Source organism: Deltaproteobacteria bacterium (genome assembly GCA_016177765.1).
GTDB lineage: Bacteria > UBA10199 > UBA10199 > JACPAL01 > JACOUP01 > JACOUP01.
Window position 1 is genome coordinate 1 of the sequence record JACOUP010000001.1, and the last position, 57,671, is coordinate 57,671.

At 53.2% G+C, this 57,671-nt stretch carries 51 protein-coding genes (1 of these 51 running past the window's edge); 33 read left to right on the forward strand and 18 right to left on the reverse strand.

Annotated elements, in window-relative coordinates; all coding sequences use genetic code 11:
* The coding region (locus HYS22_00005) for a hypothetical protein (GenBank protein ID MBI1908544.1) at positions 1-1,477 on the forward strand (1,477 nt) is incomplete at its 5' end.
* 92 nt (positions 1,478-1,569) lie between these two features.
* Here the strand turns inward: HYS22_00005 and HYS22_00010 are convergent.
* The 7 genes from HYS22_00010 to HYS22_00040 form a co-directional block, all read right to left on the reverse strand.
* Positions 1,570-3,609 carry a LamG domain-containing protein gene (locus HYS22_00010; GenBank protein MBI1908545.1) on the reverse strand — a complete coding sequence of 680 codons (2,040 nt, stop codon included), beginning with the start codon at positions 3,607-3,609 and terminating at the stop codon, positions 1,570-1,572.
* Positions 3,610-3,671: 62 nt separating this feature from the next.
* Positions 3,672-4,763, reverse strand: coding sequence for a hypothetical protein (locus HYS22_00015; protein ID MBI1908546.1), 1,092 nt, complete (start codon positions 4,761-4,763; stop codon positions 3,672-3,674).
* Positions 4,760-5,422, reverse strand: coding sequence for a hypothetical protein (locus tag HYS22_00020; protein ID MBI1908547.1), 663 nt, complete (start codon positions 5,420-5,422; stop codon positions 4,760-4,762). The genes HYS22_00015 and HYS22_00020 overlap by 4 nt, the downstream gene beginning before the upstream one ends.
* A gap of 175 nt (positions 5,423-5,597) precedes the next feature.
* Complete coding sequence (locus HYS22_00025; protein MBI1908548.1) at positions 5,598-6,002, reverse strand: hypothetical protein; 405 nt, start codon at positions 6,000-6,002, stop codon at positions 5,598-5,600.
* 76 nt (positions 6,003-6,078) lie between these two features.
* On the reverse strand, positions 6,079-7,020 hold the full coding sequence (locus HYS22_00030; GenBank protein ID MBI1908549.1) for a hypothetical protein: 942 nt from the start codon (positions 7,018-7,020) through the stop codon (positions 6,079-6,081).
* A gap of 69 nt (positions 7,021-7,089) precedes the next feature.
* Positions 7,090-7,821, reverse strand: coding sequence for a hypothetical protein (locus tag HYS22_00035; protein MBI1908550.1), 732 nt, complete (start codon positions 7,819-7,821; stop codon positions 7,090-7,092).
* On the reverse strand, positions 7,818-7,964 hold the full coding sequence (locus tag HYS22_00040; protein ID MBI1908551.1) for a hypothetical protein: 147 nt from the start codon (positions 7,962-7,964) through the stop codon (positions 7,818-7,820). The genes HYS22_00035 and HYS22_00040 overlap by 4 nt, the downstream gene beginning before the upstream one ends.
* A gap of 265 nt (positions 7,965-8,229) precedes the next feature.
* On the opposite strand from HYS22_00040, the gene HYS22_00045 reads away from it, so the two are divergent.
* The 16 genes from HYS22_00045 to HYS22_00120 all read left to right on the forward strand — a co-directional run bounded on the left by HYS22_00045 (position 8,230) and on the right by HYS22_00120 (position 23,725).
* Positions 8,230-8,946 (forward strand): hypothetical protein, encoded by a 717-nt coding sequence (locus tag HYS22_00045; GenBank protein MBI1908552.1) that lies wholly within the window; start codon positions 8,230-8,232, stop codon positions 8,944-8,946.
* Positions 8,947-8,987: 41 nt separating this feature from the next.
* A complete protein-coding gene (locus HYS22_00050) occupies positions 8,988-9,683 on the forward strand; it encodes a hypothetical protein (GenBank protein ID MBI1908553.1) in 696 nt (231 codons plus the stop codon).
* 18 nt (positions 9,684-9,701) lie between these two features.
* Positions 9,702-10,049 (forward strand): hypothetical protein, encoded by a 348-nt coding sequence (locus HYS22_00055; GenBank protein ID MBI1908554.1) that lies wholly within the window; start codon positions 9,702-9,704, stop codon positions 10,047-10,049.
* Positions 10,046-10,438 (forward strand): hypothetical protein, encoded by a 393-nt coding sequence (locus HYS22_00060; GenBank protein MBI1908555.1) that lies wholly within the window; start codon positions 10,046-10,048, stop codon positions 10,436-10,438. The genes HYS22_00055 and HYS22_00060 overlap by 4 nt, the downstream gene beginning before the upstream one ends.
* Positions 10,419-11,465: a hypothetical protein gene (locus tag HYS22_00065; GenBank protein MBI1908556.1), complete on the forward strand. Its 1,047-nt coding sequence runs from the start codon at positions 10,419-10,421 to the stop codon at positions 11,463-11,465. Before HYS22_00060 ends, HYS22_00065 begins: the two co-directional genes overlap by 20 nt.
* A 4-nt stretch (positions 11,466-11,469) precedes the next feature.
* Entirely contained in the window at positions 11,470-12,186 is a 717-nt protein-coding gene (locus tag HYS22_00070; protein MBI1908557.1) for an FHA domain-containing protein, read from the forward strand.
* Positions 12,183-12,983: a tetratricopeptide repeat protein gene (locus HYS22_00075; protein ID MBI1908558.1), complete on the forward strand. Its 801-nt coding sequence runs from the start codon at positions 12,183-12,185 to the stop codon at positions 12,981-12,983. Before HYS22_00070 ends, HYS22_00075 begins: the two co-directional genes overlap by 4 nt.
* A 364-nt stretch (positions 12,984-13,347) precedes the next feature.
* Positions 13,348-13,761 (forward strand): hypothetical protein, encoded by a 414-nt coding sequence (locus HYS22_00080; protein ID MBI1908559.1) that lies wholly within the window; start codon positions 13,348-13,350, stop codon positions 13,759-13,761.
* Positions 13,762-13,813: 52 nt separating this feature from the next.
* Positions 13,814-15,235: an OmpA family protein gene (locus tag HYS22_00085; GenBank protein MBI1908560.1), complete on the forward strand. Its 1,422-nt coding sequence runs from the start codon at positions 13,814-13,816 to the stop codon at positions 15,233-15,235.
* Positions 15,236-15,246: 11 nt separating this feature from the next.
* Complete coding sequence (gene recG / locus HYS22_00090) at positions 15,247-17,361, forward strand: ATP-dependent DNA helicase RecG (GenBank protein MBI1908561.1); 2,115 nt, start codon at positions 15,247-15,249, stop codon at positions 17,359-17,361.
* A gap of 43 nt (positions 17,362-17,404) precedes the next feature.
* Complete coding sequence (locus tag HYS22_00095; GenBank protein MBI1908562.1) at positions 17,405-18,571, forward strand: aminotransferase class I/II-fold pyridoxal phosphate-dependent enzyme; 1,167 nt, start codon at positions 17,405-17,407, stop codon at positions 18,569-18,571.
* Entirely contained in the window at positions 18,568-19,851 is a 1,284-nt protein-coding gene (locus HYS22_00100) for a homoserine dehydrogenase (GenBank protein MBI1908563.1), read from the forward strand. Before HYS22_00095 ends, HYS22_00100 begins: the two co-directional genes overlap by 4 nt.
* 3 nt (positions 19,852-19,854) lie before the next feature.
* On the forward strand, positions 19,855-20,904 hold the full coding sequence (locus HYS22_00105) for a threonine synthase (GenBank protein MBI1908564.1): 1,050 nt from the start codon (positions 19,855-19,857) through the stop codon (positions 20,902-20,904).
* Positions 20,905-20,932: 28 nt separating this feature from the next.
* The gene (gene glpX / locus HYS22_00110) at positions 20,933-21,898 is read left to right on the forward strand and encodes a class II fructose-bisphosphatase (GenBank protein MBI1908565.1); all 966 of its coding nucleotides are present in this window, start codon (positions 20,933-20,935) and stop codon (positions 21,896-21,898) included.
* Between the two features lie 11 nt (positions 21,899-21,909).
* Positions 21,910-22,332, forward strand: coding sequence for an SRPBCC family protein (locus HYS22_00115; GenBank protein ID MBI1908566.1), 423 nt, complete (start codon positions 21,910-21,912; stop codon positions 22,330-22,332).
* 10 nt (positions 22,333-22,342) lie between these two features.
* Positions 22,343-23,725, forward strand: a complete 1,383-nt coding sequence (locus HYS22_00120) for a sigma 54-interacting transcriptional regulator (GenBank protein MBI1908567.1) — start codon at positions 22,343-22,345, stop codon at positions 23,723-23,725.
* Here the strand turns inward: HYS22_00120 and HYS22_00125 are convergent.
* The 7 genes from HYS22_00125 to HYS22_00155 form a co-directional block, all read right to left on the reverse strand.
* Positions 23,722-24,516: a tetratricopeptide repeat protein gene (locus tag HYS22_00125; GenBank protein MBI1908568.1), complete on the reverse strand. Its 795-nt coding sequence runs from the start codon at positions 24,514-24,516 to the stop codon at positions 23,722-23,724. The two genes, HYS22_00120 and HYS22_00125, sit on opposite strands and share 4 nt — an antisense overlap.
* A gap of 1 nt (position 24,517) precedes the next feature.
* Positions 24,518-25,117: a hypothetical protein gene (locus HYS22_00130; GenBank protein MBI1908569.1), complete on the reverse strand. Its 600-nt coding sequence runs from the start codon at positions 25,115-25,117 to the stop codon at positions 24,518-24,520.
* A 2-nt stretch (positions 25,118-25,119) separates the two neighbouring features.
* A complete protein-coding gene (locus HYS22_00135; GenBank protein ID MBI1908570.1) occupies positions 25,120-26,130 on the reverse strand; it encodes a hypothetical protein in 1,011 nt (336 codons plus the stop codon).
* Positions 26,111-26,488, reverse strand: a complete 378-nt coding sequence (locus tag HYS22_00140) for a hypothetical protein (GenBank protein MBI1908571.1) — start codon at positions 26,486-26,488, stop codon at positions 26,111-26,113. Before HYS22_00140 ends, HYS22_00135 begins: the two co-directional genes overlap by 20 nt.
* Positions 26,485-26,832, reverse strand: a complete 348-nt coding sequence (locus HYS22_00145) for a hypothetical protein (GenBank protein ID MBI1908572.1) — start codon at positions 26,830-26,832, stop codon at positions 26,485-26,487. The genes HYS22_00140 and HYS22_00145 overlap by 4 nt, the downstream gene beginning before the upstream one ends.
* A gap of 84 nt (positions 26,833-26,916) precedes the next feature.
* Complete coding sequence (locus tag HYS22_00150; protein ID MBI1908573.1) at positions 26,917-27,447, reverse strand: hypothetical protein; 531 nt, start codon at positions 27,445-27,447, stop codon at positions 26,917-26,919.
* A 192-nt stretch (positions 27,448-27,639) separates the two neighbouring features.
* Complete coding sequence (locus HYS22_00155; protein ID MBI1908574.1) at positions 27,640-29,085, reverse strand: serine/threonine protein kinase; 1,446 nt, start codon at positions 29,083-29,085, stop codon at positions 27,640-27,642.
* A gap of 350 nt (positions 29,086-29,435) precedes the next feature.
* Between HYS22_00155 and HYS22_00160 the strand changes: the two genes are divergently transcribed.
* From HYS22_00160 to HYS22_00180, 5 genes are read left to right on the forward strand one after another with little or no spacing between them, the layout of a single operon-like run.
* The gene (locus HYS22_00160) at positions 29,436-30,806 is read left to right on the forward strand and encodes a PEGA domain-containing protein (protein MBI1908575.1); all 1,371 of its coding nucleotides are present in this window, start codon (positions 29,436-29,438) and stop codon (positions 30,804-30,806) included.
* Between the two features lie 10 nt (positions 30,807-30,816).
* The gene (locus HYS22_00165) at positions 30,817-33,177 is read left to right on the forward strand and encodes a LamG domain-containing protein (GenBank protein ID MBI1908576.1); all 2,361 of its coding nucleotides are present in this window, start codon (positions 30,817-30,819) and stop codon (positions 33,175-33,177) included.
* Entirely contained in the window at positions 33,177-35,534 is a 2,358-nt protein-coding gene (locus HYS22_00170) for a LamG domain-containing protein (GenBank protein MBI1908577.1), read from the forward strand. Before HYS22_00165 ends, HYS22_00170 begins: the two co-directional genes overlap by 1 nt.
* On the forward strand, positions 35,534-37,972 hold the full coding sequence (locus tag HYS22_00175) for a laminin G domain-containing protein (protein MBI1908578.1): 2,439 nt from the start codon (positions 35,534-35,536) through the stop codon (positions 37,970-37,972). Before HYS22_00170 ends, HYS22_00175 begins: the two co-directional genes overlap by 1 nt.
* Positions 37,969-40,401 (forward strand): LamG domain-containing protein, encoded by a 2,433-nt coding sequence (locus HYS22_00180; GenBank protein ID MBI1908579.1) that lies wholly within the window; start codon positions 37,969-37,971, stop codon positions 40,399-40,401. Before HYS22_00175 ends, HYS22_00180 begins: the two co-directional genes overlap by 4 nt.
* A 4-nt stretch (positions 40,402-40,405) precedes the next feature.
* Here HYS22_00180 and HYS22_00185 read toward each other — a convergent pair whose 3' ends face one another.
* The 3 genes from HYS22_00185 to HYS22_00195 form a co-directional block, all read right to left on the reverse strand.
* Positions 40,406-41,695 (reverse strand): sigma 54-interacting transcriptional regulator, encoded by a 1,290-nt coding sequence (locus HYS22_00185; GenBank protein MBI1908580.1) that lies wholly within the window; start codon positions 41,693-41,695, stop codon positions 40,406-40,408.
* A gap of 3 nt (positions 41,696-41,698) precedes the next feature.
* Positions 41,699-43,585 (reverse strand): squalene--hopene cyclase, encoded by a 1,887-nt coding sequence (gene shc, locus HYS22_00190; protein ID MBI1908581.1) that lies wholly within the window; start codon positions 43,583-43,585, stop codon positions 41,699-41,701.
* 101 nt (positions 43,586-43,686) lie between these two features.
* Positions 43,687-43,884 carry a hypothetical protein gene (locus HYS22_00195; protein MBI1908582.1) on the reverse strand — a complete coding sequence of 66 codons (198 nt, stop codon included), beginning with the start codon at positions 43,882-43,884 and terminating at the stop codon, positions 43,687-43,689.
* A gap of 192 nt (positions 43,885-44,076) precedes the next feature.
* Here HYS22_00195 and HYS22_00200 point away from each other — a divergent pair, with 192 nt between their 5' ends.
* The 6 genes from HYS22_00200 (at position 44,077) to HYS22_00225 (ending at position 52,390) form a co-directional block, all read left to right on the forward strand.
* Complete coding sequence (locus HYS22_00200; GenBank protein ID MBI1908583.1) at positions 44,077-45,582, forward strand: serine/threonine protein kinase; 1,506 nt, start codon at positions 44,077-44,079, stop codon at positions 45,580-45,582.
* A complete protein-coding gene (locus HYS22_00205; GenBank protein ID MBI1908584.1) occupies positions 45,573-47,063 on the forward strand; it encodes an insulinase family protein in 1,491 nt (496 codons plus the stop codon). The genes HYS22_00200 and HYS22_00205 overlap by 10 nt, the downstream gene beginning before the upstream one ends.
* Positions 47,064-47,238: 175 nt before the next feature.
* Positions 47,239-48,591: an insulinase family protein gene (locus tag HYS22_00210; protein MBI1908585.1), complete on the forward strand. Its 1,353-nt coding sequence runs from the start codon at positions 47,239-47,241 to the stop codon at positions 48,589-48,591.
* The gene (locus tag HYS22_00215) at positions 48,588-50,297 is read left to right on the forward strand and encodes an arginine--tRNA ligase (protein ID MBI1908586.1); all 1,710 of its coding nucleotides are present in this window, start codon (positions 48,588-48,590) and stop codon (positions 50,295-50,297) included. The genes HYS22_00210 and HYS22_00215 overlap by 4 nt, the downstream gene beginning before the upstream one ends.
* A complete protein-coding gene (locus tag HYS22_00220) occupies positions 50,294-50,932 on the forward strand; it encodes an SPOR domain-containing protein (protein ID MBI1908587.1) in 639 nt (212 codons plus the stop codon). Before HYS22_00215 ends, HYS22_00220 begins: the two co-directional genes overlap by 4 nt.
* Positions 50,933-51,028: 96 nt before the next feature.
* On the forward strand, positions 51,029-52,390 hold the full coding sequence (locus tag HYS22_00225) for a type II secretion system protein (GenBank protein ID MBI1908588.1): 1,362 nt from the start codon (positions 51,029-51,031) through the stop codon (positions 52,388-52,390).
* Between the two features lie 51 nt (positions 52,391-52,441).
* Here the strand turns inward: HYS22_00225 and HYS22_00230 are convergent, their stop codons facing one another.
* Positions 52,442-52,918, reverse strand: coding sequence for a hypothetical protein (locus tag HYS22_00230; GenBank protein MBI1908589.1), 477 nt, complete (start codon positions 52,916-52,918; stop codon positions 52,442-52,444).
* A 41-nt stretch (positions 52,919-52,959) separates the two neighbouring features.
* Between HYS22_00230 and HYS22_00235 the strand changes: the two genes are divergently transcribed.
* The 5 genes in view from HYS22_00235 to HYS22_00255 are tightly spaced (at most 44 nt apart) and all read left to right on the forward strand, a layout consistent with a single transcriptional unit that may run on beyond the window.
* Positions 52,960-53,223 (forward strand): ribbon-helix-helix domain-containing protein, encoded by a 264-nt coding sequence (locus HYS22_00235; protein MBI1908590.1) that lies wholly within the window; start codon positions 52,960-52,962, stop codon positions 53,221-53,223.
* A gap of 4 nt (positions 53,224-53,227) precedes the next feature.
* On the forward strand, positions 53,228-55,024 hold the full coding sequence (lepA, locus tag HYS22_00240) for an elongation factor 4 (GenBank protein ID MBI1908591.1): 1,797 nt from the start codon (positions 53,228-53,230) through the stop codon (positions 55,022-55,024).
* A gap of 20 nt (positions 55,025-55,044) precedes the next feature.
* On the forward strand, positions 55,045-55,782 hold the full coding sequence (gene lepB / locus HYS22_00245; GenBank protein ID MBI1908592.1) for a signal peptidase I: 738 nt from the start codon (positions 55,045-55,047) through the stop codon (positions 55,780-55,782).
* A 44-nt stretch (positions 55,783-55,826) separates the two neighbouring features.
* Positions 55,827-56,813, forward strand: a complete 987-nt coding sequence (locus HYS22_00250) for an aspartate carbamoyltransferase catalytic subunit (protein ID MBI1908593.1) — start codon at positions 55,827-55,829, stop codon at positions 56,811-56,813.
* On the forward strand, positions 56,810-57,671 hold the 5' portion of the coding sequence (locus tag HYS22_00255) for a dihydroorotase (GenBank protein ID MBI1908594.1). It continues 416 nt past the right edge of the window; 862 of the gene's 1,278 nt are visible here — the first part of the coding sequence; it begins with the start codon at positions 56,810-56,812; its stop codon lies beyond the right edge, outside the window. The genes HYS22_00250 and HYS22_00255 overlap by 4 nt, the downstream gene beginning before the upstream one ends.

Sequence of the window (57,671 nt, forward strand, 5' to 3'; positions counted from 1 at the left end):
AGGTGGAGAGGGCAAGAATCAGGTACCCTCTCCCTTGACGGGAGAGGGCGAGGGTGAGGGTGCCAAAACAAGCACCTCCGGTTTCTCCAAAACAATCTCTTACACCCTCTCTTCAGGGGATGGTTTAAAAACAGTCTATCTGCATCTCAAAGACTCTGACGGGAGGAGGAGTAGTTCCAGTTCTACAATTACCCTGGACATGACCCCTCCCCAAGGGACTCTGTTGATTGACAACGGCAACAAGCTCACACTGGAGTCGGATGCGGATGTCTCAGAGTCGGTCACCACGACAGACAACAGTGGGATTATCGCCTATCTCTTCTCCACAGACTCCACCCCTCCTACTGTTTCTTCCAGCTCCTGGGTGGCGGTCAGTTCCACCAGTTCACTCACCCAAAGCCAGAACACCACACTTGCTTCACCGATGAGGGGCAAAAAGACCCTTTACGTCCATCTCAAAGACAAGGCAAACAACATCCGGACACTCTCGGATGAGATTGAGGTGTTGAGGATTTTGACAACTGGCAACGAAACCGGTTTTGGGCAGTATACCTCTATTGCTGTTGACTCATCGGGAAACCCCTCCATCTCCCTTTACAGGGGTTTAACTAGTGATCTGGGACTGAATTCTAATCCAAACTTTAGTCAAAACGGAAATAACGCCGCTTTTAGCTACACCGGTATTGATGGCATTGGGGATGTCGGTGCCGGGACCTCGATTGCGGTGGATTCCAACAACAAGCTCCATATCGCCTACAGGGATACGACCAATAGTACTCTCAAGTATGCCACCAACAAGAGCGGCTCCTGGGCGACTGAAACCATCGAGGCGGGGGGGGTCTCTCCCTCCATTGCGGTCGATTCCAACGGCACGGTGCATATCTCTCATCAGGCTTCTAGCAAGGTACGGTATGTCACAGGAACAGCGGGGAGTTGGAGTAGTCAGCAGGTTATATCCAATGGTGTCTTTAACCTAACCTCTTCTCTAGCTTTGGATTCCAACAATAAAGTGTATATTACTGCCACTTCGTTTAACACTCCCTTTCAACTTCAATACGCGACAAATAAAACTGGTTCATGGAATGAGGAAACAATTGTCACTGGAGATGCAGTAGGCCCTTCAATTTTGATAGGTCATGATGGAGTTGTTTATGTTCCTTATACTACTCCATCGATGAAATTGGCAAAAAACAGTGGTTCTGGTTGGACGACTTCCACAATTGATACAGTAGCCAGTGGCTTAACCGGCATTGCTATTGATTCCAAAGGATTCCTCCACATCTGTTACTACGACTCCACCAACAAAGACCTCAAATACGCGACCAACCTTACCGGTAGCTGGGTCACGATGACCTTAGATTCAACCGGGGATGTGGGAAATTACTGTGACATCGCGATTGATTCGAATGATAGGTTGCATATCTCTTACTACGATGCGACGAATGGTCGGGCAAAATATGCGACGACGGGGGATTGATGGTTCGTATCCCCTCCCAACCTCCCCTTACTCTAAGGGGAGGGGTTCCAATCCCCCCTCTTAGGGTAAGAGGGGGTGAGGGGGAGATACCGTTACTGAGGGACACAGGAAAAATCACAGGAAAGACCGGCTGAAAAACAGGTGGTCAGGTAACTATTACAAATGACCGCCGGACTGAGATTGCTGGGATTGGCATCATCCTGATACACCATCACCTCATCCATGAGTCCGTTAAAGACATTATCCACTGAACCACCGTCGCCGCCCCATGAACGAGAGGCCCCGATACGGGCCTCAGCAGGGGTGTCCGCACTTTCCGTCAGGGAGAGGGCATTCACCACAGGAATCACCTTCTGCGATTGCCCGTCAATATAAAGCCTGATACTGGAGACATCCACCAAGCGTGAACCGGCATAACTCATCGCAACATGGTGCCAGTTGGTGTCTGTTATCGTCGTCTCCGTCCTGCCCTCAATGTAACGGTTTGCGTTATTCTGGCTCCTTATCATAAAGTCTACCGTGTTGGCAGACCCATTGAGAACACTTTGACCCCCTGAAAGAATGGCAAAATTGTAACCCCGACCTGTCGGGTCTGTCATATCCATCTTGGAGAAAATAGTGTCGTCGTTGGGTGAATCGGCAGAATTACGCCTGACCCAGGACTCAATCATAAAAGAAGAACCAGTATCAAATTTTAGACGAGCCGCATTGCCAAGGTTAATATAGTTACTCCGATCATCAAACGAAAGGGCCGATCCGCTGATACCGGGTGTCCGCAACAGCCCACTGATCAACTGACCATTAATCCCCCTGATCGAATCAATAGCATCCCCAGACCCCTCATTAAAAGACCACCAGCTCACCACAGGCGCCGTCGTCGAAAAAGTGCGGGTGGAGGTGGCGTTGGAATTATCATTTGGAGTGACATTCAAACGAAATTTCTTGTTAACAGAACTAGCTCCAAGTTCATTCACATAATAACCTGTGGTAATTGATCCTAGTTGAGTAGCCTCTGTCCACATTCCAAGACCATCAGCAAAAATCTGATAACTCACTTGATAGGTTGAATCCGGATAGATCATCCTCCCCGCCGGGTCTTTCTCACCCCTCCATGCAAACAGGGCCTTGGTCGGGGGGAGTTTCATCCCCGGGGTGGGGAGGAGGATGATCGGGGAGCGAGGGTCGGGGCATGGTTCGACAAGCTCACCATGTCCGAAAAAGGTTCGACGACAATCCCGGCGAATCTCATCGACGGAGAGGGCGCGGTTGTAGATCGATACTTCATCCAACGCCCCCTTGAAAGAATTGGCCCCAACCCTCCGACCGATCTCCGCCATCCCTGGAACGGTATTCCAACCCTTCTCCTCCTCAGAAATCAGCACCCCGTTCCAATAAATCCTGACCATCTTCCCATCGTAGGTGTAACCCAAAACACCTTGTGTCATTCCGGTCGTCACAGGGGTTGTATCGTTGTTGATACCAACCAAACGCACCGTCGGTGTCGAACAACCGCTCAGGTCAATCCTGTTCATCCCATCATTCACCTCGGAACCGTACCAAAAGGGATTCCGATAGGCTTGGCAATCCCCACCGGCAATAGCCTCATCCCACCGGAACCACAAGAATACCGACCGTGACGAAGCACCGGTCGGAAAACCGTTGCTCGATAACGCCACATAATCACTCGTACCGTTAAACAAGAGCCCTTTGCCGGAAACCCCGCTGACCCATTGCGGCCCGGACAACAACCCGGTGTTCAAACCGGTGCTGTCCCTTGCCCCGGAACCGGAACCTTCCTCAAACCGCCACCAGCTCACAAGATTGTTATCCAAAATAGTCCCAATCCCCACCACCGGAGAAGAGGACAACCCCTGGTAATCAACCGCCTTGACCTCCATCCGGTAATCAGACTTGGCCCCCAAGGTGAGTGGAGTTACCATCTCCCCATAACCGGTCCGCTTGAGTTGACAAACGGAACGGTAATCCCCACCCCCCACCAAACGGTTTTCCGTCAGGTTCGAACAGGTGATCACCTCACCCCCGTTCGACGTCACCGTCACTGTGTAACTCGCAAGGTCTTCATTGCCGTCCGGATCCGATCCGTCCCAGGCGATCGTAAAGTCACCAGGCAAACGATTCCCCTCCAAACGAACATTGGAGATAACAGGAACCTGCGAACTGGTTCTCCTGAATTTTATCGGAACTCTCTCCTCATAAGCATTATGTTTGAGTGAAGAAGATTGGCCAAAAGACGGGTCACCGAAGAATCCTGATCGGCTATCCCCAGCAAACGCTCCACCCCATTACCGATAAGTTTGACCGAAACCGCTTCCAGACCGGAAGGGTCATCCAGTTCCCAAATAAAGGAGGCAGGGCCGTTGATCTCCTGATCTTTCTGCAAATCCAACCGGACACGACTGGGCCCTTTGGTATCTTCGTTATTAAAGGCAGAAAAGGTGAAGGTGGTTTCCCCCACAAGACCGTACTTGTCTTTGACACGAACCTTAAAGGCCATCGTCCCGACCAAATCCCCCACCACAAACCGGTCCGTCTCAATCAACAAAATCATCTGTTTCTTCTTCAAAATCTCGTCTGTTGGTGTCAAAACATGAATTCCATAGCTCGGGGAGACAACCAACATCTCTTTAATATCGAAAGGGAACGGCTTGTCCCCATCGATAACAGCCCTTATCAAAACTTCCGCATCCCCGGTCAAAGAATCAAAAAAGGTGGAACCGGGCTTGGGCAGGGAAACAGAGTTGTTTGTCAGAATATCCCCGCGCGTGGCGGAAAGAGAGGGACCCCCCTGGGGGATTGAATTCTTGGAATAAAGGTCACTCTTGTAAACATACTCCGCCAAATTCCCAAAACCATCCCCATCCAGGTCCAAACCGGGGGTCCCCTCGTAAACCGCCTCCCAGTTGGCCTCATCTCCCAAATAAGAAACATTCATCTCCTCCCCAACCGCCGTGAGATTCCTTCGCACCAAATGCTCCAGTTCTACCGTTTCCTTTGGTGAAATATCCCCCTCATAAATCACCGTGACATCAAAGGTGGATCCGGTCGGAACCGTCACCGTCCCCCGAAAACTGTTCGTCTCCGGATCCAGCTCCATCTCGTGCCGCTCCTCCGGATCGGTAGAAACAACCGCATAAGCCTTTAACGGAATCCCCAAATCCAACAACGCCTGCGGAATGGCCGACTCAAACCCGGAATCACCGGAAGAACAGCTGATGAGGGAGAGGAAGAGGAAAAGGGGTATTAAGGAATAGAGGGTCTTTTTCATCGTGAATTCCCAAAAACCGGTGAATCAATAGTGATATCGGTGCCATCCCCGCCACCCCCACTCCCCGCCACCGCAAAACCGATCCCCATCCCAAGACCAGCCATCAAAACACCGCTCGCAATCCAGAAGATCGGCTTCTTGTAAAATGGTTTCCTTTCAGTGGTTCTTAACGCCAAAGGAGCTGGTATCGGCTCGGAGCGTTGTGGCCTCGCCGACGAGTCAAGGCGAGCCTGATCGATCATGGTATTGGTGCGAGCCTCTTCGTAGGTCTTGATCATCCGGGGAGGGTAGAGCTTCGGGTCCGGACGGTAGCTCGGGTCCAACTGGACCACCTTCTCCAACCCCGTCACGGCAGACCTCCTGCGACCATCCGCCAGGTCAATCATCGCCATGAGAAGGGAGGCCTCAATAAATTGATCTCTGACCACTCCTTCCAGTTTCATGGAGGAAACAAGGGCCATCGCCTTCTCCGACTTCACCCGCGCCTTGGTCCATTCCATCTGGTAATAATGGTTCCGGGCCTCATGAATAAGCGTCGCTAAATCGCCGGATTCTGTGGGGATTGCAGGCCCAGCAAAAAGGGTAGGGGGGAAGAGGAGGGTCAGGACAAGCGGAATCAGGAGAAATCTGGAGAAAAAACCAAACCTTTTGCCGTCCATGGTCACCCTCACCCCGACCCTCTCCCATCCAGGGAGAGGGGGGTTTTTCTGAGGCTCCCCCGCGCCAAACTGGTTAGTTTATCGGTCACCATTTGTCAATGTTGCTATAATTATCGGCCTCCCCCTCACCCTGACCCTCTCCCCAAGAGGGAGAGGGAGGGATGACGGGAACCGTTTAATGCTTTAATCCTCCCCACGGTGTGTCAACGGATCGTTCCACTTTTCCCGTAGCAACTTTGCCCGGGGGGAGACATTCCGCCGTCTTCTTTTCTGACAGCCCGCCCAAACCCGGAATGGAAAGGGCTGTCTTCTCTTCCGTCTGGCTCTTGGTGGAGACCTTGTCATCCTTCAAAAGAAGGCACTGGTCCTTGCCGTAGTACCAGGTGGCGTAGTTCCCCTCGTGCTGTTCTACCTTGCTGGGGCCGGATTCCATTGCCTTGACCACTTCCTGCGAGGTCATGCCGGGATAGACCAGGGCAAATTTTGAACCGGCACAGGCTCCGAGGCTCGCCGCCGTCAGCAGGACCGTCAGGATCTTCTTGATTCTTTCTTTTTCCTTCTTGTTGACCGGCTTATTCATCGGATTCTCCTTTTTTCCCCTCACCCAACCCCCTCCCGAGATGGGAGAGGGAAGGGAGAGCCAGGGAGTTCGTTTTTTACTTGGCTACGATGACATCACCATTAATGACGGTATCACCGTTGTTGTTATTGCCATTGATGATTGTCACGCTGTTGTTATTGTTGCTGTTGGTCGTACTATTATCAATGACAGTGTTATTAGAATTGATATTGGTATTATTATTGGAATTGATGGTGTTGTTGAAATTGCTGTTATTGTTTCCAGTATTGAACGTGATCTTGTCACGCCCCGCAGAACCGTCAGCATCAGATACAGAATTGGATTTCTCGCTATCGTCTTCTGATCCACAATTGCTCCCCTTCATGGAGAGATCGAAACAACTTCCGGATAGGGAACAACTGACCTTTTCGCCACAGAGGGTGCCGTCGATATTGCCTTCGATTGAACAAGCGGTGGCAGAGGCATCAACCTTGAAATCATAGGTTAGCTCCCCTTCACAGGTCCCGCTGATCTTGAGGGAGGCTGTCTCCGTAATGACAATCGCCACGTTATTGCTCGGCCCCTTGATCGTTCCCTGCTGGCCGACGGTTCCGGTCAGAAAGAACCCGGATTCGTCGACGTCGCTGGTGGACGCAGAATCGGCCATGGCACAACCGTCAAAGGTGATTGACTCATCCAGAGAAAGATCGACTGAATCTGCCCCCGCCTGCCCTTTGAGACTGCCGGTCGCCTTTGCCGATCCTTTCTGACAAGGAATGGTTTCGGAGGCGGTCTCATCGACCGTTGTCGTTGCCGTTTGAAGCGCCTGAAAGGCAGATGTGGATTGGCTTCCTTGAGAGGAGGTGGCACTAAAGAGTGCTGAAGTCACTCCCTTAACCGCCTTACCACTGACTGAACCGGATGATACCTGTTCGTTTTCCTCACCCCCACCACCGCAGGCGGCTAAACTCGACGCCGCTAGCAGGACCATCAGGATCTTTTTGATTCTTTCTTTTTCCTTCTTATTCATCTTCTTCATTGGGTTCTCCTTTTTTCCCCTCACCCAACCCTCTCCCGAGATGGGAGAGGGAATGGGAGCAGGTAAAAACTACTTTTTGCTATCGTCATCATCGTCGTCTTTTTTGTCTTTGGCTTTATCCTTGGCGTTCTCATCATCTTCCTCCCCAAACGTATCCTCAGAGAGGGATGGGTTGCCGCAGTTCCCGCTGACCTCAGAGTTAACCCTCTCCCCGCAGATGGTTCCCGAAACAGTGCCGGTACTGGTGCAAACTTTGTCCGAACCTTTTAAAGTCACCTCAAACTGCAAAGAGCCTTCACAGGCACCGCTGATCCTGATGTTACCGGTCTGGCTCACGCTAAAATAAGGATTTTCTTCCGAACCATTCACCTTAGCTTTTTCACCGATCGTGCCATCCAGGACAAATGTGGATTCGTCAACGTCCTTGGTAGAGGTCATGTTGGCCGGTGCACATTTGTTGAGAACAACATCACTCACGACGTCCAGATTGACACTGGTGACCTCTTCCGATTGATCGTCCGTGGTGACCGAACCTTTCACGGACTGACTAACATCCGCAGATCCGGAGGAGCAGGGGAGGACCACCTTCTCGCTCTGATCAAAGTTAGTCGTTAAGGCTTGCAGTTGAATATCCCCAGATGCCGAGTTCTGCATCACCACTGCCATAACCCCTTTGGCCGCCTTGACAGTCTCCTTGGAAGGACCATCACCTCCGCCGCAGGCGGCTAAACTTGATGCCGTCAGCAGGACCATCAGGATCTTTTTGATCTTTGTTTTTTCCTTCTTGTTCGTCTTCTTCATTGGGTTCTCCTTTTTTCCTTCCAGCGATCGCTCCCCTCGTGCCGGTTGGTGGTTTTTAAATTTTGGCAGGTGTCTTTGTTCCCATCGCAAGGGGGAGCCCCGCTTTGGGAACTGACCGGATTTTGGTCAACGACACCTGCCATGGTATTCTCTATAGCAACCGGCGTGCCAAGTGCCGGGGAGCCATTAAATGCATCGTAGGGGCGTATGGCCGTGTGCCCCTACTTAAAAACGGTTCGAAAATCGAACCACGGTACGAAAATCGAACCGTTCACCAAACCTTTCAAAACCAGTTTTGTGCTCAGGAGAGGCTTGGCACGCCTCTTGCTAAAGGAAGACTTGTGACGATTTTAAAAACAACAACGGGAGCTCTGAAAAAGAGACCCAAAATAAAAAGGAGGAAGTGAGATGAAGAGACAAGTCATAGGGACACTAGCTGTGACCCTGTTAACAGTAGGGATAGGAGGGACAGGCTGGAGTCAGACCAACATCAGCCCTTCTGCCAGCCTTAATCCCTCTGCTAACGTTAGCCCTTCCGCCAGCCTCAATCCTACTGCCAACATTAATCCTTCCCTTAGCGCCAGTGCCTCCGCCGGTAGTATTAACCCTTCCCTCAATTTTGGTTGGTCCTCCACTGAGGCGAATCAACAGGCTGGCCATCACAACATTACGCAGACAGGGAAAGGCTCTGCCGGCCGGGACAAATACGAAATGGGAGACAATTCCCGAGTCAGCAATTCGAATAATATCCGCACTGACTCGAATAACACGACCAATACTGATTCCAATAATCGTTTCACCGATTACAGCATGAAAAATAGTGGCAATGACAGCCGACAGTGGAACGACAACGGTGTCCATATTGACAACAGGGATTTCAGCAACAACGCGAATCTGAGCGACAACCGTATTGATAACAGAAATTTCAGCGACAACCGTCAATGGAGTGCCGCGAATAGTTTTAATACGACAGATAGCCACAACTTCACTGATAATCGAACCCTGTACATGACAGGTCCGAACGCCGCTGACGGCCGAGGCACGAACAGTAACATGAACGACGTTCGAAACAGGAACATGAATAACAGTGGTCAGGGAGGACAAGCGGAAGGGTGGAATTGGTAAATTCAATGAGAAACCAACAAACAGAAAAGGAGAAGACTCAAATGAAAAAGACAATAAAAGGGTGCTTCACCCAAGGCGCACTGGCTGTCGCCCTGTTAACAGCCGGGATCGGAAGTCAAGCATGGGGATGGGGTTTCGATGTCAGTGCCTCCTCTAGTGAAGCGAACCGACAGGGTGGGGCCGGGAACATACAGCAGACCGGTAGAAATTCTGCCGGTAGAGACAAATACGAAATGGGAGATAATGGTACAGTCAGTAACTCCAACAACACCAATACTAACTCTAATAACAAGATAAACACTAATTCCAATAACCGTTTCTACGATAATAGCGTCAAAGATAGCAACAACGATAACCGGCAGTGGAACGACAGCCGTTCCTACAGCGACAGTCGAGACTTGAGCGATAATAGAAACTTGAGCGACAACCGGATCGATGGCCGGAATTTGAGCGACAACCGTGTCGATGCCCGTCAAGTACATACGACAGACAGCCATAACTACACGGATGGTCGCAGTATGATTGATGCACGTCAGACGCATGATACCAAGTACATGGATATCAAGGCCGGCGATAATTCCGCCATCGTTGCCGGGAACTATGCGCCGAGCCTCGGTGTTGGAAAAATCGAGATGGGTAATTTCTCCGGTTCCAATAACCAGATCAACAACTCCCTCTCCGGCTATTTCGGGGTGGGAAATGTCATCAACAGCAACAACGTACCGGCAAGTAAATAATCCATGGAGAGAACTGTCATGAAAACAAAACGGAACAAAATCCTGAAAAAAGCGGTCCCTCTCCTGGCCCTCGGGTTGGTGCTGGGTCTACCGCTTACGACCGAGGCGGCCTGTCTGAGGGACTGCGCCCAAGATAACGCCCAAGACAGCGGAAGAGCGGGGAATTCCTACTCCGGCTACGGGACGAACAGTTACCGGGACCGCAGTCCTACCTTCGGCGACAACAACACCGCCATTCTCGGCGATGTGAACATCCATGTCGGGCATGACAATGTAACGATCGGCGGTTTTGGCGGCAATGCCACCGGCAACTTTGTGGACACCTCCATCAATTCGACCATTATCATGGGGAATTTGAAACAATGAAAAATAGCCACCCCCTGCATTTAGCGGTTCTTTTGCTTGTTTCTCTGGAGCTTTGCCTGGTGTCAACGGCGATGGCGGCGCAACAGACAGAGCAGGGTCCGTCGCTAGCGGCCGTGATCAATGATATGCGGATGAAACAACAGGCGGAGGAGCGAAACTCCGTGGTCCGGGTCATCCAACCAATGATGACCCCGCAGAGAGACGTTTGTTCCCCGATTCAACAGGCCCGACAGCGGCTTCGCGATTTGGCAACAAAAGACAAAAAGTCAGTAGGGAATCTTAATGTGGAGGCAGGGCATGGGGAGGTGAAGGTCGATGGGAACAGTGGGACCGTGAATAACAGTGTCAACGTACAGGTGGTGAACCCTAATGAGAAAAATTGCCTATAGCAAAAAACATTTGAGCGGAGGACTGGTCCCCCTCGCCACCCGTTCGCTCCTAGCGATCTTCTTGCTGATCGGCTCATTTGATCTGTCCCACGCCGCCGGTCTCTCCAAATCCGGACCGAAGTCCCGTGTGGCCGTCTCCGAATTCGGCGCGACCGACCGGTTTGCGGCGGCGTACGGCGGTTGGAACATCGGCGGGGGGTTGGCGGCCCAGCTCGTCACCTCCTTAATAGACTCCGGCCAGGTGCTGGTTGTTGAGAGGGCGATCCTCTCCAAGGTGCTGATCGAACAGGAGTTGGGGCAAAACCGGCTTTCTTCGCCGATGACCCAAACCCCTGCCGGCCAGCTTTTGGGGGTGGATTACCTGATCGTCGGCCAGGTTACCGAATTTGAAGAGCGCCAGATGGGGGGCGGCGCGGCGCTCTCGATCATGAAATCGTTTGGCCCCCGGATCAGCGGCGATGCGGTGGCGGCCCATGTCGGGATCGACCTCCGGGTGGTGGATACCCGGACCGGTGAGATCCTCCATTCCCACCGGGCGCAGGGGAGGGCCTGGGAAAAGGCGGTCGGAACCAAGATTGACTACAAGTTCATTGAATTCGGCGGCGAGTTCTTCCACAAGACACCGCTCGGCAAGGCGACACGCCGGGCGATTGATGACGCGCTGGACTTCATCCTCAAGATCATCGGCAAGAGGACGGAGGAGTTCCAGTGGCTGGCCCGTGTCATCGACGGGGACGGAAACAACGTCTATTTGGATGCCGGCCGGACCGCCAACATCGAACCGGGCGACCGGTTTGTGGTCAGCGCCGTGCAAAAGGTGCTGACCGACCCGGAAACCAACGAGGTGCTCGGGCTTGTTGAGCAAAAACTGGGGCTTGTTGAGGCGGTCGAGGTGGAAACGAAATACACCCGGGCGGTCGTTCTTGGGAATTTCAGGCCGAGAATCGGCAACCTGGTCCGGTTTGCCCACGAAAAAAAGAGCGCGATGAACGGTTCCCCTTCAAGCTACAAGATCATGGAGGACTAAAAAAATGGGCGAGACAGTCGTTTTTGGGCAACATCAAAAGATGGTTCCACCGTTAAAACTGGTGGTCGTTCCTGGCCGGTCAATGGGGTCGGGTGAAGCACCCTTGGGTGGAACACCCCTGGAGTTTCTGGTCTTCTTCGGCCGACAGAGTTACGGCCGCGGACCGGACAACGAGATCATCCTCGACCACCCGACCGTCTCCAAGAGGCATGGGGTGATCGACTATCACAAGGAAGGGGAGGTGATCTTTTACGACCTCTCCTCACTCAACGGGATTTCTTTTAACGGAAAAAAGAAACCGGTTGTTTCGATCAAAAAGGGGCAGTCCATCCAGGTGGGGGGGATTTATTTAAAACTGGTGGGGGGGGATGATCATTACGGGGCGCGGCCGGCAACGCCCCTCCGATGGATGAAATCAAAAAAACAATGGATCGCCGTAACGGCCGTAATTTCTCTGATGAGTGGGTTCTCGTTTTTGGCCTGGTCTCAAATGGAAACAAGGAAGGAAAACTCGGCCCCGTTGGCGGAATTTGTGACGCCGGGGGCCTCCGCACTCCCCCTCACCCGTCCGCCAGAGCTAGCGCTCCCCCTCTCCCCGACCCTCCCCCTCCCACAGGGACTTCCTTCGGTCGCAAAGGGGGAGGGAAGTAAGGTACGAAGCTATCCGAAGCAGAGAATGGTTTCGATCCTGCCGCGGGAATCTCAGAGGAGGTATCGATGATGGTTCGACAGGCTCACCATGTCCAAAAAACCCTGATCCTCGCCTTCTGTCTCTTATTCACAGGCTGTGCCTCGATGGGGCGTTCGCCGCTCCAGACCGCCGTTGCCGATGAGATGCTGGAGGCCAAAAAGATGATCCGGGTGGGGCAGTATCGGGAGGCGGTCGACCAATTGAACATGATTCTCCAGATGAACCCCAATGACGAACAGGCCTACTTCCTGCGCGGCGTCGCCCACCAGAGTCTCGAAGAGTTTCCTGCCGCTGTCCAGGACTATGAAACGGTGATCAAGAAAAATCCAAGGTCGGCCAAGACGTATTACAACCTCGGGATGATCTACGCCCATAAACTGGATGACCCACAGCGGGCCCTTGTCAATCTGGACCGATTTCTTTCACTGGAACCGAACCACCCTCAGGCGGGGGATACCGCCAGTTTGATGATGACCCTTGACGAAAGGGGGCAGGAAACAAGCCCCGAAGAATCTCAATTGAAAGAACACCTCTCTCGCTTGTCCTCAACGGAAAACTTTTTGGAACGGCGCGGGAAACTGGCCCCCCTGATGCAACTTTACCCCGACTCGGCCGTCTTGCACTATTTGATGGGACAAACCTACGAACGGGAGGGGAGGAACGACGAGGCGATCCGCTACTACCAATCGGCCCTTGAGCTCCGGCCCACTGACGCCAACACCCAACAGGCGCTTGGAAATCTCCTGATCTATGAGGGAAAAAACGCGGAGGGACAGGGGCACCTCATGAAGGCCAAGTTGTTTGAAACTCCCTCTAGCAAAGGGTAATTCGTTCGATGAAGCTCCATCCAAAACAAAGAGAAAAAATGTCGGATATGTTTCTAGATCTCTCGAAGGTTTTGTTTGGTTCGTTTGTCCTAGGGCCTTTTCTCACTTCTGCGGGGAAAGAATACAATTACGCACTTGTTTCTGCGGGGGTTCTATGCTCCACTATACTATGGTTGGGTGGTATTGTGCTTGCGAAACCCAGCGGAGGTTAAGTCGATGATCATCCCTACAGCAATCGCAGTCTTTCTGGCAATTGTAGCCATAACCGTTGTTATCTGGGACCGGCAGACCACCAAAAAACACCACTAGTACTTTTCTTATTTCCCTTGCACTGCCAGCCGGGAATTGCTAGAACAGGGCCACTTTGAAGAAATCGATCGGCTTCATCCTCGTTTTGTCCGGCGTTCTGCTCTTCCTCCGTTGTGGCAGTGCCTCCGATCCCCTTTTGCCCAATGCCTCGGCGGAAACGGAGGGTCAGGATGAGGCGGCCCCGACCGATCCCCTCCAGACGGCCTCGTTTGCCGTCACCAACCCCAAGGCGATCGGCGCCAATGCCGGAACGACCTGTGACGGTTGCACACTAACACCGCCAACCGGTTTTACCTTGGCTGAATGTGTCTTTTCCGTGGGGTTGACCGATTCCAGTCCGAGCACAACACGACGCACCTCGGTCGACGGCAATGGCAAGGTCACCTGTCAGGTAACGACCGTCGATTCCCTGGGGAGGAACAAGGTGGTGGGATGTGCCCCCTCCTTCATGATCGTTTGTGCACGCTGACGACTCTTGGTTTTGATTGACTTCTTCCCCAAAATTGAATAAAAATTGCGTAATGTCCAAGCGGATCGCCGCGTTGTCCCTTTTTCTTTCACTCCAACTGGTTCCCCTTTCGGCAATCGCCTTTGGCACCAGCGACGGTGTCTCGGCGGCGGCGCAGATCTTCTTTCCTGTGGTGGACGAAAGCCGGTACTTAAGCATTTACAGCTCCCAAAACCTGCAACAGTGGCAGTGGCGAACGGGGGCGGTCCTGCATTATTCGAGAAATCCCCTGGCCCTCGGGAGCGCCGGCGGAAGCACCGGCAAGGTGATCTCGGATGTCCTCTGGATGAATGCCTACGGTTCCATCGGATTTTTTGACTGGTTGCAGATGGGTTTGGACTTTCCGGTGGCCCTTTATGAAAAATTCTACGACCCCAACGTGGCCAGCCCTTCCGGCAAGGCAACAACCCGGATGGGGGATGTCCGGATGGAGTTCAAATTCCGCCTCGTGGATATCGACCAGCATAACGTCGGTATTTCCCTCATGCCGTATGGCACCTTCCCGACCGGCGATGGCGGCAAGTTTACCGGCAACAACAGCTTTACCGGCGGGATCAAACTGATCACCGATGTGGATATTCTGGATCGGGCGCAGATCGCGATCAATCTGGGATACCTGGCCCGCAAAAATTTCAGCGTCCCGGGCCGGGCGATCCGGATCGATGACCTGTTCACCTACGGGCTCGGGGCCAACGTCAAGATCACCGACTGGATGGAGGTCATTGCCGAAGGGTACGGTTCCACCGTCATCCCGGATGCCTTCGACACCTCTATCGTCCGTGAACTCCCCCTGGAGGCGGATGGAGGCCTCCGTTTTTTTCCGACCGAAACCCTTTCAGCCACCATCGCCGGGGGGGCCGGGTTGACGATCGGTTACGGTTCTCCTGATTTCAGGATCATTGCCAGTGTCGCCTATACCCGTCCTCGCCGTATTGAACTCCCGCCGCCGCCACCACCGGAGCCGGAAACACTTGCCTACATCGAAAAGAAAAAGATCGTCATCACCAAGCGGGTCCATTTTGAATTCGATAAATCGATCATCCGGCCAGTTTCCTTCCCGATCCTCCAGGCGGTGGCCGATATTTTGTCGCAGAACCCGAACGTCCTGAAGGTAAGGATCGAAGGACATACCGACTGGATCGGTTCGGATGCCTACAACCAGAAACTCTCGCAGAACAGGGCCAATGCCGTGAAGAAATGGCTGGTCGATCATCGGATCGCCGCGAGCCGTCTGGAGGCGGTTGGCTACGGAGAGAAACAACCGATCGCTGAAAACAGCACCGCCATCGGCCGGGCCAAGAACCGGCGTGTTGCTTTTACTATTCTTGAGCAGGAGACGAGAGTGCCCGCCTTTTTGACTCCGGCCGATGCGGCACCGACCGAAACGCCGATCTCGGCCCCTCCCAAGAATCACAAAAACTACAAGGTTCAATAGCTAAAAAAGCCATGTCGGAGAGTCTGGCCACCCCTGTGAGGTACCTGAAAGGGGTTGGGCCCCAGGTTGCTGAACTTTTAGGCCGTAAGGGGATCCAGACGATCGGAGACCTCCTTTTCCACATCCCTTACCGCTACCTCGACCGGAGAAAACTCTCCTCCATCCGGGAGTTGATGCCGGGAAAAGACAGGACGGTGGTCGCTGAAATCTTGACCTGCGGGATCGCCTTCGCCGGCCGGCGGCGAAAAAAAATATTCGAGATGATCCTGTCGGATGGCACCGGCCGGATTTCGGCCAAATGGTTTCACTTCCCCAGTTTTATGCTGGCCCAATTCAAGAAAAAGATGTGGGTCCTGCTTTCCGGGGAAGCAACCGTCTATAACAAGGAGGCCCAGTTCATCCATCCGGAACTGCAGATCCTTGACGCGGAAGAAGCGCCCTTTGCGGAAGCCCCGGGGATTATCCCGCTCTACCCGTTGACGGAAGGGATCGGCCAGAGGGCCATCCGGAGGATCGTCCTGGCCGCACTCGAAAAATCCCGGTCTTCCCTCACAGAAACACTCCCCGCAGGCCTGAGGGAGAAAGAGAGACTGCTCCCCTTAAACGAGGCGCTGGAATGGATCCATAACCCCTCTCCCAACGAAGATATCCGGGCCCTCAATGAATTCCGATCCAGGGCCCATGAGCGACTCATCTTTGAGGAATTCTTCTTCGTGGAATTGGGGATAGCCCTGAAGAAGAGGGGGGTGAAGGAGGAACAGGGGGTTTCTTTCAAGGTGGAGGGGGTCTTTCTCTCCGATTTTTTAAAAAACCTTCCGTTCTCGCTGACCGGCGCCCAAAAAAAGGTTTTGCAGGAGATTGCGAAAGATATGTCAGGGCCGCAACCGATGAACCGATTGGTTCAGGGGGATGTCGGCTCCGGGAAAACGGTGGTTGCCTTGACAGCCTCTGTCATTGCGATGCAAAACGGTTTTCAAACCGCCTTGATGGCACCCACCGAGATCCTGGCTGAACAACATTACCTGACGGGCCGGGTTCTCCTTTCAGGGATCGGTCCTGGACCGCAACTCCTGACCAGCGGGACTCCAAAAACGGTGCGACAGGAGCTTTTGGCAAAGATAAAAAATGGTGAGGCCCCTCTGATCATCGGGACCCATGCCCTCCTGGAAGGAGAGGTCGTTTTCAAAAATCTGGGGCTGGTCTTGATCGATGAACAACATCGGTTTGGTGTCCTTCAACGATCTCTTTTGAGAAGGAAAGGGATTTCTTCAACAGGGCTCTCGCCAGACATCATCGTGATGACCGCCACGCCGATCCCCCGGACACTCTCGATGACCCTTTACGGCGACCTGGATGTTTCGATCATTGACGAACTTCCCGCCGGACGGAAGCCGGTTCCGACAAGGGTGGTCGGGGAACGGGCCCGGGAAAAAGTCTATGACGTCATCCGCCGCTGTCTCGAACGGGGAGAGCAGGCCTATATTGTTTATCCTTTAGTCGAGGAGAGCGAAAAACTGGACCTCAAAGATGCGACACGGATGGCCGAAGAATTGAAAAAGAGATTTCCCCAAAATCCGGTCGGGCTCCTTCACGGGAGGCTTTCACCGGACGAAAAGGCCGAGGTGATGTACTCCTTTAAGAAAAAAAGGATCGGACTGCTCGTCGCCACCACCGTGATCGAGGTCGGGATTGACGTCCCCAATGCCACACTGATGATCGTTGAGCATGCCGAACGGTTCGGGCTGGCCCAACTCCACCAGCTCCGGGGGAGGGTGGGGCGGGGGGAGAAAAATTCGCTCTGTCTTTTGATGGTCGGCGGCGTCAGGTCAGACGAGGCCAAGAGAAGACTCGCCGTGATGGAGGAGACCAACGACGGATTTCGAATCGCGGAGGAGGATCTGGCGATCCGTGGACCGGGGGAATTTCTGGGGACACGGCAATCCGGACTCCCCGACTTTCATATCGCCAACCTGATCCGCGACCTGCCGATTCTCTCGGTCGCCCGCAAAGAGGCGTTCCGGCTTGTCGAGGAAGATCCCTCCCTCCAAAAGGAGGAACACCGGCCTCTCAAACAAGTGGTCCGGGAGAGGTGGCAGGGAAAATTGGAATTGGCCGAGGTGGCGTAGATCTTTGTTTACAACAAGGTGTTTTTCTTATTAAAAAGACCGAATGGAGTTCCCCCGAGTCCAACAACTCCCCCCCTACCTTTTGGGGGTTGTCACCCAGATGATGACCGAGGCCCGGAAGAAGGGACAAGATATCATCAATCTGGGGATGGGAAACCCCGATCTGCCGACACCGCCGGTCATTGTGGGCAAGCTGATCGAAGCGGCCTCCAAACCGAAAAATCACCGTTATTCGATCTCCCGCGGTATCCCCAAGCTCCGGATGGCGATCTGCAACTGGTATAAGAAAAACTACAACGTCGAACTGGATCCGGAGTGCGAGGCGATTGCGACGATCGGCGCCAAGGAGGGGTATTCGCACCTGATGCTCGCCATCACACAACCGGGAGATGTTGTTCTGGTGCCGAACCCGACCTACCCGATCCATACCTATGCCTGTGTCATCGCCGGGGCCACGGTGCAGGGGGTGCCGATTGATACCCAGACCGATTTTTTTCAAAATCTGGAGCAGGCGATTAAAAAGGCACCGGCCCGTCCCAAATTCCTCCTCCTCTCATTCCCTTCAAACCCCACAACACAGGTCGTGGATATGACCTTCTTCGAGAAAATAATCGACTTTGCCAAAGAGAACAATCTTCTGGTGATCCATGATTTTGCCTATGCCGACCTTGTCTTTGACGGCTACCGGGCCCCCTCCATCCTCCAGGTCCCCGGGGCCCGGAAGGTGGCGGTGGAGATCTATTCCCTCTCCAAGAGCTACAGCATGCCGGGCTGGCGCGTCGGTTTTTGCGTCGGCAACAAGGAAGTGATCGCCGCATTGACCCGCTTGAAAAGTTATCTGGATTATGGGATGTTCGCCCCGATCCAGATTGCCGCCACCGTCGCACTGAATGGATCGGACAACGTGGTAAAGGAAATCGTGGAGATCTACCGCCGGCGGCGGGATGTCCTGTGCGAGGGACTCGAAAGAATCGGTTGGGAGATCCCCAAACCATGGGGGACGATGTTTGTCTGGGGAAAGATCCCGGAGGGTTTTCGGAAATCCGGTTCCCTTGAATTTTCAAAGTTGTTGTTAAAGGAAGGCTTGGTGGCTGTTTCGCCCGGTGTCGGTTTTGGGGAGCATGGCGAGGGGTTTGTGCGGTTTGCCCTCGTGGAAAACGAAAAAAGAATCCGGCAGGCGGTGCAGGGAATAAAAAAGGTGCTTTCATGAAAAAAGAATTTAAAATTGGTTTGCTCGGCTGTGGATCGGTAGGGACGGAGGTCGTTCGTCTCTTGAGCCAAAAAAAGAAGCTCCTGGAGGCCCGGTCCGGCCTTCAGTTCACCTTAAAGAAAATTGCCGTCCGGGATCTCAAAAAGAAACGCCCCTCCTTTGTGGACCAAAAACTCCTGACAACCAGGCCGGAGGATGTTGTGGGTGATCCGGAGATTGACATCGTGGTCGAACTGATGGGAGGCCTCGAGACACCCGAGCCGCTGGTTCTCCAGGCGATCCGGAACGGAAAATCGGTGGTGACCGGAAACAAGGCGCTCCTCGCGGAACGGGGTCTTGTTCTTTTCCAGGAGGCACGGGAAAAAAGGGTGCCGATCGGCTTTGAGGCGAGCGTGGCGGGAGGGATTCCGCTCCTGCAGGCGGTTTCCCAAGGGTTGATCGCCAATGAGATCGAAGCCAGCTACGGGATTATCAACGGCACCTCCAATTACATCCTTTCCGCAATGGCCGATCATAATCTCTCCTTTGAAACGGCCCTTAAAGAGGCCCAAGGCCGTGGGTTTGCCGAGGCCGATCCGGGGCTGGATATCGACGGAACCGATGCGGCCCACAAACTCTCCATCCTGGCGACACTCTGTTACGGAACTGCTTTTCCATTCCGTCAGGTTTATATCGAAGGGATCCGCAAGATCACCCCCTTTGAAATAGAGATGGCCAAACGATTCGCCTACCGGATCAAGTTACTCGCCATTTCCAGGAAGAGTGCTGGCGGGATCCAACTGCGTGTCCATCCCACGATGATCCCCGAAATTCACCCCTTGGCCTCTGTTTCCGGGGGATTTAACGCGATCACCCTGATTGGGGATGCGGTGGGGGAAACGATGTTCTACGGCCTCGGGGCCGGGGGGCGACCGACCGCCTCAGCGGTTGTCAGCGATATTGTCTCCGTGGCCCGCGGGATGCCTCTCCCTGTCTCCTTCAAAAAAGAGGTCTCGATCGAATCGATCGACGACCTCCGCTCGGAATATTACCTCCGTTTCACCGCGGTGGACAAGCCGGGGGTCCTCTCCCGGATCGCCGGCATCCTTGGCGCCAACGAAATCAGCATCGCCACCGTCTACCAGCATGAGCAGGATACCGGCTCCAAGGTGCCGATCGTCATCATGACCCACGAATGCCGTGAAAAAAATCTGAAAAAGGCGCTCGTGGAGATCGATAAACTCGATGCCGTAGCCGAACCGACCCTGCTGGTCCATGTCGACAAATTGAAAGGTCACTAGAAAATGCACCCCGGGTTGATCCGCCGCTATCGAAAACAGCTACCGGTCTCGGAAGAGGCGATTGTCACCCTCCTGGAGGGAAACACCCCGCTCCTTCCCGCCCCACGACTGGCCAGACAACTCCTTCCAGGACTTCAAGTTTTCCTTAAGCTAGAAGGGCTAAACCCGACAGGATCATTCAAAGATCGCGGGATGACTTATGCCGTCTCCAAGGCGATGGAGCAAGGGGCGCAAGGGATCATCTGTGCCTCCACCGGAAACACCTCCGCCTCGGCCGCCGCTTTTGCCGCACGGGCCGGCATCAAGGCCATTGTGGTGATCCCTGAAGGGAAGATCGCCTTGGGAAAACTCTCTCAGGCCCTCGTCCATGGGGCCAAGGTCTTTGGGATCCGCGGCAATTTTGATGAGGCGTTGACCCTCGTCAAAGAGGTCTCCCGAGAAAGGGGGCTTGTCCTGGTCAATTCGATCAATCCGTACCGGCTGGAGGGGCAAAAAACTGCCGCCTTCGAGGTATGCGACACCCTTGGCAAGGCCCCGGATTATCATCTCCTCCCGGTGGGTAATGCCGGCAACATCAGCGCCTATTGGAAGGGGTACCAGGAATATTTTGAGGAGGGAATTATCACCGGAAAACCAAAAATGATCGGCTTTCAGGCCAGCGGCGCCGCGCCGATTGTCCGCGGAAAGATCGTGGCCAGGCCGGAAACAATCGCCACCGCCATACGAATCGGCAATCCGGCCAATTGGCAAAAGGCGCTGAAGGCACGAGATGAATCCGGGGGACTGATCGATACGGTCACCGATGCCGAAATCCTGAAGGCCTATCGGATGGTCGCCTCGCTCGAGGGGTATTTTTGTGAACCGGCCTCCGCCGCCGGTATCGCCGGATTTTTCAAACTCGGCAAAAAAGGATTTTTTAAAAAAGGGGAGACGGTTGTCATGACCCTCACCGGTCACGGACTCAAGGATCCCGACATTGCCATCAAGAGTTCCAGCAAGGTCGTCGTCATCAGACCGGATGTCAGAGAGATTTTGAAGAGGCTTGACAGCTGAGAGCCGATAATGGATAGGAAGGCCGTTTATGGATAGAAACCTTGCCCTGGAAGCGGTTCGTGCCACAGAGGCGGCCGCCATTTCCTCCGCCCGCGTGATGGGGCGGGGAGATAATCATCTGGCCGACCAGGCGGCCGTCAATGCGATGCGGAATTCCCTCAATTCAATCCCTTTTTCCGGTACCGTTGTGATCGGGGAAGGGGAGAGGGACGAGGCGCCGATGCTCTACATCGGCGAGAAGGTCGGCACCGGGGAGGGGGGGGTTAAAGTGGATATCGCCCTTGACCCTCTTGAAGGAACAACACTCACCGCCCACGGGCAACCGAACGCCCTTTCGGTCATCGCGATGGCAGACGAGGGGTGCTTTCTCCATGCCCCGGATACCTACATGGACAAGATTGCCGTTGGTCCGCGGGCCAAGGGGGTCATTGACATCACCCAGTCCCCCACCTGGAACCTGAAGCAACTCGCCAAGGCAAAACAATGTGGGTTCTCCGACCTGACCGCCATCATCCTGGACCGGCCCCGTCATGAAAACCTGATTCAGGAAGTCCGGCGGTCCGGGGCACGCATCCGTTTGATCACCGATGGCGACGTCTCCGCCGCCATCTCCACCTGCTGGAAGGAGACCGGGATCGATGTCCTCTTCGGCATCGGCGGCGCCCCCGAAGGGGTTATCGCGGCGGCCGCCCTCCGCTGTGTCGGCGGTGACATGCAAGGGGTCCTGAAGCCTCGCAACCAGAACGAGATTGACCGGGCCAAAAAAATGGGGGTTGCGGATATTAACAAGGTCTACACCCTTGAGGAATTGGCGAAGGGGGACGTCATGTTTGCGGCGACAGGGGTCACCAACGGTGATTTTCTCAAAGGGGTCCGTTTCTTTGGCGGCGGGGCCACAACCCACTCTGTGGTGATGCGTTCCAAGACGGGGACAGTCCGCTACATGGAAGTAATCCACCACTTTGACCGAAAACCGCAATTCTACAAAGACTGATCATTTACCCCATGCCTGAAATCTCCTCCTCCGTTGAAATTAAGGCCTCCCCAAAAATTGTTTACGGGATCGTGACTGATTTTGAGAAATACCCTGAGTTCCTCCCAGAAACAAAGTCTGTTGAAATTAAAAAAGAGGGGCGAAGTCCCCAGGTCCGTTTTCAAATCCAGGTCATCAAGACCATCTCCTATCTCCTTCAATTCAACCTCAAACCCCTGACAGACGTCTGCTGGAAACTGGTCGAGGGGGATATTTTCAAGAGAAATAGCGGCTTCTGGAAGTTTGAAGAGGTCAAAAAAGGGGTGACGAAGGCAACCTATTCCATCGATGTCGATTTTGGCGTCCTTGTCCCACGCATGATCACCCATATGCTCGTCGGGAAAAGCCTGCCGCAGATGCTCGAACGGTTCAAGAAGAGGGCTGAAAAACTTTAAGACTTAAGTCATGGTCAACATCCATTTCAGTGAAGAGACCGCCCATATTGAAGAACCCTCCATCCGGCTGGTCTCCCTCAAAGAAAACAGCAACAGACTCACCACGGAAACCCTAAAACTGGAAATCCGGGAACCCTCCGGGAAAAACAGGCAGGTCCTGATGGACCACTCCCCGTTCCGGATCGGCAAGGGAGATCACAATGATGTCATGATTGACGATCCGTACGTTTCCGACCAGCATTGCAAGATCCGGTTGGTGGAAAAAGGCTGGCTCCTCAAGGATATGGCGAGCACCAATGGGACTTACCTGAACGGCAAAAAGGTCGAAGAGGGCTTTGTCGAATCTGGCGACAAATTACAGGTGGGGCAGTCTGAAATTTGTCTTCAGGTTGTCAAAAAAGAGGAGACTGTCCTGCCGGAAAAAGAAGAAGAGTTTTGCGGCCTGATCGGAGGGAGTGAAAAGATGCGCCAGTTGTACGCCTTGCTCCGGCGAGTGGGCCCGGCCGATGCGAGTGTCCTGATCCAGGGAGAGACCGGGTCAGGGAAAGAACTGGTCGCCAGGGGGATTCATCAGTTGAGCCCGTTTGCGGGAGGACCATTCGTGGCGATCAACTGTGGGGCCATTTCTCCGGAATTGATTGAGTCTGAACTGTTCGGCCATGAAAAAGGGGCCTTCACCGGCGCCGTGGCCAGCCGGAAGGGGGCCTTCGAAGCGGCAGAAAAGGGGACACTTTTTTTAGATGAAGTCGGCGAACTCCCCTTGAGACTCCAGCCCAAACTCCTGCGGGTTCTGGAACAAAAAGCGGTAAAAAGAGTCGGGGGGAATCAGGAGATCCCTGTTTCCACCCGCGTCATCGCCGCAACCCACAAAAACCTCAAGACCGAGGTCAAGAAAGGAAATTTCCGGGAGGACCTTTTTTTCCGTCTCCACATCGTCCCTCTTTTCATCCCTTCCTTGAGGGAACGACGGGAAGATATCCCGCTGTTGACCGACCACTTTCTCAAAGAGTTGGGCCATTCCAAAATCCGGATCTCGGAAAAAGCGAAGTTAAAACTTTCCAACTACGACTGGCCCGGAAATGTCCGTGAGCTCAAACATCTCCTGACCCGCGCCTGTCTGCTCGCCAAGGGTGGTCCACCCAGGGGTGAGTCACCCAAGGGTGGTTCACCCAGGGGCGATTCGTCGAAGGGGAACCGTATTGAGGAAGAAGATCTCCAGTTTTCCGATGGGGAGTCTGCGGCAGGTCCAACGTCACTGGAATCTGCAGAAAAGGAGACCATCCTCAGCAAGTTAAACCAGTCCGGCTGGAACAAGACCCAAACGGCGCAGGCGTTGGGGATCGCCAAGTCCACCCTTTTCAAAAAAATCCGGGAATATAATCTCAAGCCTTAATTAACGCCCGGCCCGTTCGGATCATACAATTTGGCCTTGAGAAGGTGGATTTCACCCGCTTTCCCGTCCCTCTTTTTGACAAACAGGTTGCCAAGACTCCGGTGGCAAGGGGCGCAGGTCGGCTGAATCTCAAGCGCCGATTGGTAGTAACGAACCGCCTCCGATTCGTTCCCCTCAATTTCGAAGGTTTGTCCAATCATATAATAAAGGATAGAGGCCTCGGGATAATCCTTGAGCAGTGCTGTGAAATGCCGGCGTCGTTCGGCTATCTCTTCAATCTGTAATCCCTCAGTCACAGCCATTTGAATCTCAGAATCTTCAAAATAGTTTTTTGCAGAATCCAAAGAACAGATAATCTTGGCAACGGAAAAAGCCTCTTCATGCTGTGGCGCCAGAGAGAGAAATTGATCCAAATGACGGATCGCCGAGGAGGGTTCGTTTAACCGGAAGGCATAGATCATTCCCAGGTTGTAATGCGCCTTCTGGGCCGCAGGATTTCTCTTCAAAACAGCCTCATAATCCTGAATAGCAAGATCTGGTTTTTCGAGCTTTTGATAGGCACGGGCACGGGCTAAAAGGGCTTGCTCGTTTTTTGGATCCATTTCCAGAAGGGTAGAAATTTCATCGACGGCTTGGCGGTAATTCCCAGCCTGAATGAGCCGCTCAGCCTCTTCTAAATCATCCGAATAGGCACGACTAAAAAAAGCCGGCCTCGAAGAGATGGCACAGGCTGTCAAACCAGCAAGGGTTATCAACCCAAAGACAAAAATAAGGGCGCGAAGTTTTTTCATATCATCTCCATTGGGCCAATAATCCTTCCGCTTGAGCCCGAAGGGGGGAATCAGACGGACTGATTTTTATTACCATCTCCAAAAGTTCTTCCGCGCGTGTGGGGTAAATCGCACGCGTCATCACCGCTTCCTCAAAAAGACGGGAGGGGTGATTCACCTGAGCTTGATCTTGCCGGGGCGATTCGCCCAGGTCGGACCGGTCTTCGCCCTCAGTTGTTGTTCTCAAGTCTTGTGAAGAATTAACCGAGGAACGGATAGTCTTTTTGGGGAGTCTTCCTTGCATGAGGGGCATGGGGGAGAGCTGTTTTACCGCCTCTTCCGTCACAAATTCCGAAAGAGGTGGAGGTGCTGGTGTTTTTAAATGATTTTTAACAATAAAAACAAGGGAACCGGCCAGAAGAACGATTGAAAGGAATAATCGGTATCTTCTCATAAGTATCCATTGAGAAGAAATTTTTTCCCCCAGCCGAGAAACAAAGTGGGCTCGCCTCGCTGAAGCTACGTCAAAACGGGTCTTCTCATCATCAACCAATACCAGCTTGAGAAAAACCGATCCCACCTGGATAATCTGTCCCTTTTTGATCTGAACCACTTCGTTCATGACTACTCCATCACCTTGTACCCGACAAGGGCGGGAGATTCCATACGGGCCTGGGTCTCCGAACTCTGTTTGTCAAACCGGATGATATCGCCGATCGCCGGACGGAAATTCCCCAGCGCTCTTGCCTTGGTATACTTCAATTCGACATTGACCGCCTCCACCAGACCGACCGGGTGTTCCACAAGACCCAAGATTTCGTTCGTTTCCGGATCGGTCAGGACCTTTTCCACGGAACTGACCCGGAAACGGTCCCCGGACTGGATACTGGAGCGTCGGCCGGCGTCAAAATAGATGTTGGAACCGTCGATCTCAATAACACGCGCGAGCCACGAAAGATCTTCCGTCCGCCGCTCAATGACCTCCATCACAAAACCGATGGCATCGGCAATCGCTCGACGGGTCGCCTTGCCGAGAGGGGTTTTATGAAAAACCTCACCCCCAAACTCGATAAATTTGTAATCGATCTTGGTCCCGAAGGACTTTTCCCAGGCCCGCCCCTGGGAACGGTGGGAATGGAGGATTTCTCCCGTTCGCGTATCAACAACCCGAAGATCCATGCCAACATGAGCGGCCACGGCATCCCCCGATATTTTTGGACCAAAACTCTTCATGATACCAAATCCCGCACCGCCCCCCATTTGTCGTTCCTCAAATTCGGTCACTTCACCGACAATCAGGTAATCGACCCCCAGCAATTGGCCGGCCGGGGTCTGCGTAAAAGGGGAAGAAAGTTTGGCCTGCCCCAGTTCCTGCTCGATCAATACCTTGGAAAGGATTGCCCGCTCGACAACAACCAGTCTTCCGGTGTCGATCAGGTTGGTGACCAGTTGGGCCGCCAAACCCCCGCCGATATTCCAGCCGCCGTAGACAGAGGCAAAACGATCCGTTGTCCCAAACTGGGCGACGGCGACGCGCGCCTTGGGACCGGTCTTGGGCAGGTTGGCTCCACTCGCCGAAGAGCAGAATCCAAGAATCAAAATAGACGCCAGAATGTTATAAGCAGTTTTTTTCATTGGGATTCACAATTTGTACGTTGACGCTGTTGTTCACAACGCCATCATTGCTATCAATCGCCACATCGCCGTGGCCGGCTGTCACATCCACGCTTCCAACCTTTTTATTCTGATCATTATCTGGCAGATCCCTCAGCCTCTGGCGCGCCTGCTGGATAGGAGAACAGACATTTTCCATCTGCAAGGGAACCGGTTGTATAATCCGGAGCGGTTTTTCTTCCTGCTCCTGCTTTTGCCTCATAGCCATGAGGGCATCCAGTTGCGAAGGGGCCTTCTCGGGCGGGGGAACCGCCAGAGCCGTAAAAACAGGCTGAATCAAAAAGACGGAGACAAAAACGAGGGGATAAAATTTCTTCATTGTTTCATGTTCCCCAAGATAATGTTGGAATGAACGGAGGTATCGATGTAATTACCGTTGGAGCCTCCGCCAAAACCGCTGATTTCGACTCTCTCATGGCCAACCCGGATGTTCACATCTCCCAAAACCGCCGTATTGTTGTCGCCGAAATTGTGGCTATTCTGGCGACCCTCTTGCGCCCCTTCCGAAAAAAGAGTTGTTCTTGGGTGAATCACCCTTCCCCTATCTGAAGAACAGTTTCCGTCACGACACTGCGCCTTGACTTCTTCGGGGGCTACCCCAACGGCCGAGAGGGTCGCAATCATCAAGAGGATTCGTTTCACTTTTTGTTTTTTGCCGGACATTGTTTTCTCCTTGGGTGGTACACCCTTAAAGCCCCTTTAAGACCCGGGCGGCCTCAAAACCGCCCGGGTCAGGGACTTTTTAGTCTACTTACCCGATGTGTTGTTGCTCCCGGCAATATTGCCGATACCAAAATAACCGGCCGCCGAGTTGTTGATCTGGTTGTTGGAACCGGAAAAGTTCGCCATATCGACCTTATCCGTACCAACTCTCGGGTTATAGTTGCCGTTCATCACGATGGAGTTATCTCCCGCCGAGATGTTATTGCTGTTCATGGTATTGTAACTGTCTGTCGTGGAAGTATTTGTGCTCAAATTACGGCTGTCATAGCTGTCATGTCTGTCACTGGTACTGTAGTTACGACTGTCAGTGGTATTCGTGACACTGCGATTGCTGTAATCGCGGTTGTCGGTGCGGTTGTCATTACGATTCGTTGTGGTCGTATTGTACGAATCGGTTGTGGTCTTGTTATTGGAATTAAGCGTCTGGTCGCGTCCCGCCTTCGGTCCGGTATCCACATTGCTATTGACTCTAAAAAACCAGGCATCGGCCGGCCCGGCAGTCAGCGCCGCTGAAATCAGAGCGACAGCGGCTACGCTCGTGGTGATTCGTCTCATATCTTTCCCCTCCTAAAAGTTTGGAATCGCTCGGGTGAATCACCCTTTTACGATCCCAGTTAATTGAATGAACCCTAGGAACAGGTCTATTCAAGAGGCGTGCCAAACGATTTTGTGCTTGAAAAATTGGAAGAGCGGGAAAAAAGCCTCTTTTTTTTAGACGGTACCGTCTAAAAAAGAGAGGGTGACAAACTAACGGCAGTGAAGGGAAGGGGGGTCGTCCTGCAGGTTGGCCAGACAGCGGTGATTTCCTTCAGGGCGAATTTCCAGATCTGTTTCCAGGGTGAGGTTGTCCGGTTCGTAAAAAATACGGACATGGTGGGATCCGGCCGCCAGTCTTCTTTTTTGGAGAGGACTGGTCTGATTCGGTCCCCGATCAATAGAAACATACCCCCAGGGAATCGCCAGGACCGTCAGGAACCCTTCTGTCTTGAGAACCGGCCCGCCTTGACTCGTCGGCGAGGCAGGCCCGCCTTGCTCACCTCGCTGAAGCTGTGGCGAAGCGGGCATCGCCGCAGGCAAGGCAGGTTTCACTGGAGCAGTATTGGAAGAAACCGCCGGGTGAAGCATCCTGGAACGAATCCCAAAAAACAGGAGTAGTCCCAGAGCGGCAAGGGTCAAAACTACTGCAACTGCCTTACGTGAAGAAGGTTTTTGGGAAAGTAACGAGGAGGTTTTGACCTCCGCTTCCAGAGAGGCTGGCTGGGGCGTCCCCTCCACCCCAAAGACTGATTCCAGAAAATCAACCAGACCCTCGCGCTGGAGGGTGAAACCGTTTTGGACGGCAAACCGCGAGATTTCTTCGCGAAAAGCAGCCGCCTGGGGGAACCGGTCTTCCGGAGAACGTGCCAACGCCTTGCGGACGATCTCCCGCAAACGGGGGGGAATATGTTTCTCGTCCTCAGGGGTAAAATGGACCTTAATTTTACGGATGCGGTCGAGTGTCTCAATATCCGAACCGCCGCCAAAGAGCCGGCGGCCGGTCAGCACCTCGTAGAGGACAATGCCGGCGGAGAAAAGGTCGCTCGATTGCCCGATCTCCTGGAGGTTGGCCTGTTCGGGCGACATATAGGCGAACTTTCCCTTGTGGACACCGGAGACTGTTTCGGTAGTTCGGAGCGCCGCCTTGGCGATGCCAAAATCGGTCAGTTTGACTGTCCCATCATAGGAGACCAGGATATTTTGTGGAGAGACATCGCGATGGATAATCTGTAGATTCTTCCCGTGGGGGTCTTTTTTACTATGGGCATACTGAAGGCCGTCCAGGACATGGGTCATGATAAAGAGGATAACCGGAAGGGGGATTTTCCCTCCTGAACTACCAACCTTCTCCCAGAGCCGCCGGAGGTCAACCCCAGGAATATATTCCATGGCGATAAAATAGTCGTTCCCCTCCCGACCCAGATCATGGACCTGGACAATATTCGGGTGGGTGAGGAGGGCGGCCAGCTTGGCCTCGTCAATCAGCATCGTGAGGAAGGAAGGGTTGTTCGCCCATTCGGGCAGAATCTTCTTGATCACCAGCTCCTTCTCAAACCCCTGTTCCCCCTTCTGTTTGGCCAGAAAGATCTCCGCCATTCCGCCCCGGGCGATCTTTTCCAAAAGGAGATATTTACCAAACTGACTCGGGAATTCCATAAAGGGTCCTTCTAACAAAGCGACTGAAAAAAAGCTATAGACTTCAAACCGACCGATTGAGAGAGGGGGACCGACCGATTTCGAGAGGGTACTTCTCGCCAAAACGAATTAAACCCCACCCCAGCACCAAAAACAGTTGGCACAACTATTGAATAAGGAAAGAGACAATGAATCACTATTATTTTCAACGGTCATTTTTAACGAAACTATAAAAACATTATTCCGATAAGGGCATTAGATATAAAAATTTCATGTAATAGATTAGATATTGATTTTGAATCGTACAAGAGGGGTTGTCTTTTGAACCCTGGAGAGTTAGTGGACCCACTCACCTAGAAAAAGGAGTCTTTATGAAGAAATTAGCCTTCAAGGCGCTTTGTCTCTGGATAACGCTTCTCTTCTTCGTCCCTCCGGTGACCGCCAAAGAACCGGGGGTAGCCGTCCTTGAACTCCGCCACGCCTCGGTTTCCCCCACGGAGAGCCGGACGATGGCCCAGACCCTCCGCAAAAAACTCTCTACAGAAGGAAAGGTTCTCTCGGAGGCCGAAACCAGAGAAGGACTCAGCGGTTTTCAGGATCAAACCCCAGTTAGTGGTCTTGGTGCTGTCTATGAAACGGCCATGCAGAACTACCGTCGGCTGGAACTGGAGACTGCAGAACGGGAATTAAAGCGGAAATTAGGAGAATCCCAGAGGGGTGAGTCACCCAAGGGGGGAATGACCTTGGAAGACGCCTTTCACCTGGTCCCGGCAACCCTCCTGTTGGGGGAACTGGCCCAAGCCCAGGGAAGACAAAAAGAGGCGGTTTTCTACTTTCGTGAAGCGGCCCGTCTTTCACTGGACACCCCGTTGAACGAAAAAAGATATTCACCGCAGATTCGTAAACTGTACGAACGGGAAAAAGAGACCCTTTTAAAGGATAAACAAAAACTGGCGCGGGTCCGGGTGGAATCCCCTGTCCGTGGCAAGGGTGCTTCACCCAAGGGTGATTCACCCAAAGTCCACTTGAATGGTATCCTGAAAGGGGAGGCCCCGCTTGTGCTTTCCGGCCTCCCGACAGGAAGACATTACGTTACTGTCACGGCGGAAGGATACCGGCCCTATTTTAGTCCGATCGATCTCTCTCCCGGAGTGGAAACCGGTGTCACCGCCACGCTTGAAAAAATGGATACGGGCCAGCAAGAATCCTTGGGTGAAGCACCCTTTGCCGGTTTTTCGGTCTCCAGCCTGCAAGCCCAGGAGGAGATCACGGGAAAGGCAGTCTCCGCCGGTAAACTCCTCGGCGTCGATCAGGTCATTCTTGTCTCCGTTACCGGGGAGGGGGGGCAGTTTCAGGCGACGGCCCGCCTTGTTGATGTTGTGAGCCGGCGGCTCCAACCGGCCGCCAGTATCGGATTTGACAAAACATCCCGTAGCCGGGAAGCGGCCTCTGCCAAATTGGCTTCGCATCTCACAGCCAAACCCTTGGCCATTGCCCAAAGGGAAGGTAGCTCCGTTCCTCGTTCTCCCTTGGGTGGATCACCCTTGGGTGGAGCACCTTTGAAAAATCGTTTCGTTTCTGAAGAAAAACCGCTCTGGGTAAAACCGATCTTCTGGATCATCAGCGGGGTCATCCTTGCCGGGGCAGGGACAGGGATTGGGCTCGCCCTTTCCAGTGGAGGGGGAGCCTCCGAAGTGCCGGTCACTGTTTCGGGAAATATTCCAAGTGTAACGGGTCAGTAGAGGTTTACCGATGAAACCTTGGTTTCTCACATTACTTGTCTTTCTCACCGCCTGCGGTTCTTTGGAAAAGGGAAGTGGGTCTTCGGTCGCCTTTGACCTTCCTCCCGCCCTGCAGACGCAAAGCACGACCGACACCAAGGCATTTTTGCTGGCAACGAACAGTGAAGAAACCAAAGAACTGGAACTCACCATCGCCGGTGGCAAGGTCTCCGGAACCATTAATCTGAAACCGGGTCTCTGGACCCTCGAACTCCATTTCTACCAAAAGGCACCGTCAGGGAGCTATCTCCTGGTCGCCATGGTCTCGTTTGGAGAAAAAGAGGTCGGGGAGGAGGGGCTGGAACTCTCTTACGACCCCTCCCAGATCTTCTTTGACGATTTTAACGGAACCTCCCCCTCGATCGCCTCTCCTTCGGTCTCCCTCCCTGAAAACTGCTCCAAGCTCTTTGATTGTGACGGGGATGGATTCAGCAACTTTGAAGAGATCAAAGCAGGGAGTAACCCCGAAGATGCCAAGAGTATGCCTCAAAAGAAGTCAGAGAGTGTCTCGGCCCCGGTCGCAACCACAACAACCATCAATAAATCTTCAGTCACTGTGACAACACCACCGCTGACACGTGTGATGGATGGACTCGTCGGGTGGTGGAAATTTGATGAGGGGACAGGATATCTGGCCAAGGACTCCAGCGGAAATGGGAATGATGGAACCCTGATGCCCCAGACCACCGAGAGTCCCGGGCGTCTTGCCAACGGAGTCTCCGGCGAATTCCTCCATTTTGACGGCGAAGGAGACGGGAGTCAGGATTATGTCCTCATCGGAGATAAACCGACTCTGGAAGGGATGACACAGTTGACGGTGGAGGCCTGGGTCAGGACCAACCATCCGAATCAAAAAAACACCGCTGTCATATCGAAGGACTGGTCAAATAATGGGTCCTATGTTTTACGAATGAATCCCAGCGAGGCAAACGCGAGTGACGGGATGATTAATTTTCGGACGGAAACCGACACGGGGGATGTCACAGAACGAAATGCGGATACGGAGTCCGGTCAGGCCATTAACGATGGTGCCTGGCATCACGTGGTCGGAACCTACGACGGTGCCACCCAAAAGATTTTCATCGACGGGATCCTGCAGAGCTACGTAGCACAGACCGGGATCATCGACACGGGAGATTACGATCTCTGTTTTGCCACCACTTGTTACACCAATGGTGACGGGAGCCGGGGTTTTTACCGATTTTTTATCGGAGACTTGGACGAAGTCGCCATCTACAACCGTGCCCTTACAACCGCGGAGGTCCGCAATAACTGCCAGGTCAATGACCCCACCGGAAGCACCTGTGCGGCCGATGATGTGCCGGATCAAATCACACCATCGGGCGTAACTCTCCCACCAACACGCGCGTTTATTTCCTGGAAGAGGGGAACGATTCCCACCGGAAAAACTTTTGATCATGATCAACTTTGCTATGCCACTAACGGTTCCGACATCAGCCCTCCAGCAAGCTGCCTGAACCCAACCAACCGGACAGTACCGTATCATGTTTTGGAACCCCTCACCGCCAACAACACTGACTACCGCTGGAAGGTCCGCACTTGTTACAACGCCGCCGGAACTGACTGCTCCGCTTATTCGCCGGTATGGAGTTTCTCGACCAACAGTCTACCGACCGCATGGTGGAAATTCGACCAGACACCGATTGTCAATGGAACGACCCTCTTAGACGTGGGAATCAGTGGTCAAAACGGGACATTTGTGGGCAATGGCACATGGGGGCACACCGACACAGGGGACGGCATTTTAGACACAGCTCTTTTCCTGAATGGGCTGGAAGAATATGTCGATTTAGGAACTCCCGCCTTTGTCGATTGGAACGCCAGTGAAGGAACCCTCAGCGGTCGCGTCAAAATCCTGGTTGTTGGGGGGGGCATCTTCTCGAATAGCGATGGAGATGCCTGGGTCAATGAGAGACTCACTCTATTCTTCCGGAACCTAAGCAACACATGGGGGTGGTCGTTTGCTGACGGCACAACGTCCCAAAATGACTCCTTCAGCCCACTGCCGCAAAACGAATGGGCCACATTCACCGTAGCCTGGAATGGAACAACAGTGTGGACTTATTTGAATGGTCTCCTCATTAACCAACAGGCCCAAACCGTTATTCCCGTACTCTTTTCGAACCCGGGTACATCATGGCTTGGCAGGACTCAAGGCATTTCACCCGACAACTTGGCAAACTACCTTGACGGATCGATTGATGAGGTCGCGATATTCAGGTACGCACTTTCCAGTGAGGCCATCATCAATAATTTCTGCGCCACTGAGGCATTGGCCGGAATCAGTCCGCTCCCGGAGGTTTGCCAATAATGAAAAGATTTTACCTCCTGCCACTATTCCTCCTGTTTGTTGCCTGCGGTTCTTTGGAAAAGGGAAGTGGCTCTTCGGTCGCCTTTGACCTTCCTCCCGCTTTGCAAACAGAGACCACCGCTGACACCAAAGCCTTTCTCCTAGCAACCAATGGGGAAGAAACCAAGGGTGACTCACCCAAAGAACTGGAACTCACCATCGCCGATGGCAAGGTCTCCGGAACTATTAATCTGAAACCGGGGCTCTGGACCCTCGAACTCCATTTCTACCAAAAGGCCCCGTCAGGGAGCTATCTCTTGGTCGCCATGGTCTCGTTTGGAGAAAAAGAGGTCGGGGAGGAGGGGCTGGAACTCTCTTACGACCCCTCCCAGATCTTCTTTGACGATTTTAACGGAACCTCCCCCTCGATCGCCTCTCCTTCGGTCTCCCTCCCGGCCAACTGCTCCAAACTCTTTGATTGTGACGGGGATGGATTCAGCAACTTTGAAGAGATCAAAGCAGGGAGTAACCCCGAAGATGCCAAGAGTATGCCCCAAAAGAAGTCAGAGAGTACTTCGGCGCCTGTCGTCACAACCACAACAAACACTCAGTCCTCCGTTACAACCCCTTCCCCCGCACCCCTCACACGGGTCATGGATGGACTTGTCGGGTGGTGGAAATTTGATGACCTACCCCCAGACTCCAGTTGCAATCCGGGAGCTACGGGACAAATAACCACGATCGATTCAAGTACAAATGGTTTTACCGGTTCCCTCAAAAATACCCCCTGCTGGGTTAAGGGGGTAAGTGGCTCCTCCTTGGAGTTTAACATCGGAGGGCCTGTGGAAGATTGGGTCTCTCTTCCCGCCAGTCTCAGCGATAAAATTAACGGGGCGGTAACCTTGGAGGCCTGGTTTAAAACGGCGGACGTAACCAGTGAGATGATGATCCTCTCCATCGAAGGGGCCTACATATTAATTCCCAACTGGAACTTTTCTTATCCAAGCTACGCGGCCGCCTTCGACGGTGGTTCTGGCGATGATACTTTCACGACCACCAACCTTAGCAATAATCAGTGGCATCATTTTGCGGCCACCAATGATGGAAATATCACAAAGGCGTACATCGACGGGGTTTTGTTGATGAAGACGGCCGAGACTCTTTTTAATCTGGCCTCTACCAACAGAACCTCCGCAATCGGCGCCCAGTGGGATGGGAATCTCGACCTCTTCAAAGGCTCGATCGATGAAGTCGCCATTTACAACCGTGCCCTCACAACCGCGGAGGTCCGTAATAACTGTAAGCTCAACGACCCGACCGGCTCGACTTGTGCCGCCGATGACGTACCAGATCAGGTGACACCGAGCTCAGCCCTGACTCTTCCCCCAACGCGAGCTTTTATTTCCTGGAGGAGGGGGACAATCCCCAGCGGAAAAACTTTTGATCATGATCAACTTTGCTATGCCACGAACGGTTCCGATATTTCAGGAGTGGATAATTGCCTTAATTCCACAAACCGAATAGTTCCTTATTTTCCCCTCGAATCACTCACCGCCAGCAACAGTGGTTATCGCTGGAAGGTCCGGACCTGCTATACGGATCAATCCTGCTCAGCCTATTCACCGGTCTGGAGTTTTTCGACGGATAATTCTGTAGTCGCCTGGTGGAAGTTTGATGATGCCGTTGGCAATCCTGATGGTTCCAGCACAACAGCCGATTCCAGCGGTAACAATCACACAGGAACAATGCAAAACATGGACGTGGAACGAGTTGGAGATCTCCTGCCGACAGACTGGATTTCGAGTGACGGAATCTTGGGAACGGCCCTAAATTTTGATGGGGTCGATGATTATGTCGAGGCCCCAGACCAAGCCTCATTGGATCTGGACACGGCTGTCTCGATTACGGCACGCGTCCGGCCCGAGGTGATGATTGAAGGGAGCGAGCGAGGTATTCTTTCTAAAGGACAGGTTGGAGGCGGGGGCGATGCCACATACGGAATGAGTATGTTTGCCAACGGGGAGCTGGCACGGATGTTTTTCTATATTGGAGCCCCCTTCTGTGCAGTCACCAACACCGTGGTGGTTGCCAACAGCTGGCACTTTCTGGCCGGTTCATACACCGAAACGACGACTCAGAAGATCTGTTACATGGATGGCCTCACGGGGACGGAGCCTTTTACGTCCCCTTCCCTGGATCCTAATAACACCCCACTCCGCATCGGTTGGGATGATGCCAATTCAGTCCGTTTTTTTCCTGGACTCATCGATGAGGTCGCCCTTTACAACCGGGCCCTGCCTCAGGAGGTCCTGAAAAATACCCACTGCGCCACTGAGGCGTTGGCCGGCACCAATCCGCTCCCGGAGGTTTGCCAATAATGAAAAGATTTTACCTCCTGCCACTATTCCTCCTGTTTGTTGCCTGCGGTTCTTTGGAAAAGGGAAGTGGGTCTTCGGTCGCCTTTGACCTTCCTCCCGCTTTGCAAACAGAGACCACCGCTGACACCAAAGCCTTTCTCCTAGCAACCAATGGGGAAGAAACCAAAGAACTGGAACTCACCATTGCCGACGGCAAGGTCTCCGGAACCATTAATCTGAAACCGGGGCCCTGGACCCTCGAACTCCATTTCTACCAAAAGGCACCGTCAGGGAGCTATCTCCTGGTCGCCATGGTCTCGTTTGGTGAAAAGGAAGTAGGGGAGGAGGGGATGGAGCTTCCATATGATGCCTCACAGATTGTCTTCGATGACTCTACCGGAACCTCCCCCTCTATCGCCTCTCCTTCGGTCTCCCTCCCTGAAAACTGCTCCAAGCTCTTTGATTGTGACGGGGATGGATTCAGCAATTTTGAAGAGATCAAGCAGGGGACGGATCCGGAGGATCCAAACAGCTTCCCTGGCAAGAAATCAACTAGCGTCTCGGCGCCTGTCACAACCGTAACACCCTCCCCGGTGACAACTCCTCTCCCTGTATCCCTCACACGTGTGATGGACGGACTCGTCGGCTGGTGGCGATTTGATGAAGGGACCGGTTTTACAGCAATCGATTCAAGCGGCAACGGGAATAACGGGACCCTTGTTCCGACAGAAAATCATCGAAGCCCCGGTCGGGTGGCGGGAGGGGTTTCAGGAGAGGCACTGCAGTTTGACGGAGTGGATGACTACGTGGATGGCGATTCAATCGCTCCCCTTGCCGGCAATCAGTCGATCACGATGGAGGCATGGGCCCGACCTAACTCCGGTTTCTCAGGGTCAAACGGAAGGACTCTGATGAGCCTAGGGACAGAGAAAGGTCGCCACCTGACCATAAGGGCGTTTAGCGATCCTGGCTGGAGTTTTTCGCGATGCAGTGGGGGACCGAGCCGCTGGACAGTCGGGGCAGATGATAACGGAATAGACATGTGGCACTGCGGGGCATTAAGTTCCGCAACCATAACCGGCTCATGGTATCATGTCGTCGCCTCTTATGATTCGTCCTCCCAAATCGTAAAACTTTATGTTAACGGGTTGCTTCAAACGACGACACAACTCTCAGGACCTCTTAATTTTCAAACAGGGTTCCTGATTGGTCAGGATCAGAATCTCAACCAGTGGTTTAATGGGCTTATTGACGAAGTCGCCATCTATAACCGTGCCCTCTCGACCGCGGAGGTCCGCAATAACTGTCAGGTCAATGATCCGACCGGCTCGACTTGTGCCGCAGGCATTCCCATTCAAAAGACCCCCACGAATGGCGTCACCTTGCGAATGACCCGGGCCTTTCTGAGTTGGGATCCGGTGAATGCCCCCAAGACAATCGCCTACTACCAGGTCTGCTACCTGAGCACAAACTATGGTCTCGATCTTAATACGGAGGGCCGATGCGGCGACATGCAAACGACCGCCAATCCTTATCTTGCCTTGAGTGAGGATTATCTGCAGAGCGGTCAGACCTATCAATGGAAGGTAAAAACCTGTTACACGGATGGCACCTGCTCCGCCTACAGCCCAGTCTGGGAATTTTATCCCGAATACTCCCCCTTATTGGCCTGGTGGAAATTTGATGGAGACGTATTGACGGATTCAAAACAAGGATCTTATCCCGGTTCGGCCCCCACAGTGAGTGGATTCGGACTCCCCAATGCCGTGCAATCAGGGGGCTCGTGCCATGGATTGGCTGTTCAGAACCTCCTCGATGGGGCCGCCTGCTTTGATGACTCGGATGGGAGTGATGATTACATCAACCTGGACCCTCAGGCCGCCAGTTTCAGTTTTGCCTACGATGAAGCGGCGACCATTTTTGTCCGCTTCCGGTATGATAATGACAGCTCGGGTGCTTCCCTTTTTAACCTGGCCCCCGGCGAATCTGGAGGACCACAAACTAGCATAGGACTGACCGGTAGCTCGGAGTCAGATCCCGATAAAATCTATTTTGAGGTAGAAGATACCCTGGCGTCTCGGGGATACCCTGCAGGTTCACGGGCCAACGTACTCCGGTACAGTACCACAAAAGTAAAAGTAGGAACCTTTAGTGATGCGGTCGGTATCTACGACAAGGGAACCGTCTCCCTCTACCACAATGGGGCTTTTCAGGGTAGCGGTAGTTATAACTTTCTCTTCGGTCGTGAATTTGCCAATACGGCGATCCACACATCAGGACGAATCGATACCCTCTGTTCAGAAGCTGGAGCCCCCGGCCCTTGCACGACGCCGAGCAACATCCTGATCGACGAGATAGACTTCTTCAATACCGCCCTAACTGCCGAACAGATTGTCAATATGACCTGTGCCGTCGAAGCCTTGACCGGCACTGATCCTCTTCCGGAGGCATGCCGATGAAAATAAACCTCATGTCTTCTCTTTGTACTAACCCCTCCCAACCTCCCCTTACGCTAAGGGGAGGAGTTCCCCCTCTTAGTGTAAGAGGGGGTCAGGGGGAGTTAGTTAAAAAGGGAAGAGGGTTTATTTTATTTCTCCTCTTTTTTGTCACCGCCTGCGGTTCTTTGGAGAAGGGGAACGGCTCTTCGGTCGCCTTTGACCTTCCCCCCGCCCTGCAAACGCAAAGCACGGCTGACATCAAGGCCTTCCTGCTGGCAACAAACAGTGAAGAAACCAAGGGTGATTCACCCAAAGAACTGGAACTCACCATTGCCGACGGCAAGGTCTCCGGAACCATTAATCTCAAACCGGGGCTCTGGACCCTCGAACTCCATTTCTACCAAAAGGCGCCGTCAGGAAGCTATCTCTTGGTCGCCATGGTCTCGTTTGGAGAAAAAGAGGTCGGGGAGGAGGGGATGGAGCTTCCGTACGACCCCTCCCAGATCCTCTTTGACGATTTTAACGGAACCTCCCCCTCAATCGCCTCTCCTTCGGTTTCTCTTCCTGAAAACTGCTCCAAGATTTTTGATTGTGACGGGGATGGATTCAGCAACTTTGAAGAATTGAAGAATGGGAGTGATCCCGAGGATGCCAAGAGTATGCCTCAAAAGAAGTCAGAGAGTGTCTCGGCCCCGGTCGCAACCACAACAACCATCAATAAATCTTCAGTGACTGTGACAACACCACCAACACGCGTTATGGACGGACTTGTCGGGTGGTGGCGGTTTGATGACTTGCCTGCAGGCTCCAGTTGCAATCCGGGAGATACGGGACAGTTAACCACAGCCGATTCAAGCGGCAATAAACTAAACGGTCTGCTCAAAAATACCCCCTGTTGGGTAGAAGGGGTCAGCGGAAGCGCCCTGGAACTCAATAACACGATGGGCCCAGACGAGGATTATGTTGAAATCCTGGATAACGATCTGCTCGATTCCCCAAAAACATTCGAGATCTGGATCTACCCCACAAGAGATGCCGGTCAACCCAGAGCCCTCTTTGACAAGTATAACGGCGATTCTGCGGATGGGGGAGGTTATTTTATTTCTCTGGGCCGCAATGACAACCAGGTTTCCATCGACTCCCCGCTCTCCCTGTGGTCCGTTACAGAAGTTCCCTTAAATTCCTGGACACATGTTGTCGTCACTCGTGATGATGGCTCCTCTTCAATTTATCTTAATGGGCTGAAGGTAGCCAGTTCAACAACCTCGGCGGCATGGGTGGCCAACACCTTAAGCCTTTGGCTTGGAGTCAACGTGAATGGCAACACTATTTATGAATTTTTCAGCGGGAGAATGGACGAAGTCGCCATCTACAACCGTGCCCTTTCCACCGCCGAAATCCGCAATAATTGCCAACTCAACGATCCGGGAGACCCTTCGGCGGCCTCAGGGCAAGCCTGTGCGAAGGACGATCTGCCGACCCAACTCACTCCGTTAAACGGCGCAACATTGGCTCCCGCCCGTCTGTTTTTGTCGTGGGAGGCTGGAACCGTGCCGGATGGAAAAAACATTACTCATTATCATTCGTGTTACACTTCTGAGGCTGCCACAGCGATTGATGGAAATGATGAGTGTGCCAACGGGTCTAACGACCGGGCTGGAACTTTCAGAGTCCTCGATTCCGATTCCGCCGGTTTTAACAAAACCTATTACTGGAAAGTACAGACCTGCTACGATGCGGCCGGTACGGATTGTTCCGACTACTCCCCGATATGGTCCTTTTCCACTGATAATTCGCGGGTAGGATGGTGGAAGTTTTATGAGGGGAGTGGCACAACGGTAACTGATTCGACGGGGCACGGGCACGCCGGTAATCTATACGCCGGGGACAGCTCACCTGCGTGGGGACCAGGTGTTTTCGGTAACGCCATCGATTTGGACGGCATTGACGATTATGTCATCGTAGGCGGTAACGCCGCTCTTGATCTCACCACCGCCTTCTCAATCACCGCCTGGGTGAAGCCATCTGGCACCATGCCCAATGATACCGGTATTTTCTCCAAAGCAACGGCCGGTTCCTATTCCATGACAATCGGGGCTAATGAAGGGGAGGGAATGGACTTGAACGTGTATGCCGGCAGTGCCACGGCAGGAAATTATTGCGCCCTCAAGGGGGCCTCATCAACGGGGGTCCTTGATTCCTGGCATTTCCTGGCCGGGACTTTTGATAGTTCCCAAGGTATCCGTTGTTACCTAGATGAAGAAACGGGGAGTCAGGGTTATTTAGAAAGTATGGCGAGCAATTCGAACGATATTTGGATCGGCCACGACACTGGGAATGCTCAATACTTTAACGGTCTTATCGACGAAGTTTCTTTGTACAACCGCGCCCTTTCTGCCGAGGAAGTTAGAAATAATTTCTGCGTCGCCAAGCCGGGGAGCTGTCAGTAGGGGCTTATTTTTTAAGATCGTATTCTTTAATCTTCTTAAAAATCGTCGAGACGGCAAGCCCCAGTTCGCGGGCGGCGGCTGCCTTGTTCCAATCGGTTTGACGAAGTTTTTCTAAAATCATCTCTTTTTCCATCTCGCCAATCGTCTGCGGCTCCTGTTTCTCTTCGGAAACGGATTGCGGCAGAAAAACGATATGCTCCCCTTGGATCCCCTCCGAACCGGCCAAAAGGGCGGACCTGAGAATGACGTTTTTTAATTCCCGGACATTGCCGGGCCAAAGATGGTTCTTGAGCTTCTCCGACGCCTCCCTGGAAATAGCGGCCCCCTCATCCGGCCTCATTTGACACAGAAAATGTTCCGCCAAAAGGGGGATATCCTCACGCCTCTGCCGCAACGGGGGGATTTCGACCGGCATCACAAAGAGACGGTAGTAAAGATCTTCACGAAACCCTCCCTCCTGCACGACACGGGTCAGGTTCCGGTGGGTCGCCGCAATCACACGACATTTGACAAAAATCTCCTTTTCTCCCCCCACCCGTTTGATTTTCAAGGATTCGAGCGCCCGCAACAGTTTGGGTTGAAGGTCGAGCGGGATTTCTCCCACCTCATCCAGAAAGAGGGTCCCCCCCTCCGCCTGCTCGAAGGCCCCCCGATGCAGTTGGGTCGCTCCGGTGAAGGAACCCTTTTCGTGGCCGAAAAGCTCACTCTCCACAAGCTGAGGGGAGATAGCGGCACAATTGACCGGCACGAATGGGAGCAGGGCCCTTTTGGAAGTCCGGTGGATCGCCTGGGCGACCACCTCTTTGCCGCTCCCGGTTTCCCCCAAAAGAAGAACCGTCGCCTCGCTGTCAGCAACCTTGCCGACCAGTTGAAAGACCTTTTTCATCACCGGAGAGATTCCCAGGAGATCGCCGGGCCCCCCATTTTCTGGAAGGTCAAAATTCTGGGCCCCCTTGGGTGGAACACCCTTGGTCTTGGTAACCGTCACCGTTTCGGTCGCCGGGTCATCGGATCCCGCTAAAAACTGAAGTATCCATTCCCCCATTTCAATCCGATCCTTATCCTCCAGTTTGGCGGACCGGACCGTCTTTCCATTCAGCCGGAGTCCATTCTTGCTCCGATCCTGGATCTGGTAAAAACCACCGTCATAGCTGACAACCGCATGAAGCCTGGAGACCTGGGTCCCTTCCAGGGTGATATCGCAGGTGGACTGGCGTCCGAGCGTCGTTTCCCCCCGCCGCAGAGGGAAGGAGAGAACCTTTTTATCGTTCTTGAGAAAGACAAGTTGGGCCATAATTTAAGGGTGCTCCAGAATTCTTTGGTACCGCCCCAGGGCCAGTGTCGGAAAATAATCCCGGTACCCGTGGTAGCGGATGTAAAAGTGGCCGGGAAATCCGGTCCCGGTAAAGTGCGCCTCTTCCCAGGTGCCATCGGCGGTTTGTTTTTCGACCAACCAACTTATTCCATTTTCGACAACACCACTTTCAACTTCACCGGTGGGACCGGCCCCGCCCGCCGCGATCAATCCCATCAAGGCCCAAGCGGTTTGGGAGGGGACACTTTCTTTTAGTGAAACAAATTTTTTCTGACGGTAAGAATCACACGATTCTCCCCAGCCGCCATCAGGGTTTTGAACCGATTTTAACCAGGAAACGGCACGCCGGATGTACGGCTGACGAAGATCTTCACCGATCGCCGCCAGCCCCTGAAGGACCGCCCAGGTCCCGTAAATATAATTAACCCCCCATCGTCCCCACCAGCCCCCCCACGGTTCCTGAGTTTTTTTGAGGAAGGTTATTGCTTTGGCAACAACAAGGGAGCTCATTCTCTCCGGTCCCTCCGAAAGAAGCTCCAGCATCCGGCCGGTGACATCCGGTGTCGGCGGGTCGAGGCAGGCACCGTGGTCCGAAAAAGGGATCCGGTTGACCCAACCTTGGGTGTTGTCCTTATCAAACGCCGCCCAGCCGCCGTTCCGGCACTGCATCGAAAGGAGCCAATCCAACCCCCTGCGGATCGCCTCCTCTTTTTCCGAAGGAGGAAGACCCACTCTGTTCAAGAAAAAAAGGACCTCAATCGTGTCATCGACGTCCGGAAAATAATCGTTTTGAAACTCAAACGCCCAGCCGCCAGGGCGCCCTTTTTTATTTTTCAAGCCCCAGTCTCCGTAAAAATCCAGGATCTGTTTCGAAATCAACCAGCGGCCGGCACGGAGCAGGGGAGGGGAGTCGGCCGGTTCCCCCGCCTCCAAAAGCGCCATCCCGGCCCACGGGGTATCCCAGACTGGAGAAATACAACATTGCTGGTGGTTTTGATCGCCGGAGGTTTGTTGAAACCGTTTGAGGCCGCTCCAGGCCTTTTGGATCGTCGGGTCGGTGTTGGGATGGCCGAGGGCGGAGAGGGCGTAGATGGCATAGGCCATCGCCGGAAAGATATCCTCCGTCCGGGCGATATGGTCGCGAACCCATCTTTCGCAAAAATCGAGAGATCTTTTTTTACTTGTTAGAGCGGGTGGCGAGGGTCGGGCGCCCGGCCGAGCGGAACGGGTGAGCACGGCTGGGCGGAACCCGAGACAGGACCCGCTCAAGTCGGGAGGATTGGCAAAAATTTCATCGATTGAAAGACCTGGAATCGGTCGCGATCTTTTCTGGTCCAAGACGATCAGGAGCGGGACGATGGAAGCCCGGGCCCAGCTGGAAAAGGAATAGATATTGACCGGGAACCAGGAGGGGAGGAGGGCAAACCAGACCGGCATCAAGGGGCAAGACTCCCAGGGAACAAGCCCGAACAGGGCGAGATGGATCCGGGTAAAGACCCGCACACGCTCCACCCCTCCGGCGGAAAGGATAAATTGTCGCGCCTTTTGTAAAACGGGATCGTTGGCGGGCCTGCCGGAAATTTTGAGGGCCAGATAACATTCCACCGTCGCTGAGAGATCTCCCGGTGCGCCGTAGTAGATCCCCCAGGAACCATCTTCCTTCTGTTCGGAGAGGATCCGGTTCGCTAACCCTTTTTCAATCGCGGGATCAACGACACCGATATAGCGCATCAGAAGGATCGTTCCGGCCCCGATCGTCTCGTTCGCCTCGAGGGGATACCACCAGTACCCCTCCGGGTTCTGTCGGGAGAGCAACATCTCCCTCGCTTGGGACAAGGCATCGTCGAGGGGGATCTCGTTAGTAAACATACGGGGTAATAGAAACGAAAGGGAGGCCGCTTGTCAACGACCTCCCTGAAAGGCAACGCTACGGGTGTTGCCCTGGGTGAATCACCCTTGGGTGTAGCACCCTACTGCATCACTAATTCAGAAGGATTGGCGAAGCAGGTCATCTCCTCCGACTTTTCGAGGATCTTGTTGGCCGCCTCCCACTCATACTCATCCAGCAGGATCCCGGTCTGGATCAGGAGATCGTTAAACCGCTTCCCGCCAACATTGCCAAGCGCCAGTTCAATGCAAAGCTGATGCAACAAAGGGTTTTTATCCATTATATTAAATGAGACGTAGTTTTAATAAGAAATAAAAAATAAACATAATTCGTATATAATTTTGCATAAATATGTTTAAATTCTATTGTTTTGTCAACAACTATTTTAATTGGTTAACATTCAATTAAAAATCGGTTATCGCATTGATATTCCTTGATAATTAATGTCCCTTCTGTTATTCCTCAGAATTCTATGGCAGGGGCTCTGGCAGGACCGCACCCGTTCGGTCGTTATCTCCTCCTGGAGAGGCTTGCCACGGGGGGGATGGCCGAGATCTTTCTCGCCAAATTGCCCGGGGTTGCCGGTTTCGAAAAGATGGTGGCGATCAAGAGGATCCTCCCTCACTGGTCCCAAAATCGCGAATTTATCACGATGTTGATCGATGAGGCCAAGATCGTCGTTCAGTTGACCCATCCCAATATCGTTCCCGTCTATGAGCTCGGGAGAGAGGAGGGGAGTTATTACATCGCGATGGAGTATGTGGATGGCATTGACCTGAAAAAACTCCTCCAGTCTTGTCTTGAAACATCGAAAACGGTTCCGGTTTCAATCACCCTTTTTATCATCACCGAAATCTTGAAAGGGCTCGCCTACGCCCACAAAAAAACAAACAACCGGGGGGAAAACCTGGGGATCATCCACCGGGACATTTCGCCGCAAAATATTTTGATCTCTTTTGACGGTCTCGTCAAAGTGGCCGACTTCGGGATCGCCCGTGCCGCCCGCCGCTCTCATGAAACCGCTACCGGCACCCTCAAGGGAAAGTTTTCCTATATGTCCCCGGAGCAGGCGAATCAACAGCCGCTCGACCCGCGAAGTGATCTCTTCTCCGTCGGCATCCTTTTCTATGAGCTTCTCGTCGGCAAAAAGCTCTTCGGCCAAAAAACCGATATCGCGACCCTGGATGAGGTCCGAAAATCGGAGGATCTTATCCCAACTGATCTTTCCCTCAAACCCTCCCTGAAGCCGGTCCTTGAAAAAAGCCTCCGCAAGGATCCCAAAGAGCGCTTTCAGGAGGCGGGTGAATTTGTGCAGACCCTGGAGCGGTGGTGCCGGAACGAAAAGGAAGAGTGCTCGGCGGAACAGCTGTCCATTTTTCTGAAGGAAATCTTCTCCCAGGAGATCCAGCTCCACAAAAAGAAGCAGGAACGGCTGGAAGGGACCCCGATCCTCAAAGGGGTGATTCACCCAAGGTCCTTCTCCCGTTCACTGAGAAAGAGACAGGGCACAGAGGTCTTCGTCGCCAAACAACCTTCCATTCTCCCCAAAAGTCCATGGTCGAAAAGGCTTGCTGTCGGTCTCGGCCTCCTGGGATTGGCCCTTTTGATAATCACCGTCGGTCGGGTGATTAACCCAAAGAAGGCCACTCCAGCCCCAACAAAAACACCGGCCGTGTTAACGACACCGGCAGTGTCCATGACACCGGCCACGTCCATGGCACCGGCGATAACACCGCCATTAAAGATGGAGGGGTGGCTTTCCATCCAGGCGGTTCCCTGGGCCAGTGTCTCGATTGACGGCCAGCCCCAGATAGAAACCCCACTCCGCAAAAGATCCCTTTCCTTGGGGAAACACCTCGTGAAGGCCTACTATTCCGACGACAAATTCCTGACAAAAGAGATTGCGATTGCGGAGGGAAACCATATCCGTTGCGTCGTTAACTTTAGCAATTTACCGGGAACGTTTGAATGCCACTAGCAAAGAAGTTAGCTCAACTGCTTTTACTGTTCGCCTCTCCCCTTGTTTTTGCCGGTTCCGACCTCCCGCGCTGGGAACAGAAGGTCGTAGAATACCAGCTTCCCAACGGGATGAAGTTTCTTCTAGTCTCTCGGGGGGAGGCGCCGACTTTCAACGCCATCATCCGCTTTCGTGTCGGGAGCATGGACGAGGAGCCGGGAAAGACAGGCCTGGCACATCTCTTTGAACATATGGCGTTCAAGGGGGGGCAAAATTTCGGGACGCGAAACTACAAGGCGGAAAAACCGATCTTGAACGAAATCGAAAAGACCGGTCAAAGGCTCTCCGAAGAGTATGCCAAGGGGGAGAAGGCCGACCCCGGGAAAATCCTTGAAATCCGCACCAAGCTCCGGGAACTCCACAATGCCGAGGAAAAACATATTGTCAAAGAAGAGATCTCCAAAATAATTGAAGAGGCGGGGGGCCATCATTTCAACGCCACCACCGGCCAGGACATGACCAGTTATTTTGTCAGCCTCCCCTCGGTCCAGTTGGAACTCTGGGCCAAGATCGAATCGGAGGCAATTTTTAACGGCGTCCTCCGCGAATTTTATGAGGAGCGGGACGTTGTCCTCGAAGAACGCCGGATGAGGCTTGAAAACGATCCATCGACAAAACTTTATGAAAAACTGATCGCCACCGCCTTCCCCGACGGCCATCCCTACCAGGGGATGACAATCGGACGGAAGCAGGATCTTCTGACCCTCACACGGACCGATGCAGAACGGTTTTTTGCCCGCCATTATACTCCTGCCAATGCTGTCGGGGCGATTGTCGGAAGGATCTCGATCCCGGAGGTAAAAGGAATTCTTGACCGGTATTTCAGCTCAATCCCTTCAAAAAAGGCGGCCCCGGCCAGATCGATACCCCCTTTGCTTCTCGATAAGGAAAAACGGGTGGTCCTTGAAGAAAAGGCCGAGCCCCGTCTCGTTGTTGCCTATTACAAGCCAACCCTGCCGGACCAGGATGACATCATTTTTGACCTGATCGATCAGATCCTCTCCGGAGGGGCGACAAGCCGCCTTTACAAGAGACTGGTCCTCGAAAAAAAGATCGCCTCCGGCATCGACTCCTATACCGATATCCCCGGCAGCCGTTTGCCCAACCTGTTTTTTATCTCCGCGGAACCGGTTCGCCCGCATACGGCGGGAGAACTGGAAAAAGGGATTCTGGAAATTTTAGGAGAATTCAAGGAAAAGGGACCGACAGAGACGGAACTGGAACAGGCCAAGAACAAACTCAAAAGCCAATTTATCTGGGGCCTCAAAACCAATGAAGGGATCGCCTCCCGGCTGACCTACTTTGAAATCCTCGGAGGGTGGCGCTACCTGACCCAATACCTGTCAAGGGTTGAAGGGGTGACTCCCGAAGAGATCCGAAAGGCGGCCCAAAAATACCTGGTGGCGGAACGGCGCGTGGTCGGAGAGTTGAGGAAAAAATAAGATGGTTCGACAAGCTCACCATGTCCGTGATGAAGAGGCCCAACGAATAAATTCGTGGGCTAATTTAAAACAATTCCTCTGGAATTCCGGAAGGAATTGTCATTGGATTAGCCGCCGAATTTATTCGGTCGGCCAATGGGAATGGACACCCTGAGCTAAGTCGAAGGGGAAAATTATGAAATCTTTTTTAACCATTTTTTGTCTCCTCTTCAGTGCTCAAATTGGGCGGGCAGCAGAGTTCCTCCCGCCGCGTCCGATCATCCAACCTCTAGCCAATGGTTTGAAGCTCTACCTGTTGCCTGATCGCGAGCTTCCAACCTTTGAGGCAGTCCTCACTATCCCGGCCGGTCGTCTCTACGACCCGAAGGGGAAAGAGGGGACAGCCCTTCTCACCGCAGATCTCTTGAGGAGCGGCGGCACCGTCTCCAAAACCGCCGATCAGGTGGATCACTTGTTTGACTTTGCCGGCGCCTCTTTGAATTTTGAAACCGCCCACGAATACCAGGCGGTTTCACTCCACTGCCTCAGGAAAGACCGTGAAAAACTCCTCTCTCTCCTTTTTGAAATCATCGCGGAGCCTCGTTTTGACAAAGACCGGTTTTCCATCTCCAAGGCACGGGTGAAAGAGGGGATCCTAAGGCAGGATGAAGACCCGTTGGAACGGGCACTGCGGGAATTCCAAATCCTCGTCTACGGGGCCGGAAACCGGTGGGGGGCCAAACCGACGCTCCAATCGATCAAAAAAATAGAAAGGGATGGTCTCCTGGAATTTCACGGGAGATTCTTTAATCCTCAAGGATCGTTTCTGGCAGTCAGCGGTGATTTTGATCCCAAAGAGATCGTGAGAGAACTTGAAAGAAGTTCCAAGATCTGGATCAACAGAAAATCACAGAAAATAGAACCGGAACCAATTAGGGAAGAATTCAATCCCAAGACAGTTCTCCTCCCCGAGGCGCTCTCACAAACGACCCTCATCCTGGGGCACCTCGGTGAAAAGAGAACCAACCCCGACAAATTTCCACTCATCGTCATGAACTATATCCTCGGAGGGAGCAGTGCCATGACAAGCCGTCTGGGCGAGGAGATCCGTTCAAAATTAGGAAAGGCCTACCTCGTCTGGTCCGATTTTGGTTTTGGTAAAGATCGCGGGCTCTTCAAGATCATTGCCCAAACTGAGAATACCAACGTCCCCCTCGTTCTTGAAAAGATCCAGGAGGCGATTGTCCGGATGGCCAGTGACCCTCAAATTACGGACGAGGAACTGAAGAGGGCCAAGAGGTCGATCGTGACCTCCCTGATTTTTCAGCACGAAAATCGGTTCCAGATTGTGAAAAACCGTGCCCTGTTCGATTTTTTGGGATATCCTCCCGACTATCTGGAGATTTACAAACGGGAGATTGAACGGGTCACCAAAAAAGAAATCGTCCGGGTCTCCAAAAAGTACCTGCACCCGGAGGGCTTGAAGGTGCTGATTGTCGGGCCCAAGAACTCCTCGATCAGAATTGATAAAATACGGAAGTCACTGTGAGAAATCAGGTCAAGAAAATACTGGGTGATACGCTGGCACGGTGCCAGAAAGAGGGGAAACTGGCGGTTCCCTCCGTGTCCTCCTATACCCTCGAGAGACCGAAGGTCGCCGATCACGGGGACTATGCCGCTAATATCGCCTTTGAACTCTCCAAACTCCTGAAACAACCCCCCTTAAAAATTGCCCAGACCCTTGTTGGCAATCTCGTCGATCCGGCCGGATTGATCAAAAGCATCACCGTCGCCGGCAGTGGCTTCATCAACATCACCCTGACTGACCAGGCTTGGCAGTCTTCACTCCTCGACATCGACAAGGCCGGAGGGAAATGGGCCCATTTTGAAGAAGGGAAGGGGAAGAAGGTAAATATCGAATTTGTGAGCGGCAACCCGACCGGCCCTTTGCATATCGGGAACGCCCGAGGCGGTCCGTTGGGAGATGTCATTGCCTCCCTTCTGGAAAGAAACGGCTATCAGGTAACACGAGAATATTACGTCAATGATGTCGGTGGTCAGGTGGAGCAATTGGGGCAATCTATCCTGATCCGGTGCCAGAGAAAATCGCAGTCCCCCTCCGCACCGGAGGTCCCTTCAAAAGCCGGGTATAGCGGCCCTTACATTGAAGAACTGGCTGAAAAGGCGACGCAAAAATTAAAAAAAATTGATTTCGGCGATCCCCAATCGGCCCGGTCCGTTGGGCAGTTTGGCGTCGACACCCTTCTTGCCGAGGTTCGCGATGACCTGGAGGTGATGGGGATCCATTTTGACGTCTGGACCCACGAAAAGACAATCCTCGTCGGAAAAAAAACGGAAAAGGTGATCGAGGCGCTCAAGAAGAAGGGGGCCACGATAGAAAAAGAAGGGGCGCTCTGGTTTGTGCCTCCGGAAGGGATCTTCTCTTCCTCCGAGGATAGAGAATCGGTCCTTGTTCGCTCCTCGGGCCAACCGACCTACTTTGCCAATGACATCGCCTATCATGCCGACAAATTTGATCGCGGTTTTGACCTTCTGATCGATGTCTGGGGTTCCAACCACCATGGCCACGCCCCCCGGCTTAAAGCGGCCCTCGGTACCCTCGGGTATGATCCTTCAAGGCTGGAGGTACTCCTTTACCAATATGTTCGGGTCAAGAGAGGGAGCGATCTCGTGAAGATGTCGAAGCGGGCCGGTGACTTTGTGATCGCCAGGGATATTCTTGATGAAGTGGGGCGTGACGCCTTTCGTTTTTTTCTGCTGATGAGGAGCGGTCCCTCCCACATGGATTTTGATCTGGACCTTGCCAAGCGCCAGTCGTCGGAAAATCCGGTCTTCTATGTCCAGTATGCCCATGCCCGGATTTGCAGTATCCAGAGCAAGGCGGAGGAAAAAGGGTTAAAACCTCAGAATCGACCGGAACAGCTGGTCTTGCCGGAAGAGATCTTTCTGATCCGTACCCTGCATGAATACCCCCACGAATTGTCACTCGCGATTCGGGAAAAGGCTCCTCATCGAATCACCTATTATCTGATCAGCCTCTCCCAACAGCTTCAGTCCTACTACGCGAAGGCCAAAGAAGATTCCCGTTATCATCTCTTGAGCCAAAATGTTGACTTCGCGTCAGCGAAGTTGTATCTTCTGGGCCACGTTCGACGCGTTTTGAAAGATGGTTTAAATCTTCTCGGCGTCTCAGCACCAGAGAGGATGGATTCTAATAAAGGTGAACTCGAGTGAGTGACTTAAAAGAAGAACTGGAAGAATACTTTTGCAAATTCACCTTCGGCCAGTTCATGACGCTGGCGATTCTGGAGCTGGCGACCCTTTTCTTCGTCTTCTACCTAGGGGCCCGGTACGGCCCTGAATTTCTTGGCAGTGCCAAACTAAAAGCGGTGGCGAAGGAAGAAGTGGTACTCCCTGTTGAAGATCCCAAGAGTGTCGATGAGATTGTCGGCAAGGAGGGGTATACCTACCCGGAACTGCTCACCGACAAAGAAGGGGCTCCCGTCAAGAGGGAGGCGGTTCGGATCATTGGTGGTAAGGAAATCGACTCCCAGGGAAAAGAGATCAGGGGAGCCAAGAAGGAGGCCCCCAAAACCCCACAAACCGTCCGGGTTAAATCGGCCCACAATTCAAAATACACAGTCCAGGTCGGCTCCTTCCCAACCCCGGAAGAGGCCTCCTCATCGGTCGAAAAGTGGAAACAAAAAGGGTACGATGCCTTTATGTCGGTTGCCGAGATCCCGAACCGGGGGACCTGGTATCGCGTCCGGGTCGGTAGCTTCGGCAATAAACAGGATGCCCAGAGCTATGTCCAACAGATCAAAACCAAGGAAAAGATCCTCGCCCTTGTTGTCCTCACAAATAGCTAGTTAACCAAGTTAATACAATAGGTTATAATAAATATTTAAAGTATACCTTCCTCTCTTTTTGAGAGTACAATAAAGGAGTGGGGGGAGGTGAGGGTTGTGGGCCGGCGGTTTGCGGGGGGTAGTTGCGGCTTCACCCTGATTGAGCTAGTCTTTGTCATCGCACTCCTGGGGATCCTTGCCGTGAGTGCCCAGTCGGTCCTTATCTCCATCAACCAGAATGCCCAGACAAGCGCCGAACTGGGAGCCGTCGGTTCTGTCAAGACCGGTGTCGAACAGTACCGGATGGAATCGCTCCTGAGCGGAAGGGTCCCGGTCCTGCCCCCCTTTCTGGACCAGGCCTCCGTTGGCAGTGCCAGCAGTGACAACCCGCTCTTCGGGATGATCCTTGGTCAAGGGATCACCAGCCAATGGCAGAAGACCGGAATGAACAGTTATCAGGGGCCAACCGGTAACGCCTACCGCTACGACCCTGCCTCAGGCCAGTTCGATTCCCTCACGGCCGATCCCTTTGCCCTCTACGGCAAGATTATCGGTCAGACGAGCGGTCTCCTTGTCTTCGACTCGGGGACACTCCTCTCCACCTTTTCTAGTCTCCTCTTCAATCCCAATTTTGAGACCGGAGAAGTCAAGGCCGCCCTCGCCTCCGGCATCAAGATCAACACCGACGGCTCCCGGGGAGCCGTGGTCACCCTGCTGGACGGTTCCACCATCACGGTTGAAGATGTCTTCAATAGTTGGAATATCCTTGATCAGAAGAACACCCTCTCGCCGGATGGGATGAACTATACAGGGAAATATGCCGCCATCGGCTACGGTCAGGCCTTCGAAGGGAACTATGAATCAGACTACCTCAAGAAGGAATCTTCCTACGATAACAAATCTGGGAGCTACTCCTACGACTACGAATATAACAGTAAAGGGGATTACTCCGGCGTCGGTCTGAGTATCGACAACGGTTTTGTCTACGAGGTCAGCTACCAGTCCAAGAAACCGTCCCAATTCCGGGCCAACCAGTCGACCACCAAAAACGGGGATTACACCGGCAGTTATGAAGCCTCCTACGACCAATCCTACACCAGCAATTATGGGAAATCGGACAAAAAGAACCCTTATGCCCAGACGATCACGACGGGGAATTCGGGAGACTACAGCTATACCTACCAATATGATGCTTCATCACAGGTCTTTGCCTCCAGCGGCTCCGGTTCCTATGCCTATGACTACCAATATGAACAGTTAAACGGATCAAAAAACTACGCCGACCAGTACGACTATGCCACAAACTATAACTACAACCGGAAAACCGGGGAGACCTTCTCCCAGTCAACCTACAAATCCAAGACAAACGGCACCGACCGGACCTACACCTTCACCTACGATCCCAAGAGCCGCAAAGAAATTTACACGGAGACCGATAATGTAACAGGGAAGACCACGCAAAACAGTCACCAGAGATGAGGGCGCTTCGCCCAAGGGTGATTCACCCAGGGGTGATTCACCCAAAAGTAATTACGGCCTTGTCCTCAACCCTTCTTTAATGGAAGAAGGGGCGGCCTCGGGCGGGGGAGGGGCCATGGGGCTAAGCTGAGAACTCTTAATCTTCCAACCGGCCGTTTTATCCCTCACCAATGTGTACTCTTCGTGAGCCGTCCCTTTGGAATAGACGGCAAAGAGGGAGGCATGACAACCGTCCGGAAAAAAGCGGGTAACGAGCAAGCGCCGCTCCAGGATCATCCCTAGTGCCTCGGTTCGCCTCTGCCAGTCAGCCAGGAAGGAATCCAGGGTCATTAGGGCATCATCGGTCATCTCATGATAAATAATCTCAAGACGATTTTGCCGCTGGAATTCGGTCAAATGGGTGAAAAAATCGTCGACCGACCTCCGCCGTTCCTGCTGAAAATAGAGGGTCATCACAAGGATCCCACTAAAAACGAGGAGGGCTGTCCCGACAAGGAAGGGACTATTCCGTTTCAGGGTTTCTCTCATCGGGTTGACTTCCTTGGGTCTCTCCTGTATTTAAAAGTCCCATGGCTCGCAAGAAGCTGTCAACCACCATCTATATCACCGAGGAGCAGAATGAACGGCTGAAAAGCCTCCATCAAAAAACCCGCGTCCCGGTCGCTGAATATATCCGTCAAGGAATCGACCTGATCCTGGACAAAAACCAGGGCCAGCTTCCCGGCCAACTAAACCTCTACCCCCCTCCCTCGATGGGAGGGGATGAAGGGGAGGGTGATCCCAGGGCCACCCTCACCCCAACCCTCTCCCCTCAAGGGAGAGGGAAAAATTAATCTCATGAACCCCAAAAATATCCGCAACTTCTCCATCATCGCCCATGTCGATCATGGCAAATCAACGTTGGCCGATCGGATCCTGGAGCTGACTGGCGCCATATCGGAGCGGGAAAAGAAAGACCAGTTCTTGGACAAGATGGATCTCGAACGGGAACGGGGGATCACGATCAAGGCCCAGACGGTCCGGCTCCGTTATCGTTCCAAAAATGGGGAAGAACAGATCTTCAACCTGATCGATACCCCCGGTCATGTCGATTTCAACTACGAGGTCTCCCGCAGTCTCTCCGCCTGTGAAGGGGCAATTCTTGTCGTCGATGCCGCGCAGGGGGTCGAGGCACAGACGCTCGCCAATGCCTACCTGGCAATCGACAATGGGCTCACCATCATCCCGGTGATCAACAAGATCGATCTCCCGAGCGCCGACCCGGAACGGGTCAAAAAACAGATTGAAGAGGTGGTTGGTATCCCGGCCCACGAGGCGCTTCTTGTCTCCGCCAAGACGGGGGAGGGGGTCGATAAAATTCTGGAGACAATCGTTGCCAAGATCCCTCCGCCACAAGGGAACCCCAAAGGGGCCTTGAAGGCCCTCCTCTTCGACAGCTGGTTTGATCCTTATCAGGGGGTCGTCGTCCTGATACGGCTCATCAACGGTACTCTTCACAAGGGAATGAAGATCCGTTTTTATTTTACCGGCAAAACCTATGATGTCCTCAAGATTGGCGCCTTTACCCCCAACATCGAAGAAAGAGAAAGCCTCTCTGCCGGCGAGGTCGGTTTTATCACTGCCGCCATCAAGTCGGTCCATGAAACAAAGATTGGTGACACCCTCCTCGAAGAAAATGACACAACCACCCGGCCGCTCCCCGGCTTCAAGGAGGTCCAGCCGATGGTCTTTGCCGGGATTTTTCCGGTCGATTCCAGCCAGTACGAGAACCTCAAGGGCTCGCTGGACAAACTCCGCTTGAACGACGCCTCTTTCTCCTTTACCCCGGAGACCTCGTCCGCACTCGGGTTTGGTTTCCGCTGTGGCTTTCTGGGACTCCTCCATATGGAAATCATCAAGGAGCGACTGGAAAGAGAATATAACCTGGAGTTGATCTCCACGGCACCGATGGTCCTCTTCCGGATCAAAACCATTCAAGGAGAAGTCATAGAGCTTGATAATCCTACCAAGATGCCACCCACCCAGGAGATTGAGGAGATTTCTGAGCCTTTTGTTCTGGTCCATATCCACACCCCCAGCACCACGGTCGGCAATATCCTCAAACTTTGTGAAGAGAGAAGGGGGATCCAACGCAAGATCGACTATCTTTCGGAAGACCGCGTGCTGATTGTCTACGAACTCCCTTTTGGCGAGATCATGTTCGATTTTTTCGACCGCTTGAAATCGATCTCCAAGGGGTACGCCTCGCTGGACTACGAACTTCTGGATTGGCGCGTTTCTGATTTGATCCGGCTCAATATCATGGTGAATGGGGATCCGGTCGACGCCCTTTCCATCATCCTCCACAAGGAAAAAGCGTATACCCGGGCACGGGAACTGGTGCATAAACTCCGTTCGGTGATTCCCAGACAGATGTATGAGGTGGCGATCCAGGCCGCCATCGGCGGCAAGATTATCGCGCGCGAAACAGTCGCCGCCCTGAGAAAGAACGTGACCGCCAAATGTTACGGTGGTGACATCACGCGAAAAAGAAAGTTGCTTGAGAAGCAAAAAGAGGGTAAGAAGCGGATGAAACAGGTCGGTAACGTGGTCATCCCGCAAGAGGCCTTCTTAACCGTTCTGAAGGTTGATTAGATAGTGATCGAGTAAGTCCCATGAAGAAAAGCAAAATCAGGGAGTACATTGAGTCGCTTTTAGTGGCGCTAGTCATCGCCTTTTTCCTCCGTTCCTTTGTCGTCGAGGCCTTCAAGATCCCTTCCGGTTCGATGATCCCGACACTCCTGATCGGCGATCATATCTTTGTCAACAAGTTCACCTATGGTTTGCGGATCCCGTTCACCAAACAATGGATCAAGAAATTCAAAACACCGGAGCGGGGAGAGGTGGTCGTCTTCATTTGGCCTGTCGAAGAGGACAAGGATTTCATCAAGAGGGTGGTCGGTCTGCCGGGAGACACCCTGCGGATTGAAGGGGATGCCCTTTTTGTCAACGGAGAACCGGTCAATGAGCAAAAGGTCTCCGTCGTCTCCCCATCCCGGCAAAAAGCACGCAAGTTGGTCGTTCTGGGAGATGCCATCGCCAGCGAAGCAGGACTCCGATCGGTCCCCTACTACAAAGGATGGGACCGGTTCGACTATTTTGTGGAGGAACTGGGAGAGGTAAAACACCTCATGCAGATTGACCACTACCCAAATACCGAACACCGCGAGATCACCATCCCGCCAGACCATCTCTTTGTGATGGGGGATAACCGGGATAACTCTGCCGATAGCCGCGAGTGGGGGTTTGTCCCGATGGAAAACGTCAAAGGGCAAGCAATGTTCATCTGGCTCTCCCTCGACACCGACGACAAACGGGTCCGTTGGGAACGGTTTGGGAAGTGGATAAGGTAAAAAAGGGTTGACAGAACGATCCAATTTCTATACTTACCCCCCGAATGATTTTGAAGAAAGACAAGAGTTTGAAACAAAAAACCCCGCCACAGCGGGGTTTTTTTTTACCTCAAAAGGATCTTTTAGGGCTCAAAACGCTCACCCGTGAGCAAATCCTTCATATCCTTGATCGGGCGAAGGTTTTTAAAGAATCCCTCAAAACCGGCAAGAAGGGGGATGACCTCAAGGGAAAGAGGGTCATCAACCTCTTCTTTGAACCCTCCACACGGACCCGGACCTCCTTCGAGATTGCGGAGAAAAACCTCTCTGCAGAAATTCTAAACATTGCCCCCTCGGCCAGTAGCCTCACCAAGGGGGAAAGCCTGAAGGATATGATCGAAAATTTGGGGGCGATGCATCCTGATTTACTGGTCGTCCGCCACGCGGCAAGTGGCGCCTCACCGTTGATCGCTTCTTATACCCAAGCCTCCGTAATCAACGGCGGGGACGGGTCACACGAACACCCAACACAAGGGCTGGTCGATCTCTTCACCGTCCAGGAGAACCTTGGACGAATCGCAGGGGTCAATCTCTTAATCGTCGGTGATATCGCCTACAGCCGGGTCGCCCGATCCAATATCTATGGTTTTACCAAGATGGGGGCCAAGGTCACCGTGATCGGACCGGCAACCCTACTCCCCCCGGGACTCGAAAAATTAGGGGTGAAGGTCTCCACACAGTTTCACAAACATATCCCCGGAGCGGACGTCATCATGCTCCTCCGGATCCAGAAAGAGAGACAACAGACCCTTAATTTCCCGAGCCTTGCCGAGTATACCCGATTTTTCGGCTTGACCCGTGACCTCCTCCCTTTGATCAAGAAAGGGACTTTAATTATGCACCCGGGACCGATTAATCGCGGGGTGGAGATTGATCCGGAAATTGCCGATTCAAAAAGCGCGGATGGTCCGCAAACAGTGATCCTCGAGCAGGTGGCCAATGGTGTTGCCGTCCGGATGGCGGTCTTGTCACTGTGGGGAAATAAAAAATGAAGCTACTGATCCAAAACGGCCGACTCATCGACCCCGCCACAAAAAAGGATGGGGTGACCGACCTTTTAATCTCCAACGGAAAAATTCAGAAGATTGGTGGAAAGATAAGGGCGCAAGAGGCGGAGCAGGTCATCAACGCCAAGGGATTCGTTGTTAGCCCGGGATTCATCGACCTCCACACCCACCTCCGTGAGCCGGGGCATGAATACAAGGAAACAATCCGGACAGGGACAGAGGCGGCCGCCGCCGGCGGTTTCACCACGGTGGTCTGCATGGCGAACACGGAACCGGTCAACGACAACGACGTCATTACCGAATACATCCTTAAAAAGGCGAAGGAAGAGGGGAGGGTCAACGTCCTCCCGGTCGGGGCGATCTCTCGTGGGCTCAAGGGGGAATCACTGGCGGATATTGGTCAGATGGCGGTGGCCGGTATTGTCGGCGTTTCCGATGACGGGTCTGCGGTAATGAACAGTGCCCTGATGAGAAAGGGGATGCAATACGCCAGGGGTTTCGGCCTGTTGGTGATCTCGCATGCCGAGGATGAATCCCTCTCCGGCACCTCTTCCATCAATGAAGGACTGGTCGCGACAGAGCTGGGGCTACCCGGCTCCCCCGATGCCGCCGAGGAGATCATGGTGGCCAGAGATATCGCCCTTGCGGAATTAACCGGGGCACGGCTCCATATTACCCACATGACCACCCGCGGCTCGCTGGAATTGGTGACTGCGGCCCGAAAGAGGGGAGTGGCGGTCACCTGTGACGTAGCCCCTCACCACTTCAGCCTGACCGACGAGGCGGTCCGGGGTTATAACACGCTGGCCAAGATGAGACCACCGCTCCGGAGTGAACAAAATG

Bases quoted from the DNA above. Each gene is read 5' to 3' on its own strand.
- HYS22_00125 (MBI1908568.1), bottom strand. From the start codon at position 24,516: ATGAAAAAACTTCGCGCCCTTATTTTTGTCTTTGGGTTGATAACCCTT.
- HYS22_00170 (MBI1908577.1), top strand. From the start codon at position 33,177: ATGAAAAGATTTTACCTCCTGCCACTATTCCTCCTGTTTGTTGCCTGC.
- HYS22_00035 (MBI1908550.1), bottom strand. From the start codon at position 7,821: ATGAAGAAGACGAACAAGAAGGAAAAAACAAAGATCAAAAAGATCCTG.
- HYS22_00195 (MBI1908582.1), bottom strand. From the start codon at position 43,884: ATGGATAAAAACCCTTTGTTGCATCAGCTTTGCATTGAACTGGCGCTT.
- glpX (MBI1908565.1), top strand. From the start codon at position 20,933: ATGGATAGAAACCTTGCCCTGGAAGCGGTTCGTGCCACAGAGGCGGCC.
- recG (MBI1908561.1), top strand. From the start codon at position 15,247: ATGTCGGAGAGTCTGGCCACCCCTGTGAGGTACCTGAAAGGGGTTGGG.
- HYS22_00050 (MBI1908553.1), top strand. From the start codon at position 8,988: ATGAAAAAGACAATAAAAGGGTGCTTCACCCAAGGCGCACTGGCTGTC.
- HYS22_00175 (MBI1908578.1), top strand. From the start codon at position 35,534: ATGAAAAGATTTTACCTCCTGCCACTATTCCTCCTGTTTGTTGCCTGC.
- HYS22_00160 (MBI1908575.1), top strand. From the start codon at position 29,436: ATGAAGAAATTAGCCTTCAAGGCGCTTTGTCTCTGGATAACGCTTCTC.
- HYS22_00155 (MBI1908574.1), bottom strand. From the start codon at position 29,085: ATGGAATTCCCGAGTCAGTTTGGTAAATATCTCCTTTTGGAAAAGATC.
- HYS22_00015 (MBI1908546.1), bottom strand. From the start codon at position 4,763: ATGAAAAAGACCCTCTATTCCTTAATACCCCTTTTCCTCTTCCTCTCC.
- HYS22_00115 (MBI1908566.1), top strand. From the start codon at position 21,910: ATGCCTGAAATCTCCTCCTCCGTTGAAATTAAGGCCTCCCCAAAAATT.
- HYS22_00185 (MBI1908580.1), bottom strand. From the start codon at position 41,695: ATGGCCCAACTTGTCTTTCTCAAGAACGATAAAAAGGTTCTCTCCTTC.
- HYS22_00095 (MBI1908562.1), top strand. From the start codon at position 17,405: ATGGAGTTCCCCCGAGTCCAACAACTCCCCCCCTACCTTTTGGGGGTT.
- HYS22_00065 (MBI1908556.1), top strand. From the start codon at position 10,419: ATGAGAAAAATTGCCTATAGCAAAAAACATTTGAGCGGAGGACTGGTC.
- HYS22_00055 (MBI1908554.1), top strand. From the start codon at position 9,702: ATGAAAACAAAACGGAACAAAATCCTGAAAAAAGCGGTCCCTCTCCTG.
- HYS22_00180 (MBI1908579.1), top strand. From the start codon at position 37,969: ATGAAAATAAACCTCATGTCTTCTCTTTGTACTAACCCCTCCCAACCT.
- HYS22_00250 (MBI1908593.1), top strand. From the start codon at position 55,827: ATGATTTTGAAGAAAGACAAGAGTTTGAAACAAAAAACCCCGCCACAG.
- HYS22_00060 (MBI1908555.1), top strand. From the start codon at position 10,046: ATGAAAAATAGCCACCCCCTGCATTTAGCGGTTCTTTTGCTTGTTTCT.
- HYS22_00145 (MBI1908572.1), bottom strand. From the start codon at position 26,832: ATGTCCGGCAAAAAACAAAAAGTGAAACGAATCCTCTTGATGATTGCG.
- HYS22_00140 (MBI1908571.1), bottom strand. From the start codon at position 26,488: ATGAAGAAATTTTATCCCCTCGTTTTTGTCTCCGTCTTTTTGATTCAG.
- HYS22_00020 (MBI1908547.1), bottom strand. From the start codon at position 5,422: ATGGACGGCAAAAGGTTTGGTTTTTTCTCCAGATTTCTCCTGATTCCG.
- HYS22_00165 (MBI1908576.1), top strand. From the start codon at position 30,817: ATGAAACCTTGGTTTCTCACATTACTTGTCTTTCTCACCGCCTGCGGT.
- HYS22_00205 (MBI1908584.1), top strand. From the start codon at position 45,573: ATGCCACTAGCAAAGAAGTTAGCTCAACTGCTTTTACTGTTCGCCTCT.
- HYS22_00230 (MBI1908589.1), bottom strand. From the start codon at position 52,918: ATGAGAGAAACCCTGAAACGGAATAGTCCCTTCCTTGTCGGGACAGCC.
- HYS22_00105 (MBI1908564.1), top strand. From the start codon at position 19,855: ATGCACCCCGGGTTGATCCGCCGCTATCGAAAACAGCTACCGGTCTCG.
- HYS22_00200 (MBI1908583.1), top strand. From the start codon at position 44,077: ATGGCAGGGGCTCTGGCAGGACCGCACCCGTTCGGTCGTTATCTCCTC.
- lepB (MBI1908592.1), top strand. From the start codon at position 55,045: ATGAAGAAAAGCAAAATCAGGGAGTACATTGAGTCGCTTTTAGTGGCG.
- HYS22_00075 (MBI1908558.1), top strand. From the start codon at position 12,183: ATGATGGTTCGACAGGCTCACCATGTCCAAAAAACCCTGATCCTCGCC.
- HYS22_00210 (MBI1908585.1), top strand. From the start codon at position 47,239: ATGAAATCTTTTTTAACCATTTTTTGTCTCCTCTTCAGTGCTCAAATT.
- HYS22_00120 (MBI1908567.1), top strand. From the start codon at position 22,343: ATGGTCAACATCCATTTCAGTGAAGAGACCGCCCATATTGAAGAACCC.
- shc (MBI1908581.1), bottom strand. From the start codon at position 43,585: ATGTTTACTAACGAGATCCCCCTCGACGATGCCTTGTCCCAAGCGAGG.
- HYS22_00135 (MBI1908570.1), bottom strand. From the start codon at position 26,130: ATGAAAAAAACTGCTTATAACATTCTGGCGTCTATTTTGATTCTTGGA.
- HYS22_00040 (MBI1908551.1), bottom strand. From the start codon at position 7,964: ATGGCAGGTGTCGTTGACCAAAATCCGGTCAGTTCCCAAAGCGGGGCT.
- HYS22_00150 (MBI1908573.1), bottom strand. From the start codon at position 27,447: ATGAGACGAATCACCACGAGCGTAGCCGCTGTCGCTCTGATTTCAGCG.
- HYS22_00085 (MBI1908560.1), top strand. From the start codon at position 13,814: ATGTCCAAGCGGATCGCCGCGTTGTCCCTTTTTCTTTCACTCCAACTG.
- HYS22_00100 (MBI1908563.1), top strand. From the start codon at position 18,568: ATGAAAAAAGAATTTAAAATTGGTTTGCTCGGCTGTGGATCGGTAGGG.
- HYS22_00025 (MBI1908548.1), bottom strand. From the start codon at position 6,002: ATGAATAAGCCGGTCAACAAGAAGGAAAAAGAAAGAATCAAGAAGATC.
- lepA (MBI1908591.1), top strand. From the start codon at position 53,228: ATGAACCCCAAAAATATCCGCAACTTCTCCATCATCGCCCATGTCGAT.
- HYS22_00235 (MBI1908590.1), top strand. From the start codon at position 52,960: ATGGCTCGCAAGAAGCTGTCAACCACCATCTATATCACCGAGGAGCAG.
- HYS22_00045 (MBI1908552.1), top strand. From the start codon at position 8,230: ATGAAGAGACAAGTCATAGGGACACTAGCTGTGACCCTGTTAACAGTA.
- HYS22_00070 (MBI1908557.1), top strand. From the start codon at position 11,470: ATGGGCGAGACAGTCGTTTTTGGGCAACATCAAAAGATGGTTCCACCG.
- HYS22_00130 (MBI1908569.1), bottom strand. From the start codon at position 25,117: ATGAACGAAGTGGTTCAGATCAAAAAGGGACAGATTATCCAGGTGGGA.
- HYS22_00030 (MBI1908549.1), bottom strand. From the start codon at position 7,020: ATGAAGAAGATGAATAAGAAGGAAAAAGAAAGAATCAAAAAGATCCTG.